Below are 55884 nucleotides of genomic sequence, written 5' to 3'. Positions count from 1 at the left end.
CGCGACTGTCCAACGCCGAATTGGAAGGCCTGTTCGACCTTGGATATCATTTCCGTCACATTGATACGATATTCACCCGCGTGTTTGGCTGAACTTTGATCACCCAGCCCACTGGAGTCTGCATGATGAACCTGCTGCTTGCCCTTATTCTTGCCGCTCTGCCGGCTGCTGCTCTGGCGCAAACCGCGACCGAAACCTCGGCGGCGCCGGCAGCTGCGGCCGTCACGCTCGACACGCCGATTGAAGTGCTGATCGCGGCTGAAAAGACCAAGGCCATCCTCGATGCCCGTGTGCCGGGCCTGACCAGCCATCCGATGCTCGACCAGTTCAAAGCGATGAGCCTGAAGCAGCTGCAGTCGATGGCTGGCGGCCAGCTCACCGATTCCATGCTGGAAGCGGTCGCTGCCGATCTCGCCAGCGGCAAGTAGGGATCCTGGCTGGCGTTCTCGGCCCTGTCCTGCACGCAAGAAAAATGTCACCCTGCCAGGCATGAGGCCTGATCCGGAAACCCCCGCGCCAGCCTTGGCCGGGGTACTTGCATGAGTGACGTAAAGAAAATCTGGCTGACCGCCGATGAGCTGCTGGGCGACAGTTTCCGGCTGGCTCGCGCTGTGCTGGAGAGCGGTTTCCGGCCGACACATCTGGTCGGCATCTGGCGCGGCGGCGCGCCGATCGGCATCGCCGTGCAGGAATTCTTCGATGTGCATGGGGTCGAATGCGATCACATTGCCATCCGCACCGCGAGCTATACCGGGATCGACAAGCAATCGAAGATGGTGAAGGTCTATGCGCTGGGCTATCTGATCGACACGCTGAACGCCGACGACCGGCTGCTGGTGATCGATGACGTGTTCGATTCCGGCCGCAGCATCGAGGCGGTGCTGACCGAACTCAAGGCGCGCTGTCGCGCCAACATGCCAGCCGATATCCGCATCGCCACCGTCTGGTACAAGCCGGCGCGCAACCAGACGGCGCTGAAACCGGATTATTTCATCCACGAAAGCAACGAGTGGCTGGTGTTCCCGCATGAAATCGACGGGCTGACGACTGAGGAAATCCGCGCCCACAAGCCAGCGGCCGACGTGATACTGGCGCCGATCGAAGGACTGAAAAAGTGACCGGATTTGCTTCGCGCGAGGCCCGTGCCGCCTTCATCGCCGGCCTGCCCAAGGCCGAGCTGCACCTGCACATTGAAGGCAGCCTGGAACCGGAGATGATGTTTTCGCTGGCGCAGCGCAATGGCGTCAGTCTCGTGTTTGAGAGCGTGGAAGCGATCCGTGCCGCCTATGATTTCTCCAACCTGCAGGATTTCCTCGACATCTACTATCAGGGCATGGCGGTGCTGCAGGCGGAGCAGGATTTCTTCGATCTGACGACAGCCTATCTCGACCGCGCCGCCACCGATGGCGTGCGCCATGTCGAGATTTTCTTTGATCCCCAGGGCCACACGGCGCGCGGCGTGCCGATGGCCAACGTGGTCGGCGGCATCGCCCGCGCCCTGACCGAGGCGGAGGAGCGCGGGATCACGTCTCAGCTGATCATGTGTTTCCTGCGCCACCTGCCCGAAGCCGACGCCGAGGCCACGCTGGATGCGGCATTGCCCTTTCTGTCGCTGATCCACGGCGTTGGCCTTGATTCGAGCGAAGTTGGCCACCCGCCGGAAAAGTTCGCCCGCGTCTTTGCCCGCGCCCGCAGCCTCGGCCTCAAGATTGTCGCCCATGCCGGCGAGGAAGGGCCGCCCGATTATGTCTGGCAGGCGCTGGACGTGCTGCAGGTGGACCGGATCGACCATGGCAACCGCGCGCTGGAAGATGCCGCGCTGGTGCAGCGCATTGTCAGCGACGGGCTCACGCTCACCGTTTGCCCGCTGTCCAATCTGAAGCTGTGCGTGGTCGACGATCTTGCCCAACACCCGCTGCGTCGCATGCTCGCGGCCGGGTTGCGGGCGACGGTGAACAGCGATGATCCGGCGTATTTTGGCGGTTATGTGAACGCCAACTTCGTCGCCGTGGCCGATGCGCTCAACCTGACGCGGGACGAGATCATCACGCTCGCCCGCAACAGCTTCACCGGCAGTTTCCTGCCGCCGGCAGAGCAGGCCGTGCATCTGGCCGCCATCGACAGCTTTGTAGCCACATATTGACCAGGCGCGGCGCAGCCAGCATCAACAGCCCAACTCTCGGGGGAGCGAACATGACCAAGGCCGATATCGGATTGAACAGCTGGTTCAGCCGGCGGGTGCAGCAAACGCCGGACCGGCCGGCGCTCACCTTCGAAGGCACGACCCGCAGCTATCGCGAGATGGGCGATGCCGTGAACCGGCTGGCCACGGCGCTGAAGACCGGCGGCATCTGCCGGGGTGACCGGGTGGGCTATCTGGGCCTCAACAACCCGCTCTATTTCGATCTGTTGTTTGCCGCCGCGCGGCTTGGCGCCATCTTCGTGCCGCTGAACTTTCGCCTGACGGGCCCGGAGCTTGATTACATCATCAACGATGCCGGCGTGCACACGCTGGTGGTCGATGGCCCGCACCGGCCGGTGATCGACAGCGTACGGGATCGCCTGTGTTGCCGGCGCTTCCTGTCGGCCGACGGGCCGGCCGATGGTTGGCAGCCGATCACGGAGTTTGTGGGCGATGCCGCCCCGCTAGCCGATCGGGTGGAAACCGCCGAGGATGACGTGGCGGTGATCATGTACACATCGGGCACCACCGGCCGGCCCAAGGGCGCCATGCTCACCCACGGCAATTTCTGGTGGGCCAACATCAATGGCGCACTGGGCGCCGATGTGTCCGAAAAGGACGTGAGCCTGGTGATGGCGCCGCTGTTCCATATCGGCGGCCTCAACGTCACACCCTTGAGCTGCTGGCAGAAGGGCGGGCATGTCGTGCTGCACCGTGCCTTCGATCCGGCGCGCTTCATCGCTGATGTGCGCGAGTACCGCGTCACCACCACCTTCGCGGTGCCGGCGATGCTGCTGTTTGTCGCCCAGCAACCGGATTTCGAAGCGGCCGATCTGTCGTCCTTGCGCGTCATCATGTGCGGCGGCGCGCCGGTGCCCGAACCGTTGCTGCGGCTGTACAACGCGCGCGGCATTCCGATGAACCAGGGCTATGGCCTCACCGAAACCGCGCCGTCGGGTACCTATCTTGGGCCTGATTTCGCGTTGGCCAAGCTGGGTTCGGCCGGCAAGCCGATGTTCTTCGTCGATCTGCGTGTCGTGGCCGAGGATGGCCGCACGCCGCTGGGACCGAACGAGCGCGGCGAAGTCATCATGCGCGGCCCCAACATCATGCGCGGTTACTGGAACAAGCCGGAAGCCACCGCAGCGGCCATCGATGCCGAAGGCTGGTTCCATTCCGGCGACATCGGCTATCTGGATGAGGACGGCTTCCTCTATATCTGCGACCGACTGAAAGACATGATCATCAGCGGCGGCGAGAACATCTACCCCGCCGAGGTGGAAGCCGTGCTCTATGATCACCCGGCCGTCGCTGAAGTGGCGATCTTCGGCGAACCCAATGAAAAATGGGGCGAAAGCGTCACCGCGGTGGCCGCGCTGAAGCCTGGCACCAGCCTCGATCTCGAAACCCTGCGCGCCTGGGCGACGGAGCGTCTGGCCCGCTACAAGCTGCCGACCCGCCTGGAAATCGTCACCGCCCTGCCGCGCAACCCGGCTGGCAAGGTGCTGAAGTTCGAACTGCGCGATCGATTCAAGCGTTAACGCGGAGGGGCGATCGCGGCCGGCAGATCGCGGCCATGTTTCAGGAAGGCGGCCTTCACGTCGGGCCGGGCCTTCAGGGCGCGCAAGACAGCCTTGGTCAGCTTGTCGGGTGCGTTCGGGCGGTCGTTGATCAGGAAGGGCTGAAGTTCGAACAGCGCATCGTCGCGGCTGCTTTCGTCGTCCAGCCGTTTGATCAGCACGGCGGCGGCCGCGTCGAGCCGGCCCAGGCAGGCAAAAGCCGCCTGCAGGGCGCGGTTGTTGCCCTCTTTCGTCCAGCCGGCGAGCAGGGCGATCTTCTGCGCTTCGGCCAGCTTTCCGGATCGCGCCAGCGCGCATACCCGGATGCCGGCCAGCGCCTGCTTGCCATAGTCGTTCAGATCGGCGCTGTCGGCCGCGGCCACCCGCGTCAGTGCATCGGCATGTCGGCTGGCTTCTTCCGCCATGTCGGCCGCGATGATGCGGAAGGCCAGGGTGTTGGGCCGGCCTTCGGCGGGGAGGCTGGCGACGGCATCGAGCACGGCCAGTGCTTCATCGGTGCGGCCGGCATCGTTGAGCAGCGCGGCCTTCAGGTTCAATGTCCACAGCTCACGGTTGGTCATCTTGGCCAGCGCCTCGGGGCTGGCGCCGATGTCCTTGATGCGCTCCAGCGCTTCCGGTTCCTTGCTGGCGATGTTCAGCGCTTCGGCCACGCCGGCGCGGGCCACGATGGATTGCGATCTGGCGGCGAGTTTCTGCTCGGCGGCGGCGATGAAGGCAGCATCGGCGGTATCGGCACTGGGGCCGAGCCGGGCTTCCAGTGCTGGCCACAGCGATTGGTATCGGCGATCGATGGCCAGGCGGGCGATGTTGGCAGTGTTGATCAGCGCGGCGATGATCGGCTTGGCATCCTCCAGCCGCTCACGCTTGGCCAGCCCGGCAATCACGGCGAGGCGCAGGCCGTCGCTGTCGCTCACCGTCTCGTCGGGCGGCGTGTAGCCAGCGGCGACCAGCGTATAGGCCAGATCAAAGCTGCGCTGTTCGTCGCTGGCGGTGGTGCGCTGCACATCGGCGATCAGTTCGTGCGGCAGTTCGGCCAGCCATTTCGGATTGGATTCGGCGACCAACTGCAGCGTTTGCGCCGCGCCATTCACATCGCCGGTGATGGCGCGCAGCACGAACAATTGGCGCAGCAGCAGCGGCGTGGGATTGAGCGCTGAGTCCACCGCTAGTTCGATGGCGGCGCGGGCTTCGGCGAACTTGCCGATCCGGGCCAGCGCAAAGCTGCGCAGGCCTTCCACCTGGCCCTTGTCGGCCGGCAGATCGGATTCGGCCAGGAGGGGATCGAGGATGGCAAGGGCGTCGGCCGGCTTGCCATTGTCCACCAGCGCGGCGGCCTGCGCCAGCCGGTCAGCCCGGTCTGGGGTTGCTCCGGGCATGGCTGATGGTGCCGCCGCGATGAGCAGGGCGGCCAAGGGTGCCAGCAAAAAGATCGGTTTGAAACGCTGCATCATGGCCCCACAGTAACCGCAAAGCAGCATTTGGGGAGAGGGTCATGACGGCACAGGTGGAATTCTTCTTCGATTGTTCCAGCCCGTGGACTTATCTGGGGTTCGAGGCGCTGGTGAAGGCGGCCGAGGAGGACGGGTTCGGCATCATTTGGCGGCCGTTCCTGGTGGGCGGGGTGTTCAACACGGTGAACCCCAGCGTTTATGAGATGCGCTCCAAGCCGGTGGTGCCCAAGGCGCGATACTTCACCAAGGATATGCAGGACTGGATCCGGCGTTCCGGCCTGTCGATCAAATGGACGCCCAGCATCTTCCCGGTGAACAGCGCGCGCGCCATGCGGCTGTGTCTGGTGGCCGATGAAACGGGCCAGTGCGAGGCCGTCGCGCGGCGCGTTTTCCAGCTTTATTGGGGCGAAGATCGCGATATTTCTCAAGCAGATGTGCTGGCCGAGGCTGCGGCGGCCGGCGGGCTGGATGCAGCCGCGCTGGAACGGGCGGACGCGCCGGAACTGAAGGCCAAGCTGCGCGCCAACACCGACGAACTGATCGCGCGCGGCGGCTTTGGCAGCCCGACCTTCTATGTGGGCGGCGACGACATGTATTTCGGGCAGGATCGCATCCTGCTCGTGCGCGAGGCGGCGGCAAAAGCCCGGTAGGATGGGGCGCGATAGAATGCCGCTCGCTTGACACTGCAGGGCGGCTAAAGGCAATTGGAACAAAGAAAGAACAAATTGCCATAAGTGAGTCGTTCTGTTGCCGTCTGTTGCCCGCCTGGTGCCGCCCGTGTCCGCTCGTGTTCCGGCTGCTGCCGGGCGGGTGGCGCTTGATGGCGGCCGTGTCGATGCAGCTTTGGGCGGCGGTTTGGCGCTGGCGGGGTGTCACGAAATCTACGGGCCGGCGGCCACTGCTTTGGCGCTGATGCTGGCGCTGGCCAGCGCGCGCAGTGGCCCGATCCTGTGGCTGGCCGATCCGCGGGGCGACGATGGCCGGTTGTATGGCGCGGGCCTTGCCGAACTTGGGGGCGATCCGGGGCGGTTGTGGCTGGTGGCGGCGGGCGCGGCATTGCCGATGCTGAGGGCGGCGGCAGAAGCGCAGCGCTGTGCGGCGCTGGCCTGCCTGGTGATCGAGGCCGGCAGCGCGGCGGCGGTGGACCTGACCGTCACGCGCCGGCTGCAACTGGCGGCGGCGGCGTCCGGCGTGTTCACCCTGCTGCTGCGTGCCGGCCCGCCCAAGCCGTCCGCCGCACTCACCCGTTGGCAGGCGCGCGCGGCGCCAGCGCGGCGGTTGGCGGGCAACGCCCCCGGCCCGCCGCGGCTGGCGCTCACCCTTGAGCGGCAGCGCGGCGGGCCAGCTGACCTTTATCTTGAACTGGAGTGGGATCGTGATCGCCGCCGTTTCCTGCCCGCCAATACGATCGCCCAGCCTGCCATCCCCATCGGCGCTGCCTTTGGCCGGCGTGCGGCGGATGTTGGCCGTGTGCCTGCCGTGGCTGCCCGCCGAACGCCTCGCCCGGCAACAGAAATCCGCGCAGCCTGAACCACTCGTCCTGGTGGCCAATGATCGTGGCCGCCAGATCATCCGCGCCTGCTGCCCGGCGGCGGCGGCAGAAGGCCTGCACCCCGGTCTGGCGCTGGCCGATGCGCGCGCCGTTCTGCCGGGCGTGCGGGTGGCGCCGCATGATCCGGCGGGTGATGCGGCCTGCCTCGATTGGCTGGCGGATGGCGCCACCCGTTGGTCCCCCATGGTCGCTGCCGCCCCGCCGCACGGCTTGCTGATCGACATCAGCGGCTGCGCGCATCTGTTCGGCGGGGAGGCCAGCTTGGTCGCCGATGTGCTGACGCGGCTGCACCGTTTGGGCTTCACCGCCAGCCATGCACTGGCCGCCACTGCGGCTGCCGCCGTGGCACTGGCCCGGTTCGGTCAGGCGCGCGTTGCGGATCTGCCGCTGGCTGCGCTGTCCGATCAGGAGCCGGTGCAGATCGCGCTGCGCCGGGCCGGGCTGAAGCGTGTGGGTGAGGTGGCGAAGCTGCCCCGCGCCGCCGTCGCCGCCCGTTTTGGCGAGGCGCTGCTGGCCGCGCTCGATGCGCTGACCGAGGCCGCGCCGCAACCGCTTGATCCACGTCTGCCGGTGGCCGAGATCGTCGCCCAGCAGCGCTTCGCCCAGCCCATCGCCACCACCGATGCGGTGCGCGCCACGCTGGAGAAGCTGCTGCTGCGCTGCGCCGTTCAGATGGGCGCGCGCGGGGTCGGCGGGCGGCTGTTTGCGCTCGCGCTCTATCGCGCCGATGGCCATGTCGCGCATGTCGCGGTGGAAACCGCGGAACCGCAACGCGATTCTGCCGTGCTGCTGCGCCTGTTCGATGAACGCATCGCCGCGCTCAATGATCCGCTTGATCCAGGCTTCGGCTATGATCTGGTGCGCCTCGCTGTGCCGGTCACCCACGCGCTCGATGAGACGCAATTGGGGCTGGAGGGCGGCCAGCTCGCCGAAACCCAATTGGCCGAACTGGTCGATCGCCTCACCGCCCGATTGGGGCGCGGGCGCATCCGCCGGCTGGTCCGGGCCGACACGCACATCCCCGAACAGGCGAGTTTTGACCTGCCGTTTGCCGCCAGTGCAGCAATGAACTGGCCTCGCCCCGCCCCCGGCGAGCCGCCGGCCCGTCCCATCCGCCTGTTCGATCCGCCACAGCCGATCGAGGTGCTGGCCGAAGTGCCCGATGGCCCGCCGCGCCGCTTCCGCTGGCGCCGTCAGGTCCACGATGTCACCGCGCATGAAGGCCCCGAACGCATCGCTGCGGAATGGTGGCGCCGCAAGGACGGTGCGGGCCTCACGCGCGATTACTGGCGTGTCGAGGCCGCCGATGGCCGGCGGTTCTGGCTGTTCCGCCACGGCCTGTATGATCGCGAACCCGGCCCGCCGCGCTGGTATCTGCATGGCCTGTTCGCATGATGGCGACACCCAGCGGTTTCGCCGAACTCGGCGCGGCTACGCATTTCTCCTTCCTGGAAGGCGCGTCGAGCCCGGCGGCGATGGTGGAGACGGCGCTGGCGCTGGGCCATTGCGGCATCGGCATCGCGGACAAGAACACAGTCGCCGGCGTGGTGCGCGCTCATGTGGCGGTGCGCGAACTGGCCGAAGCCGCCAAGGAGGCCGGCAGCGAACTGCCCCCGTTCAAGCTCGCCGTGGGCGCGCGGCTGGTGTTTGCCGATGGCACGCCTGATGTGATCGCTTATCCGGCGCACCGCCACGGTTGGGGGCGATTGGCGCGCCTGCTCACCACCGGCAACCGGCGGGCGGAAAAGGGGGACTGCATCCTCCACCTCTCCGATCTGATCGAACATGCCGATGGCCTGCTGCTGATTGCGCTGCCGCCAACAGGTGCCCAGCATGGTCGCCTCGCCGAACTGGCGCGTGCTTGCCCGGATCGGCTGTGGCAGGGTGTGATGCTGCATCATGGCGGCAGTGATCGCCGGCGGCTGGCCGCACTCAGTGCGGTGGCCGATGCGGCCGGCGTGCCGCTGCTGGCACTCAACGCCCCACTCTATGCGACGCCGCAGCAACGCCCGCTGCACGACGTGATCCGGTGCATCGGCATGGGCGAAACGCTGGCCGCCGCCGGCACACGGCTGGCCGCTAATGCCGAACGCCACCTGAAAAGCGCTGCGGACATGGCCCGCCTGTTCCGTGATCACCCCCAGGCGTTGCAGGCGCCGGCCCGCCTGCTGGCCCGGGTCGATTTCAGTCTCGATCAGCTGCGGTATGAATATCCCAACGAACCGGTGCCGGCCGGTTACAGCGCCCAAGGCTGGCTGGAAACGCTGACCCTGCAAAAGGCGCGTGAGCGTTGGCCGGATGGGGTGCCGCCCAGGCTGATGGCGCTGCTCGCCGACGAATTCCGCATCATCGCCAAGGCCGGCTATGCGCCCTATTTCCTCACCGTCCACGACATTGTGGCGTTCGCGCAAGGCCGGGGCATCTTGTGCCAGGGCCGCGGCAGCGCCGCCAACAGCGCGGTGTGTTTCGTGTTGGGCATCACCGCAGTTGATCCGTCGAAGCACAATTTGCTGTTTTCCCGCTTCATTTCCGAAGAGCGCAAGGAGCCGCCCGATATCGATGTCGATTTCGAGCACGAGCGCCGCGAGGAGGTGATGCAGTGGATTTACGAACGCTATGGCCGCGAACGCGCCGGCATTGCCGCCACCGTGATCCATTATCGCCCGCGCAGTGCGGTGCGCGAAGTGGGCAAGGTGCTGGGCATGAGCGAGGATCTGACCACGCGGTTGACCAGCACGGTGTGGGGCAGTTTTTCGTCGCAGATGGAGCGCGCGCGTTTTGCTGAAAGCGGCCTTGATCCCGACAGCCCCGAAATCGTGCGGCTGGGCGAACTGGTGAACCAGATCATGGGCATGCCGCGCCATCTTTCGCAGCATGTCGGCGGTTTCGTGCTGACGCAGACGCGGCTGGATGAGCTGGTGCCGATCCACAATGCCGCCATGGCCGATCGCACCTTCATCGAGTGGGACAAGGACGATATCGACGCGCTCGGCCTGATGAAGGTGGATGTGCTGGCGCTGGGGATGCTCAGCTGCATCCGGCGGGCGTTCGAGTCTATCGAGACGCAGTTGGGGCATGCCTGCACGTTGGACAATGTGCCGGGTGAGGCGCCGGATGTGTACCGGATGCTGCAGAAGGGCGACAGTATCGGCGTGTTCCAGGTCGAAAGCCGGGCGCAGATGAACATGCTGCCGCGCCTGAAGCCGGCGGAGTTCTATGATCTGGTCATCCAGGTCGCCATCGTGCGGCCCGGCCCGATCCAGGGCGACATGGTCCATCCCTATCTGCGGCGCCGGCAGGGGCGGGAGGCGGTGAGCTTCCCCAGCCCCAAGCCGCCGCACGACCCCGATGAGCTGAAGAACGTGCTCGGCAAGACGCTGGGGGTGCCGCTGTTCCAGGAACAGGCGATGAAGCTGGCCATTACCGCGGCCAATTTCACGCCGGCCGAAGCCAACCGCCTGCGCCGGTCCATGGCCACGTTCCGCAGCAATGGCGGCATGGAATATTTCGAAAGCAAGCTGGTCGATGGCATGGTGGCGCGGGGGTATGAGGAAGAGTTCGCGCGGCGCTGCTTCAACCAGATCAAGGGGTTCGGCAGTTACGGCTTTCCCGAAAGCCACGCGATTGCCTTTGCCCGGCTGGTGTGGGTGTCGGCGTACCTCAAGTGCCGATACCCGGCGGTGTTTGCTGCTGCACTGCTGAACGCGCAGCCGATGGGCTTTTATGCACCGGCCCAGATCGTGCGGGATGCGGCCGAGCATGGCGTGGTCGTGCGGCCGGTGGATGTGAACCACAGTGCGTGGGATTGCACGTTGGAGCCATGCCGGCCTGCGGGCGATGGCAGGGCTGATGCAGCTTTGGCCCTGCGTCTCGGTCTGCGCCAGATCGCCGGGTTTCGTGAGGAGTGGGCCGAACGCATCGCCGCCGCCCGGCCGATCCATTCGCTCGAAAATCTCGCCCGCGCCGGGCTCCCAGCGCGCGCGCTGAAACTGCTCGCTGATGCCGATGCCTGCGCATCGTTGAACCTCAATCGCCGCGATGCCGGCTGGCAGGCGCTGCGCACGCCGACTGACAGCCTGCCCTTGTTCGCCGCCGCGGCGGCCAGTGAGTTGGGGAATGAGGATGCGCATGATCTGCCGCTGATGGCGCCGGGCGAGGAGGTCGCCGCCGATTACCAGGTGCTGCGCCTCTCACTGCGCGCCCACCCGCTGGCGCTGCTGCGGCGCTGGTTCCCCGGCGTGCTCAGCGCCGCGCAGCTCAATGTGGCCAAGAATGGCCGGCGCGCGACTGTGGCCGGTGTCGTGCTGGTGCGGCAGCGGCCGGGCGGCGGCAACGCCATCTTCATCACGCTGGAGGATGAAACCGGTGTGGTGAACGTGGTGGTGTGGGCGCGATTGTTCGAAACCTATCGCCGGGCGATCATGGCCAGCCGGCTGATGCAGGTGGAAGGCGAGCTGCAAAGGAGCCCGGAAGGCGTGATGCACCTGATGGCGACGCGCATTGTTGATCGCAGCGCTGTGCTGGATCGCCTGTCGGACGCGCATGACGCGACCACGCCGCTGGCTCGCGCCAGTGAGGATCTGGTGCACGGGCCATCGAACCGCAAGCCGCCACCGCCAAGAGGCCGCCATCCCCGCGATGTGCGCATCATTCCGAAAAGCCGTGATTTTCATTGAGCGCTGTGCCACCACTTTGCCCCGGAGGATGAGATGGCAACCACCGCGGGCCAGTTCTGGGATAAGCATGTGCGTGACCTCAACGACCGGGTGAACTGGTGGTCGAGCGACGCCTGCACGGCGACCTATAACGGGCAGGTCTGTGGCCAGGCCGTGCCGGGCAACTCGCGCGGCTGCCGCATCGCGCTGGCGGCTGCGGCGGGTCGGCCGCTGGGCCGCGGCGTGTCGGTGGGCGCCGGCGCGGGTGACAAGGAACGCGCGCTGCTGCTCGATGGCATCGTGGACGAAATGCGGCTGTGGGAACTTTCCGAAGCCCGCGCCGCGGAAGCCCGCCGCCGCGCCGCTGCCGATAGCGTGGGCGACCGGCTTGAAGCGCGCATCGGCAATGCCTTTGTGGAGGAAACCGGCAGCTTCGATCTTGTCACCTGGGATCACAGCCTGCACCACATGCCCGATATCGATCAGGCGCTGGCGTGGAGTGTTGAGCGGCTCAATCCTGGCGGCTGGCTGATGATCAACGATTATTTCGGCCCCAACCGCCTGCAATGGCGGCGCGACGAGGTGGAACTGTGCAACCGGGTGCTCGATGACATTGATCGCGTGCACGGCACAAAGCTGCGCCGGGTGCGCCATTCGAACATTCTCACCCGTCTGCGCATGCGCCACCGCGACCCATCGGAAGCGCCGCACAGCGAGAAGATTGCCGACGCGATTCGCCGCCATCTCGGCGCGGCGGTTACCCCAGTGGGCGGGCTGGTGATGAACATATTGGGCGGCGTCGTCGTACCGGCCTTCCCGGATGATCACTTGGCCATTGCCGCACTGGTCGCCGCCGATCGCGCTGCATTGGCGCAGGGGCAATGGCATTTCGGTTTCACCCTCTGGCAAAAGCCATGAGCCTGGATACGCTGTTCGCCACCGCCGCCCACGTAGGCGCACAACTCAAAGCCCGCGGCGAAACCGTGGCCGTGGCCGAATCCGCCGCCGGCGGCCTGATTTCGGCCGCGTTGCTGGCTGTGCCGGGGGCGTCGGCCTTCTATATCGCCGGCGCGGTCGTCTACACCCCGCGCGCCCGCCACCGCCTGCTCGGCCTGCGGCGGGAGGATGTGCGCGGCTTCATGTCCGCCACCGAACCCTTCGCGCTGCTCATGGCCGAAACCATCCGCAAACAGCACAGCGTCACCTGGGGCATTGGCGAGACCGGCGCGGCCGGGCCGAACGGAAATCCCTATGGCCATGCCGCCGGGCACGACGTGCTAGCGGTGAGCGGGCCCGTGCAAGCGGCCCGCACAATCGCGACGGGCTCAAGTGACCGACAGGCCAATATGGTGGCGTTTGCGATGGCGGCGCTGGAATTGCTGGGGGAGCAGTTGGCCTAGTCGGCCAACGTCACCGCCCCATCTGGGCCGGGCAGCATGTAAGGGTTGTAGACGACTTCCCACGGATGGCCGTCGGGATCGCAGAAATAGCCGGAGTAGCCGCCCCAGAAGGCGTCGTGGGCGGGCTTTTGCAGGGACGCTCCATTGGCGACGGCGCGGGCGAGGAGGGCGTCCACTTCGGCTTTGCTGCTGACATTGTGGGCGAGAGTGAAGCCGCCGAAGCCGGGGCCACGATCGGTCATCCCGCAATCTTCGGCTAGTTTGTCGAACGGGTAGATCGCGAAGGCGAGGCCGCCGCATTGGAACATGGCGATGGCGTCGAATTTGCGGGCCTTGCGTGGCCAGCCCATGGCTTCCCAGAAGGCGACGGCGCGGGGGAGATCGTCGGTTCCGAGGGTGACGATGCTGATGCGTTGGTCCATGATGGGCTCCTGTTGATGGGGATGAGACTGGCATGACGACGGGGCAAATGGAACGCATCGTGTTGGCGCGGCATATTGTGGGCGCACCCAGCTCGGAGGATTTCCGGATCGAAACGCTGCCGATCCCGGAACTGGCGGAAGGCCAGTTGTTGATCGCCAACCGCTTCATCAGCTGCGATCCGGGCACGCGGTCGCGGTTGTCGCCCGGGGCTTCCTATGCGCCGCCGTTGCAGCCGGGGCAGATGGTCGACGGCTTTGCGGTGGGGGAGGTGATCGAGAGCCGCCATCCGAAGTTTGCGGCTGGTGAAAAGGTGATGGGCACCGGTTGGGCGACGCACATGGTGTCGAACGGGCGCGGTTATCTGGCCAAGGTGCCGGATCTGGATGTGCCGCTCAGCCTGTGGAACGGCATCTTGGGTGTGCCGGGGATGACGGCGTGGTTTGGCCTGAAGCGCGTGGCGCAGTTGCAGGCCGGAGAGCGGGTGCTGGTGACGAGCGCCGCCGGACCGGTGGGCGCGACGGCGGGGCAGTTGGCGAAGATCTGGGGTGCATCCAATGTCACGGGCATTGCCGGCGGCGCGGAGAAATGCCGCTGGTTGGTGGAGGAATGCGGGTTCGATGCGGCGCTGGACTACAAGGCGGCCGATTTCGACGCGCAGTTCGCCGCCGCAAGTGCCGATGGCTGGGATGTGCTGTTCGACAATGTCGGCAACGCCAGTGTGGACCGTGCGTTGCCGGTGATGCGCATGAAGGGGCGGATCGTGATTTCGGGCCAGGTGGCGGACTACAACCTGACGCCGCAGGAAGCGCCGGGCATCCACAACACGCGCGAATTCATCGGCAAGCGGCTGCGCATGGAAGGCATGGTGGTGTTTGATGACATGCCGGGCTTCCCCGCCGCGCAGGCCGAATTGGCCGGGATGATCCTCGCTGGCCAGGTGAAGTATCGCGAGGAGATTTTCGACGGGCTGGCCAGCCTGCCGGCGGCGTTCAGCGGGCTGTTCACCGGCCAGAGTTTTGGGCGGCGGCTGATCCGCGTCTGACAGGCGCACGTGCAAACACTGGCAAAGCCGCGCGCCTAGGCGTAAAGGAAACGGGTTCATCCCGCACAACGTTAAGGGTTACACATCATGGGTTCGTTCAGCCTCACGCATTGGCTGGTGGTCATCCTGGTCATCGTGCTGTTGTTCGGCCGTGGCCGCATTTCCGATCTGATGGGTGATTTCGCCAAGGGTATCAACAGCTTCAAGAAGGGGCTGAACGATGAAGCCGCGCCCGGCAGCCCGGCCGCGCCGCCGCCGCAGGTGACGCAGAACAGCCAGGCTCCGGCAAAATCCCCGGTTGAAGACGCCCGCGGCTGACCCGACGATACGGGGCTGAGGCCCGCCCAAAGACCCGCAAAGTCACACGATGTTTGGCATTGATTCTTCCGAGCTGATGCTCATTGCGCTGGTGGCCCTGCTGGTCATCGGCCCGAAAGACCTGCCCAGGGCCATGCGCTGGGTTGGCCAATGGGTGGGCAAGGCCCGCGCCATGAGCCGCCACATGCGCAGCGGTTTCGATGCGATGATGCGCGAAGCCGAACTGGAAGAGATGCAGAAATTGTGGGCGCAGCAGAACGACGCGATCATGAAGGCCACGGCGCTGCCGGAAAACATGCTGCCCGATCTGTCCGGGCCGGTGCCCGCAGAGCCGAGCTATGATCCGTGGCCGGTGGCACCGCCCGAAGCCACGGTTGAAACCCCGCCTGCTGCCGAAGCCGCGCCGCCCGTGAAGAAGCCCCGCAAGCCGCGCGCCAAGAAGCCGGCCGCCACGGGCGAAGCGGCATGACAGACGAGGTTGACCGCAGCGATATCGACGCCAGCAAGGCGCCGCTGCTCGATCATCTCATCGAATTGCGCGGCCGCCTGCTGCGCTGTGTCGTCTATTTCGTCATCGCCTTTGCAGCGTGTTTCAGCCAGGCCGGGCGCATCTTCGATTTCCTGGTGCAGCCGCTGGTCGATGCCTCGGGCAGCGGCGCGCGTTTGATTTACACCAAGCTGTATGAGGCGTTCTTCGTCGAGATCCGTGTGGCGGCCTTTGCCGGCATCTGCATCGCCTTTCCGTTGATTGCCAACGAACTGTGGCGCTTCGTGGCGCCCGGCCTCTACAAGAAGGAACAGCGGGCGCTGCTGCCCTTTCTGGCTGCAACGCCGGTCCTGTTCACCTGCGGCGCGGCGCTGGCCTATTATGGCGTGATGCCGGCGGCTTTCCGCTTCTTCCTGGGCTTCCAGCAGCTGGGGGGGGTGAACGGTATCAACCGCGAAGCGCTGCCGGCGATGGGTGAATATCTCGATCTGGTGATGAGCATGATCCTCGCCTTTGGCGTGGCCTTCCTGTTGCCGGTGCTGCTCATGCTGCTTGAACGGGCGGGCATCATCAACCGCAAGCAGCTGATTGCCGGCCGCCGCTATGCCGTGGTGGCGAGTTTCGTGGTGGCCGCCGTGCTCACCCCGCCCGATCTGTGGAGCCAGGTCGCGCTGGCGATCCCGCTGATGTTGCTCTACGAAATCTCGATCATCGGCATCTGGTTCACCGAAAAGCGCCGGGCCAAGGTGGCCGCGGCTGAACAGTCGAGCGAAAGCGCCGCTTAATCCTTGGCGGCGCCGGCCGACTTGTCGATCACCTGGCCCACGCTCTTGATGTCGCGGCCGGCGCCCTGAATGGTGTTGCAGGCGGTGAGCAGCATCAGTGCTGCCAGCAATCCCAAACGCAAATTCATCATGGCTCTCCTGTTGGCCCCGCATGCCGCGACGCGGCTTGCTGGCGGCTGAACGCACTGGCATCAGGGTGACATGGAGTTTGCCTTGCCTGCAACTGTGTCGCCGCCTGATCTGGCACCGCTGCTGCCGGCTGGTCTGTCGCCCGCGCTCACCAACGCAGCGGTTGCCGCCTGGGCCGATGCGCCGTTTCTGAAGGGGTTGATCCGCGGCCGGCAAGCAACGCTGGCAACGCTCGCTGCTGCCGGGCTGGACGCGGCCCTCGCCGCCGCGCTGGCGCTGGCGGCAGACGATGCGCAGCCGATCATGCCGCGCCTGCGCACCGCCCGGCGCGATGTGGCGCTGGTGGTTGCGCTGGCCGATCTGGCCGGGCTGTGGCCGCTGGAGCAGGTGACGGCGGCGCTTTCGGACTTTAACGATCGCGCCATCGATGCCGCCATCGCCGCCGCACTGGCCGAACGCGGTGCGCCCAATCGCGGGGTGGTGGCGCTGGCGCTGGGCAAGCTGGGCAGCCGTGAACTGAACTACAGCAGCGATGCCGATCTGATCTTCCTGCACGATCCCGAATTGGTGCCGTGCCGGGGCAGCGAAGATCCCGGCGAGGCCGCCGTGCGCATCGTGCGGCGGGCGGTGGCGATCCTGAATGATCTGACGCCTGATGGCTATGTCGCCCGGATTGATCTGCGGCTGCGCCCGGCGAGCGAGATCACGCCGATGTCGATCAGCCTGGCGGCGGCCGAACATTATTACCAATCCGAAGCGCTGACCTGGGAACGGGTCGCCTTCATTCGCGCCCGCGCCGTGGGGGGCGACGTGGCCATGGGCGCGGAATTCCTTGCCCGCATCCGGCCCTTCGTGTGGCGGCGCAGTCTGGATTACACGGCGGTGCGCGACATCCAGTCGGTGAGCTTGCGCATCCGCGATCATTTCGAAGGCGGGCAGGCCATTGGCCCGGGCTTTGATCTGAAGCGTGGGCGCGGGGGCATCCGCGAAGTGGAATTCTTCGCCCAGATCAACCAGCTGATCTGGGGCGGGCGCGACCCTGAATTGCGCTGCCCGGCGACGCTTGATGGTCTCGCCGCGCTGGCCGCTGCCGGCCATGTGCCAGAGGCGGAAGCGGCGCGGCTGGCCACCAGCTACCGGGCGCTGCGCACGCTGGAACATCGGCTGCAGATGCGCCGCGATGAGCAGACCCACGCCATCCCGCGCCTGATCGCCGATCGCCACGCCGTGGCCCGCCTGTGCGGCTGCAAGGATGCCAAGGCGCTGGAAGCCCGATTGAGCGCGATCACCGATCCGGTTGCCACATCCTATGACCGGCTGATCCGCGCCGCCACGCCGGACGCAACGGCGGTACCGGCCGATCCCAAGCCGTGGCTGAAGCAGCATCACCCCGGCCTCGCCAAGTTGCTTGCGCCGCTGATCGCCAATTGGCGGCAGGGCAAATATCGCGCGCTGAAAAGTGAATCGGCCCGTGCCGATTTCGAAGCGGTGCTGCCCTTGTTGCTGGCCCGGCTGGCGGCGGCGGCCGATCCGGCCACGGCGGCGCACCGTCTGGATGGCTTGCTGGCGGGATTGCCGGCCGGCGCCCAATTCTTTGCGCTGCTGCGCGCCAATCCGCGCCTGGTTGGCCTGCTCGGCAATCTGGTGGGCATCACGCCGGTGCTGGCCGAAGCACTGGCCCGTGATCCGGCGCTGTTCGATGTGATGCTGTCCCCCGATGCCTTCGCACCGTTGCCTGATGCGACGCAACTGGCCGCGGAACTCGCCAGCCTGTGCCGCGACGCCGGGCTGGAAGAGCGGCTGGACCGGGTGCGGCGCTGGACGGCGGAAGTGCGGTTCCAGCTGGGCGCACAACTGATCGAAGGCCATGCCGGCGCGCTCGCCGTGGGGCGCAGCCTGGCGGATCTCGCCGATGCCGCCGTGCAGAATCTGGCGCCGGCGGTGGCAGAGGAGTTCGCTCGCAGCCATGGCCGCGTGCCGGGCGGCGAACTGGTGGTGCTGGCGCTGGGCCGGCACGGCGGCCGGGCGATGACGCACGCCAGCGATCTTGATCTGGTGTTCCTGTTCACCGGCCACCACGAAACGCTTTCGGATGGGACCAAGCCGCTGCCGGCTGCCACCTATTTCAACCGGCTGGCGGCGCGGCTGGTGACGGCGCTTTCGGTGCCGACCGCTGCCGGCGCGCTGTATGAGGTGGACACGCGGCTGCGACCATGGGGAGCGAAGGGCAATCTGGCGCTCTCCATCGACAGTTTCGCCCGCTATCAGCGCGAGGAGGCGGAAAGCTGGGAGCATATGGCCCTGACCCGCGCTCGCGTGGTGGCCGGGCCGGTGGCGGCGGCGCAGGCGGTGATTGCCGACGTGCTGGCCGCCCCGCGCGATGTACCAACCTTGCGCAAGGCTGTGCTGGCGATGCGGGCAGACATGGCCGCCGCCAAGCCGCCGCAGGGCCGGTTCGACGTGAAGCTGGCCGCGGGCGGCATGGTTGATCTGGAATTCATCGTGCATTTCCGGCAGCTCGCCAGCGGGCAGGGCTTGTCGCCGGAGCTGCCGGTGGCGCTGGATGAGCTTATCGCCGCTGGATTGCTGCCGGCCGATCTGAAGCCTGCGCATGATTTCCTGGCGCGTACGCTGATCTGGCTGCGGCTGCTGTTTGCCGGCGCCCGGGTGCCCGATACGCTGCCCGAACCGGTGCAGGCGATATTGGCGCGGGCGCTGGCTGCGGCAAATTTCACCGGCTTCACCGAGCAACTGGCCATCGCCAGACAGGCCGTGCGCATGGCATGGGCAGAGGTGTTCAGCCAAGGAGATGAGAAATGACCATGCCCACCCCCGGAACCGCTGCCCCGGCCTTTACGATGGACGGCGACACGGGCCCGATCAGCCTTGGCGAATTCGCCGGCAAGAAGTTGGTGCTCTATTTCTATCCCAAGGACGACACGCCGGGCTGCACCAACGAAGGCAAGGCGTTTTCGGCGCTGAAGGCCGACTTTGACGCTGCCGATACGGTGGTGGTGGGCGTGTCGCGCGACAGCGTTGCCAGCCACGCCAAGTTTCGCGCCAAGCACGGCCTGACCGTGCTGCTGGGCAGCGACCCCGGCGACGTGACGGAGGCTTATGGCACGTGGGTGGAAAAATCCATGTACGGCAAGAAGTATATGGGGATCGAGCGCGCCACCTTCTTGATCGGCCGCGACGGCAAAATCGCCGAAGTGTGGGGCAAGGTGAAGGTGCCCGGCCATGCCGAAGCCGTGCTGGCCGCTGCCCAAGCGCTGGCCTGAACTGAAGACGCCCTGAGGATTTCTACGCTACGCCACTTGTACAAACACTGAGGGAGAAAAACCGGCGGCGACCGCATCATCTCGGGGAGGGGACCCCCCTTTCGATGCTGATTCGCCGCCGGCACCCTCGCGCACCAGCGCTCCAGCCGGGGCCCATCCGACGGATCTAACTGCTGCCATGAGTGTATCTACGGCCGCCGACGGCCAGAGTTTCGCGCTTCTGGCACGAAAAGGTCACAATTCGTCGTCTGCGCCGAACGGTTGACCGCTCCCCGGCAATTGACCGGTTGTTCAGCGTCACCGGGGCTGCTCTGTAACCAATGTCAGCCGGGTTCACCGGCGGCAAAGGGGCAATGGTCTTGCGGGGTAAAGGCGCTGGAAGCTGATTCCGGTGAATGCTCTCCGCTTGTCCGGGTTCCCAGCCTGATGAAGGGTCGCACTAAGTCATGCAATTTCTGAGCGGCAAGATGGTGATGGCGGCGCTGGGCCTGTTCGGCTTGGTGGCAGCCGCTCCGGCCGCCGCCGAAGATGCCACCCAAATCGCCCCCATTTCCGCCGTCGCCGCCGTGTCCGCCATGACGCTGGACGACAGCGCCACCAACAAGTCCAGCAGCATGGCCGAATCCCGCCGCGCCTTCCTTGCCGCGCTGGCCAACGAACGCACCGATGCCGCCACCCTGGCCCGCATGCTGCCGCGCGCCGGTCAGCCGGTTGCCGCGCTGATTGGTGCTGCCCCCGCCGGCACCCCGCGCGCCGAAGCTGTGCTGCGCCGCCTTGGCCTCAACCCCGATCGTTTCCTCGGCAACGCCGGCGGCCCGTTCATTGCCGCCAATGATCCGCAAGTGCGCGATCTGCAGGCCAGCGCCGCGCGCCAGGCCGCCATCGCTGCCACCTTCGCTCGCATCCCGGCCTTCCTGCCGGTGAACCATTACGATCCGTCGTCGGATTTTGGTTACCGTTCCGATCCGTTCCACGGCGGCGGCGCCTTCCACGCCGGCATCGACATGACCGGCAAGACCGGCGACGCCATCCACGCTGCGGCCGATGGTGTCGTTGTCCGCGCCGGTTGGTGGGCGGGCTATGGCAAGGTGGTCGTGGTCGATCACGGCAATGGCCTCGAAACCCGCTATGGCCACATGACCCGCTTCCACGTGAAGGAAGGTGATGTGATCCGCCAGGGCCAGGTCGTCGGCGGCATGGGCTCTACCGGCCGTTCGACCGGCACCCACCTGCACTTCGAAGTCCGCCTCGATGGCCGCGCCCTCGATCCGCAGCCTTTCCTTGATCTCGCCAACTTCGGTGTCGATGCCCCGGCCCGCAGCCGCGTCACCGTGATTGCCCCGGTGGATATCGCCAGCGACGAACCCTTCGCACCGCTGGCCAGCGACGACATGGTGATGGCAGGCGGCCGCGCCTGGAAGGTCCGCACCGGCCGCTGATTGCGGCGCCGGTTGCAGCCGGCCTGCCCTGCGCTTACATTGGCGTCATGGAAACGCTGCCCCGCCTCTCCCCCGCCGCCGCCAAACGCGTTGCTGTTATCGCTGAACGTCAGGGCAAACCCGGCATGATGCTGCGCCTCGCCGTCGATGGCGGTGGCTGCGCGGGCTTCCAATATCGCTTCGGCCTCGAATCCGCCCCGGCCGATGGTGATACGCTGGTCGAAACCGACGGCGTCACCATGCTGGTCGATCCCGATTCGTTGCCGTTCGTCGCCGGCGCCGAAGTCGATTATGTCGAGAAGATCGGCGCGGCGGCGTTCGAAGTGAAGAACCCACAGGCGGCGTCGGGCTGCGGGTGTGGGTCGAGCTTCTCGATTTAAGGTTCAAGGCAGGATTGCCTCCGGCGGGCAGGGTCGCAGACCCTGCACCCGTTTGTTTTCGGACAGCGCACGACAAGCAAGCCGGCCTTCAACGGCAAATGGGCAAATCCAACTGGCGGGTGTAGGGTTTGCGACCCTGCCCGCCGGAGGCCCCCCTTGTTGTTTTCTCGGGTGAAGTCCGTCGTCGCCGCGCGTAAGGATTGCAGGGCAACAAGGAAGCGCAAATGGCGATACAGGCGGTGATTTTCGATTTTGGCGGGGTGATCACCTCGTCACCGTTCGAGGCGTTTGCGCTCTATGAGGCACAACGGGGCCTGCCGACTGGCTTCATCCGCACGGTGAATGCCACCAATCCCGATACCAACGCCTGGGCGCGGCTGGAGCGCAGCGAGATCAGCACCGGCGAATTTGATGCGGCGTTCCGGGCGGAAGCGATCAGTCTGGGCCATGATGTGCCGGGCGGTGATGTGCTGCCGTTGCTGGCGGGCGATGTGCGGCCGGGGATGGTGGCGGCGCTGCGGGCGTGCAAGGCGGCGTTCAAGATCGGCTGCATCACCAACAATGTGGCGAGCGAGGAGGATATCGGCTGGGGGCCGAGCGTGAAGCATATCCTCGGCGAGTTTCACCACGTCATCGAGAGTGCCAAGGTTGGCCTGCGCAAGCCCGATCCGCGCATCTACCTGATGATGTGCGAGGCGCTGGGCGTGGCGCCGGCGGCCTGCGTTTACCTTGATGATCTCGGCATCAACTGCAAGCCGGCCGCCGCGCTGGGCATGACGGCGATCAAGGTGACGGGTGAGGCGCAGGCCTTGGCCGATCTGGCGGCAGCGACCGGCCTGCGCTTCTGATCACCAGCCCACTGGATCGGTGAAGGCGCTGCCCTGCCGTTCCAACTGGGTGGCGATGGCGAATTTGTGCACTTCGGTCGGGCCGTCGTAGAGGCGGAACGGTCGCATGTCGCGGAAGATCATTTCGACGACGGTTTCCGAAGTGACGCCGATGCCGCCCAATATCTGCACGCAGCGATCGGCGACCTTGAACAGGTCTTCGGACACGCTGGCCTTCACGATGCTGCTTTCATGGCGGGCGCGCACGCCGTTATCGAGCAGCCAGGCGACGTGGCGGATGGCGAGGCGGGCCTGGTGCAGGGCGATTTCATTGTCGGCCAGCATGAAATTGACGCCCTGGTGGGCGAGCAGCGGCTTGCCAAAGGCAGTGCGCACCCGGGCATGTTCCAGCGCGATATGCTGGCAGCGCGCCGCCGCACCCAGCCAGCGCATGCAGTGGGTGAGCCGCGCCGGCGCGAGGCGCATCTGGGCATAGCGGAAGGCCGAGCCGATCTCACCCAACAGGTGCGACGGGCCAAGGCGCAGCCCTTCGAAGCGCACGACGCAATGGCCTTCGACATAGTTGCGGTCCATCGAATCCATCACGCGTTCGATCTGGATGCCGGGCGTGTCGCCTTCGCACAGGAACAGGGTGGGGCCGTGCGCCCCGTGGGCGTTGGGCTCGACATTGGCCATGATGATCCAAGTCTTGGCGCCGTTTGCCCCGGTGATCAGCCATTTCAGGCCGGAAATCTCGTAATCATTGCCGTTGAACACCGCCTTGGTCTTGAGCTGACCGGGATCGCTGCCGGCGCCATCGGGCTCGGTCATGGCGAAGACGCTGCGGCGCTCGCCGCTGACCATGGGGGCGAGGAACTGCTTCACCTGATCGGGCCGGGCGATGCGGGAGAGGAGATACATGTTGCCCTCGTCCGGCGCGGCGCAGTTCATCGCAACCGGGCCAAGCGTGGACCAGCCGGCGGCTTCGAACACCGCGGCTTGCGTCGCGTGATCAAAGCCCATGCCGCCCAGTTCGGTCGGCGCTTGAGGGGTGAGCAGGCCCTCGGCCTTGGCCAGCGCCACCAGTTCGGCGCGCAGATCGTCGGTGGGGCCGTGCTGCGTCAGGCGCGGATCGCGTTCGAACGGGATGATCTTGTCGATCACGAACTGGCGGGTGCGGCGGGCCAGCGCCTTGGTGGCTTCGGGCAGGGTGAAATCGGTCACAAGGCGCCTTTCTGGTACTGGTCTGCGGCGTGGGCGATGATCGCCAGCGCCAGTGTCTCGAAGTCTGCATAGCGCGTGCCGTCCATCTCGCCGCGCTGCCATTTTCGGTAAAGCTGCATCCAAGCCACCGCCAGCCGCAATCGGGCGAGGGCCGTTGGCCACACGAGATCGCCCACATCATGGCCGCTGACGCCGGCATAGCGTGATGCCACCGCCGTGCGGCCCGGCCAACCAGGGGTGAGCGAGGGCACCGCCATCAGCGGCTTCACGTCACCCGGATCACCCGGTTCGATCCAGTAGGACAGCAGCACGGCAAGATCGAAAGCCCTGGGCCCGCGGGTGGCCATGTCCCAATCGATCATGGCGCGCGCCTGGCAGGTGGCGGGATCGACGAGCAGATTGTCGGGCTTCAGATCCATGTGCAGCAGGACGGGCGTACCGGCTTCGGGCGGGACGGCGGCGGCCAGTGCGGTGATGAGTGCGGCCACGTGGGCCGGCAAACCATCGGGCCACACCGCCTCGGCACGGCTGGTCCAGCCCTTCAACTGGCGGGCGTAGAATCCTTCCGGCTTGCCGAGATCGCCCAGCCCGATCCCCGCCGGATCGAGCGCGTGCAGCGCTGCCATGGCCAGCAACGTGGTTTCCACCAGCGCCAGGCCGTCGCCGGCTTCCGGCGGCAACGTGCCGGCAATCGCCATGCCATCGCGCCGCTCGATCAGCTGGAATTTCGTGCCCAGCACCGCTTCGTCAGCGCAAAAGGCGATCAGGCGCGGCACCAACGGGAAAACGGGGGCGAGTGCGGCCAGCACCTTGGCTTCGCGGGCCATGTCGCTGGCGCCGGCGGCCAGTTGTCCCGGCGGCGGCCGACGCAACACAGCTCGTCCGGTGGTCAATGTCACGCCTTCGTTGCGGTTGGCGATGCCGCCGCCCAGTCGCTCCAGCCGCGCGCCGGGTGCCAGTGCGAGGCCCTGCGCCGGCAGCCACAGGGCAAGATGTTCCAGATCGGTCATGCGCTGCGCACCATGATGCAGCGCCGCGCTGGATCAAGCCCGCCGGCAGCGGCGTGCGCCGGCAGTCCCGCCAGCCATTCGGGCACGGCCGGATCGTGGGCTGCCACTTCGGCAAAGCCGTGCCGGGCATAAAAGGGCGCGTTCCACGCCAGCCAGCGATCGGTGGTGAGTGACAGCCGCGCGCAGCGGAGTGCGGGCGCGGCCGCAATCGCGGCCTGGAGCAGGGCTGCGCCCAGCCCGCGATCCTGAGCATCGCGCGCCACCGACAATTCCTGGATGTGCAGCCAACCCGCAGTGGCAGCGGCCAGCAGGAAGCCGCAGGGCTGGGGCGCTGTCGCCACCCACAGGCTGCGCTCTTTCAAACCCGCTGCCAGCGCCTTTGCCGGCGTCGTCGGCCCATCCACCACATGCGCCATGGCGGTGCCGGCAAACAGCGTCGCCGCCGAGGCTTCGATGGCAGGCAGCAGCGGCAGATCGGTGGGGCGGGCAAGGCGGATCACGTTGTATTGGCTATCACGCTGGCCCCCGCCTGCAACAGCCTGTCATAAAGCGGTTACTGGAAGTTGGCATGGCCTGTGCCTATGCTAAGCGCCATGACCGAACGTCCCGTCCTCTCGTCTGAACGGCTGCTGCTGCGTCCACACCGGATGGCGGATTTCGATCGTCTGGTCTCACTGTGGTCGCACCCGGTGGTGGTGACGCATTTTGGCGGCAAGCCGTTCAACCGGGAAGACAGCTGGAACCGCCTGCTGCGCTATGCCGGCCACTGGCAGTTGATGGGTTATGGCATGTGGGCCGTCACGCGGCCGGGGGAAGATATTCACCTTGGCGATGTCGGCTTCCTGCACGCTGAGCGCACCGGGGTGGAACCCTTTGGTTGCCCGGAAGCGGCCTGGGCCTTTCATCCCGAAGCGCAGGGACAAGGCTATGCCAGCGAGGCCGTGGCTTGTGCGCTGGAATGGGCCGACACGCGCTTCGATCGCACTGTCGCCATGATCAACCCGGCCAACGCCACCAGCATCTCAGTCGCTCGCCGCTGCGGCTTCAGCATCTTTGGCGAAGCCACCTACAAGGCCGAACCAGTGGGCCTGTGGGAACGCCTCAGAAGTTCGTCCTGATCGTCAGCCGGGCGGTGCGCGGTGTACCGGTGCTGATATTGTTGTCGGTGTGCGCGGTCGGGAAATAGCCTTTGTTGAAGATGTTTTCGACATTGAGCTGCGCGCTGACGCCCTTGGCCAGCGTCACGAACACGGCGCCATCCACCCGCGTATAGGCCGGCAACCGCACCGCGTTGCTGATGCTGGTGAAGCTGGCGCCCTGGTGCAGGATGCCGACGCCCAGTGCCACCGGCTCGGCTATCTGGAAGCGCTGCCACAGGCTGGCCTGGAATTCCGGCACCAGCGGCACATGGCGGCCGGCGGGTGCGGCGGTGGTGGTGCTGGTGATGCGGGCGTTTTGCACAGCAAGGCCGGCCTGCACCTGCCACCATTTGGCAATCTGGCCATCCAGGCCAAGCTCGATGCCGCGGCTGCGCTGGCGGCCGGTAAGCTCGACCGTGCCGGCCACGGCGCCGGGCGCGCGCGTGTTGGTGCGTTCGAGCACATAGGCGGCGATGTTGATGTTGAGCGTTGGCGTGATGTCCCACTTGGCGCCGATTTCGCGGTTGAGGAAGCCTTCAGGCTCCAGCGCGGCCAGGCTGGCATCAAGGCTGGTGAACTGGTCGCCTGATTGCGGCAAGTACGAGCGGCTGAAGCTGGCATAGAGCGAGGCGGTGGCCATCGGCTTTACCACCAGGCCCAAGCGGGGCGACCACAGGTGATCAACGCGGGCAAAGCGCGCGCCGGAGAACAGATTGTCCACGGCAAGTTCGAAACGGTCATAACGCAGGCCGCCGAGCAGCTCGACATGATCACCGATCTTCACCTGATCCTGCACGAACAGCGCGGCCACCTCGGCCTGGGCGCGGATGGAGCGGTTGCCCGGCCCGGCGCGGAAGGTTGCCAGCGGCGGGCGGGCACTGTCGGCCAGGGTGACGAAGGCGCGCGTGGCGCCCGGAATGATGCCATCGAAGAAGCCGTTGATGCGCTGGTTGCGCGTCACCTGGCGGCCGAGCTCGAAGCCGGCAAGGATATTGTGCTGGGTGCCGGCAATCGCGGTCTTCCAGTTCAAATCGGTCTGGCTGAACAGATTGTGGCGGCGCGTGGGGTCGGCATAGGCATCCACCCCGATGCGGCCATCGGCGGCCAGCGGCGTGGCCGCATAGACGTTGCTGTAGACCTTGTCGTAATCGGCCCAGCGCGTGCGGTGGCGCAGGGTGAGGCTGTCGGCCAAGCGGTAATCGGCGGCCAGCGACAGCGCATCGACATCCACACGGCTGCGATTGAGCGCCGGATCGCCCACGAAGAGATTGCGCGAGACCGGCGCCGGCCGGCCAGCCTGCGAGGGGATGCCGCGATCGGCCGTGCGATCATCCGCGGCATGTTCATAGCCCAGCACCAGATTGCCGCGACCGCCCAGATCAAGGCCGAGCGTGGGGTTCACTGCCCAGCGCGTCAGGCCATAGAAATCACGGTGATTGCTGGCTTCTTCATAAAAGCCATTGAGGCGGGCGGCGATGCCGGTGGCCAGCGGCTGGTTGAGATCGGCGGCGACGCGCCAGCTGCCCCACGTATCGACCGCGGCATCGGCGGCAATCAGCTGGGCGGCAAGATCGGGCGTCTTGGTGACGCGGTTGATGACGCCGCCGCCACCACCGCGCCCGAAGATCATGGCGTTGGCACCGCGCAGGATCTCCAGCCGGTCCAGATTGTAGAAATCGCGGAAATACTGGACGTCGTCGCGCACACCATCGACGAAGAAATCGGCGGTGCTGTTGTTGCCGCGCAGCACGATCTGATCGCGATTGCCTTCGCCCTGTGCGCCGACAGCACCCGGCACGAAGCGCAGCGCCTCCTGCACGGACAGAATCGCCTGATCGTCCAGCCGCTGCTTCGTGAGCACGGTGACGGCCTGCGGCACATCGAGCAGCGGCGTGTCGGTGCGGGTGGCGGAACTGATGCTGCCGGCACGATACGGGGCTTCCCGCTGGCCGGTGACCACAATGGTGCCGGCGTCATCATCCAGCGTTTCGGCCTGCGTTGCGACGGGCAGGGCAAGCAATAGGGCCGACGACAGCAGCAACGCGCAACGCATGTGTTATTCCTGCGAATGACTATCAATTGCGCCCCTTATTGCGACGCATTCGCAGGATAGCAAGCGGAAACTTGCGAACCGTTCTCAATATATCCGGTCAGCGGTTGAGGCGGCCTTCGACCAGCGCTTCCACGACCGACGGATCGGCCAGCGTGCTGGTGTCGCCCAGGCTGCCATGCTCGTTTTCGGCGATCTTGCGCAGGATGCGGCGCATGATCTTGCCGCTGCGGGTCTTGGGCAGGGCCGGCGTCAGGTGGATATGGTCGGGGATCGCGATGCCGCCGATCTCGGCGCGCACAGTGGCTTTCAGGGCGGCCACCAGGTCTGGGCTGGCTTCCACGCCGAGGTTGAGCGTCACATAGGCATAAATGCCCTGGCCCTTCACGTCGTGCGGGAAACCGACCACGGCTGCTTCGGCCACGTGTGGGTGTGCAACCAGCGCTGATTCGACTTCGGCCGTGCCCATGCGGTGGCCGGAAACATTGATCACATCGTCCACGCGGCCGGTGATCCACCAATAGCCATCGGCATCGCGCCGCGCGCCGTCGCCGGTGAAATAGCGGCCGCGATAGGTGGTGAAATAGGTTTGGGTGAAGCGTTCATGATCGCCGAACACCGTGCGCGCCTGGCCGGGCCAACTGCGCAGCAACACGAGGTTGCCGCTGATTTCCTGGCCGGGTTGCCACGCGATGATGGTGCCATCGGCCTCCACCAGCGCCGGCTCGATCCCGAAGAAGGGCCACGACGCGCTGCCGGCCTTCAGCGGCGTCGCGCCGGGCAGGGGTGTGATCAGCGCGCCGCCGGTTTCGGTCTGCCACCACGTATCGACGATCGGCAGCTTCCCCTTGCCGACGACGCGGTGATACCAGTTCCACGCCTCCGGATTGATCGGTTCGCCAACCGTGCCGAGCAGCCGCAAGCTGGACAGGTCGTGACGGTTCACCGGTTCATCTCCGTCGCGCATGATGGCGCGCAGGGCGGTTGGGGCGGTATAGAAGATGTTGACCTTATGCTTGTCGATCACCTGCCAGAACCGGTCGTTGGCCGGGAAGCTCGGCACGCCTTCGAACATCAGCACGGTGGCGCCGGCGGACAGCGGGCCATAGACGATGTAACTGTGGCCGGTGACCCAGCCGACATCGGCCGTGCACCAGAAGGTTTCGCCGGCGCGATAATCGAACACGGTTTCAAAAGTGAGATTGGCCCACAGGAGATAGCCGGCGGTGGAATGGAGCACGCCCTTGGGCTTGCCGGTGGAGCCGCTGGTGTAGAGGATGAACAGCGGATCTTCGGCGTTCATCGGCTCCGGTGTGCAGCTATCCGGTACGTCGGTCCGGATGTCGTGCCACCAATGGTCGCGGTCTTCCACCATGGCGATTCGGCCGCCGGTGTGGCGGATGACCAGCATGGCTTCGACGTTGACGCCGGCGACTTCGGCCTTATCGCAGGCTTGGTCGGCGATGGCTTTCAAGGGAATGGGCTTGCCGCCACGCCGGCCTTCGTCGGCGGTGATGATGAAGCGGCTTTGCGCGTCTTCGATGCGCCCGGCCAGGCTTTCGGCAGAGAAGCCGCCGAACACCACCGAATGCACGGCACCGATGCGCGCACAGGCCAGCATCGCCATCGCGGCTTCGGGGATCATCGGCATGTAGATGGTGACGCAGTCGCCCTTGTCGACACCCAGCGCCACCAGTGCATTGGCCATGCGCGCCACCTCTTCGCGCAACTCGCCATAGCTGATGCGGCGGCCTTCAGCCTTGGGATCGTCGGCTTCCCAGATGATGGCAGTGCGCTTGGGGTCAGCTTCGGCCCAGCGATCGAGGCAGTTCCAGCTGGCGTTGATGACGCCATCTTCGAACCACTTGATGTCGACCGGGTCCCACGACCAGTTGCCCATGATGGTGGGCGCCTTGTACCAATCGAGCCGCCCGATCTGGTTGCGCCAGAAGCCATCGGGATCGGCGAGGCTCTGCGCGTAAAGCGCATGATACTGCTCCGCCGTGGTGCGGGTGATTGCGAGGGCCTCTGGGGTGACGCGGTGCATGCTCATGCGCGCTAGACTAGGCCGCAGCGCCGCTTGCCGCTAGAGGCTGTGCATGGCCTTTCCCCCCTCCAAAGCGATGGCATGCGCGCTGGATGAAGCCCGCGCGGCCGCCGCGCGCGGCGAAGTGCCGGTGGGCGCAGTGATCACCGACGCGGCGGGACAGGTGGTGGCTCAGGCCGGCAATCGCACCCGCGAGCTCAACGACCCGACCGCTCATGCTGAGATGCTGGCGATCCGCGCCGCCTGTGCGGCGCTGGGCAGCGAACGGCTGCTGGGCTGCACGCTTACCGTTACGCTGGAGCCGTGCGCCATGTGCGCGGCAGCCATCGCAGCGGCGCGGCTGGAACGGGTGGTCTATGGCGCGTCCGATCCGAAATCCGGCGGGGTGGAGCACGGCGCGCGGGTGTTCAGCCACCCGCAGGCCCATCATCGGCCCGAAGTGGTGGCCGGCGTGGCAGAAGCCGAAAGCGCGGCGTTGCTGAAGGACTTCTTTGCCGGGCGGCGTTGACGGGGCGAACTGCCCCCTTGCCGCAAGCCAACGGCCCGGCCACGCTGCCGGCATGACCTCCACCGCTCCCCGCCGTGTCTTAGGGCCGTTCGCCGCCGCCTCCGTTGTCGTCGGCATGGTGGTCGGGGCGGGCATCTTCCGCTCGGCCAGCCTGGTCGCGGCTAATCTGCAGAATGACATGCTGGTGCTGGCCGCATGGGCGCTGGGCGGGCTGTTCGCGCTGTGCGGCGCGCTGGTCTATGCCGAATTGTCCAACGCCTTCCCGCATCCGGGCGGTGATTATCGCTTCCTGAAACTCGCTTATGGCCCGCTGGTGGGCTTCCTCTTCGCCTGGTCGCGTTTTGCGGTGATCTTCTCCGCCTCTGCGGCGATGCTCGCCTTTGTGGCGGCGGATTATCTGGCGGAACTGGTGCCGCTTTCGGGGCTGGCGCGCGGCGGGGTGGCGGGGCTGGCGATTGTCGTGCTCACCGGGTTCAATCTTGCCGGGGTCAAGCGATCGACCAATGGCCAGATCGTGCTGGTCAGCGCCGATGTGCTGGCGCTGCTGGTGCTGGGCGTGGCCGCGGCCAGCCTGATCGCGTCCGGCACGCCGCCACTCACGCCCACGCCGGTGCCGCAGCCGTTTGGCGCTGCGGCGTTCGGTCAGGCGATGGTGTTCGTCATGTTGGCCTTTGGCGGCTTCAACGATGCCGCCACCTTGTCGGCCGAGGTGCGCCGCCCGCGCGACATGACGCTGGCGATGGTGGGCGGCATGGGCGTGGTCACCGCGCTCTACCTGTTGGCCAATTGGGCCTATCTCACCGGCCTGGGCGGCGCTGGCCTGGCGGCAAGTGCGGCACCAGCGGCGCAACTGATGGCCATCGCCTTCGGGCAGGCCGGGCAGGTGACGATGGTGATCTTCGTCGGCATCGCGGCGCTGGCGATCGTTAACGCGCTGGTGATCGTTGGCGGCCGCACTCTCTATGCCGTGGCCGGCGATGAACCGGCGCTGGGCCGGCTGGCCGCGTGGGACGAGGTGGCCGGCGTGCCGCGCCGGGCGATCTGGGTGCAGTGCGCCGTCTCGCTCTGCCTGGTGGCGTGGGGGTCGCTTTCCACCGGCTTCGCCCAGATGGTGGATTTCCTGTCGCCGGTGTTCTGGCTGTTCCTCTCCCTCACCGGCCCGGCGCTGATCACCCTGCGCCGCCGCGCGCCCGCAGTTGAACGACCCTTCAAGGTGCCACTCTACCCGCTGGTGCCGCTGATCTTTACCGGCGGCTGCCTGTTCGTGCTGCAAAGCTCGCTGCGCTATGTCGGCTGGACGGGCAGCGCGATCAGTTTCGGGATGCTGGGCCTTGGGCTGGGCGTGCGCTTCGCTCTCAAAGCCCCGCTGCAACCGCCAGATGGTAAGTGATGCCGGCCGCAACATAAGCGGCGGCAAACAGGTAAGAGAACATGAAGATCGGCCAGCGCCAGCTGGCGGTTTCACGCCGGGTGATGGCCAGCGTTGAAATGCACTGCGGCGCGAACACGAACCACGCCAGGAACGCCAGCGCGGTGGGCAGTGGCCAGGCGCTGCGCAGCCGCTCGATCAGGCTGCCGGCATTGTCTTCGGACACGTCGTTGAGGGCATAGACGGTGCCGAGCGCGGAGACGGCCACTTCGCGCGCCGCCATGCCGGGCACCAGCGCGATGACGATTTCCTTGTTGAAGCCGATGGGGGCGAAGATCGGTTCCAGCGCCGCCCCGATCTTGCCGGCGAGGCTGTATTCGATCGGCGGCTTGGTGCCCCCAACCGGCGGTTGCGGCCAACTGGCCATGGCCCACAGCACGACGGTGGAAGCCAGGATGATGGTGCCGGCCCGCTGCAGAAAGGCGGTGGCGCGGCCATAAAGGCCCAGGCCAACGTCGCGCAGCGCCGGCCACTGATATTTCGGCATCTCCATCAGGAACGGTGGTGCCGCGCCCTTGGTGACTGTGCGCCTGAGCGCAAAGGCGGCGACCAGCGCCCCCAGGATGCCGGCGAGGTAGAGCGCAAACAGCACCAAGCCTTGCAGGCCGAATGGGCCGACATCGCGCGCGGGAATGAAGGCACCGATCACCACGGCATAGACCGGCAGGCGGGCCGAACAGGTCATCAGCGGGGCGATCAGTATGGTGGTGAGCCGGTCGCGCGGCGAATCGATGGTGCGGGTGGCCATGATGCCCGGCACGGCGCAGGCAAAGCTGGAGAGCAGCGGGATGAAGGCGCGGCCGTTGAGGCCAACCCGCGCCATCAGCCGGTCCATCAGAAAGGCGGCGCGGGTCATGTAACCGGTCTGTTCCAGTGTGATGATGAACAGGAAAAGGATCAGGATCTGCGGCAGGAACACCACCACCGCGCCAACGCCGGCGAGCACGCCGTCGTTGAGCAGGGAGAGCAGCCAGCCTTCGGGCAGGGCGGTAGAAAGTTTGGCCTGCAGTGCGGCCACCCCGGCTTCGATCCAGCCCATCGGCGCTTCGGCCCAGCTGAACACCGCTTGGAACATGAAGAACAGCACGGCAGCCAGCAGCAAAGGGCCGGCCAGCGGATGCAGTACCACGGCATCGATGCGCTGCGACCAGGCCCTGGCGCTGCCGGTGCTGGTTTGGACGGAGGCGGAGAGCGTGCGCGCCTGTTTCTGCAGGGCGCGCACGTCGCTGGGGCGCTCCTGCGGCAGGGCGGGCGGCGTATCGCCGATGCGGGCCGCGAGCGCGGCGCCGAGTGCTTCGAGGCCGAGGCGGCGCACCGCAACGGTTTCCACGACCGGCAGATCGAGCAGCGCGCCCAGCCGGGCCGAATCGATGCCGATGCCGTCGCGCGTGGCGAGATCGATCATGTTCAGCGCCACCACCAGCGGCAGGCCCAGCGCTTTCAGTTCCAGCACGAAACGCAGATGGTTGCGCAGATTGGTGGCGTCCACCACGGCCACGATCGCATCCAGCGGCCGTTCGCCGACGATACGGCCGAAGATGGCATCGCGGGTCACGGCTTCGTCGGGAGAGCGCGGGGACAGGCTGTAGGTGCCGGGCAGATCGATCAACTCGGCGCTGCGGCCATCGGGCAGGGCGAGGCGGCCGGCTTTGCGTTCGACGGTGACGCCGGGATAATTGCCCACTTTCTGCCGGCTGCCGGTGAGCGCGTTGAACAGGCTGGTCTTGCCGGCATTGGGGTTGCCGACCAGCGCCACCACCGGCTGGCGCGTGATGGACACGGGCGCGTTCATGGCTCCACCTCGATCAGGCGGGCCATGTCGCGGCGCAGTGCCACCACCATGTTGCCCACCCGCACCGCAAGCGGATCGCCGCCGAACGGGGCGCGGTGCAATATCTCCACGTCCACGCCTTCATCAAAGCCAAGTTCGCACAGGCGCTGCGCCGTGCCGGGATCCAGGCCGGCGCGATCGATGGCGGCAATCAACGCCACTTCGCCCACGGCCAGCGCGTCGATCGGGCGATGAAGGGCGGAAGTGGTCAAGCGGATGGTCCGGTCGCGAAAGTTGCGAACCGTTATCAATATTGCGCGCGGGGCGCCAGCGTTAAACCGCCGGGTAGCGCAAGCGGCCGAGGAAGCGCGCCGGATCAGGCAGCTTGCCCGCCATGCCGGTGAGCTTGGCCTTGGCCTTTTCAAAGCGCATCACGCCATCGATGCGGCGATCGATGAAGGCCCGGGTGGCGGCGAAATCCTCCGAATCATCCTGCGTCCAGTGCAACAGGGTGGCCGAATAGATGCCGGAAAGGATCAGTCGCTTGGTGTAATGATTATAGTCGGTGGCGGTGTCGCCGGCGGCGCGCCACATGGCATCGGCGGCCTGCCACAAAAGCGTGGCCGAAAGCGCGGCGTGTTGCGGTTGGGCGAGCAGGTTCAGCGCGCGGCGCGTCACTTCGCGATCCCCGGTTTCAAGCCGTGTGACCAGCGCCATGCGAATGCGGTCCCGAATCTTCAGGTTGTGGGCACCGGCCATGGCTTCGGCCATGTTCGCATTCACAGTGGCGGTCCAGGCGGTGAGCATTGCTTCGGCATCGGGCAGGGCCATGGCGGCGATATCGGGATCGATTCCGATATCGCGGGCGGCTGCGGCCAGTGCGGCCGGGCTCCAGCCGTCGAACGGCACGTGCGGCAGCATCGCCTGCACCAGGCGGGGGGCCAGTTCGGCCAGCGGGATGTCCTGCGTCATGGCGATCTTCATAGCGCGCGCGGCCGGCGCTTCACAGTCGATATTGCGTCGCGGGGAGCGCCCTGCTTGCCACCCCGCTTGCAGCCCCGGTGGGCATCTGCTATCGGCCACGCCTCTGTCATCGGGGCGACTCGGTGTGCATCCTTATTTCTTGAATTAACCCGAATATGGGGCCGCTGCCCCCGAACGAAATGGAGTGACGGCAACTCATGCAAATTCTGGTTCGCGATAACAACGTCGATCAGGCCCTTCGCGCCCTGAAGAAGAAGCTGCAGCGCGAAGGCGTTTATCGCGAAATGAAGCTGCGCCGGCATTACGAGAAGCCGTCGGAAAAGCGCGCCCGTGAAAAGGCTGCCGCCGTCCGCCGCGCCCGCAAGATGGACCGCAAGCGCATGGAACGTGACGGCGTCAAGTAAGACGTCCCACGGTGAATCGCGGCTGAGGGCCGGGCAGGGTTGACCCTCTGCCCGGCCCTCGCCATGTAAGCGCTGCGCACATGCAAGCGCTATGCAGGCGCCAGCAATTTTCGGATTTCGAGGCACATATGTCAGGTCAGGCAACCAATAACGCCGGTGGTGTCGGCATCGGCAAGTGGCTGGCGGCGGGCGCCGTCGTGATCGCCGTGGTTGGCGTGCTGGTCTATACCGGCACGCAGAGCCAGGTGGCCGCCGTGCGCACCGCCGATGTGAAGTATATGGCCGCCAACAAGAGCAAGCCCGGCGTGATCACCACCGCATCAGGCCTGCAATATCAGGTGATTCGCGCTGGCCAGGGCCCAAAGCCGGCTGCCAAGGATACGGTGCTGGTGCATTATGAAGGCAAGCTGATTGACGGCACGGTGTTCGATTCGAGCTACCAGCGCGGTCAGCCGGCGGCCTTCCCGCTTGATCAGGTCATCCCCGGCTGGACCGAAGGCGTGCAGCTGATGACAGTTGGTTCCAAATATCACTTCGTGGTGCCGCCGCAGCTTGCCTATGGCAGCCAGGGCGCCGGCGGCGTGATTCCGCCGGGCGCAGTGCTGGAATTCGATATCGAACTGCTGGCGGTAAAGCCGGCGCAGTAAAGTCCGCAGGATCAGTTAGACGTGCCTCCGGCGGCGAGGGCCTGAGGCCCTGGACCCACTTTCGTTTGGCGCGCGTCTGGCGACAAGCACAGAGCATTTGGATCGTAAAACAAACGGGTGCAGGCCTCAGGCCTGCCCGCCGGAGGCCCTCTTTTCTAGCGGTTCAAAGCTCAGTTGTCGCGCAGCGACAGGAACCAGCGGTCACGCAGGGCGGTCACCCAGGTGACCGGGTTCAGGCTGGTCGAACCATCCAAGCTGAAGGTGGTGAATTCGGCGCGGCCAACGATGTTTTCCACCGGCAACAGGCCCAGCCCGCCCACTTCGGCGGGGAAGCGGCTGTCTTCGCTGTTGTCGCGATTGTCGCCCATCAGGAACACATGGCCTTCTGGGACGATCACCGGTTCGGTGTTGTCCTGCGGCAGGTTGGCGAGATCGAGCACGGTGTAAGTGCGGCCGCCCGGCAGGGTCTCGCGATAGGTGGGCAGGTGGCATTCGGCGGTGCCATCGGGCGTGATCACCCGATATTGCGCGTCGATCATGGTGGCGCAATCGCTGTTGGGCGTCACCTTCATCACCGTATCGGCCAGCTTCAGCTTGGGCACGGCCACGCCGTTCAGCCACAACTGGCCATCATTCATCTGCACGGTATCGCCGGGCAGGCCGATCACCCGCTTGATCCAGTCATCCTGGGCAATGGGCGATTTCAGCACCACGATATCGCCGCGTTCGGGCAGGCTGCCGAACAGCCTGCCATCCATCTTGGGAAGCACGTTCAGCGACGGCGACAGATAGGAATAGCCATAGGGATATTTCGATACGATCAGCCGATCGCCAACCAGCAGGCCGGGCAGCATTGATCCGGACGGGATGTAGAAGGGCTTGGCCACTGCGGTGTGGACCGCGAGCACGGCCAGCGCCAGCAGGAGCAGCTGCCAGGCTTCCTCCGCCCAGTTGATCTTCTTCTTGGTCGCCACAGCTTCGCTCATTCCACACCAATCGTGATCAGCACGATGGCCTGCGCCCACGGATGGTCGTCAGTCATCGTCAGATGAATCGCCGCCTTATGCCCGCTGGGCGTGATTTGTGCCAGCCTCGCTGCCGCGCCGCCGGAAAGCTGCAGGGTCGGTTGTCCGCTGGGCAGGTTGACGACGCCCATGTCCCGCCAGAACACGCCCTGGCGAAAGCCGGTGCCCAGCGCCTTGGCACAGGCTTCCTTGGCGGCAAAACGTTTTGCGAAAGTGGCCGCGCGGGTGAGTTCGCGGCGGTTGGCCTTGGCCTGTTCGATATCGGTGAAGATGCGGTTGATGAAGCGGTCGCCAAAGCGATCAATGCTGCTGGCGATGCGCTCGATATTGCACAGATCGGAACCCAGGCCGATCAGCGCCAATCCCGATGGCACCATCAGGCCGCTCAAGCGCGTGCCTCGTCCATCAGGCCACGCATCCGGCGGATGGCGGCATCAAGACCAACGAACACTGCTTCCCCGATCAGGAAATGGCCGATGTTGAGTTCGGCTAGCTGCGGCAGCGCCGCGACGGGCAAGACATTGTCATAGGTGAGGCCATGGCCGGCGTGCATCTCAAGGCCGAGTGCCACACCGGTTTCCGCCGCGCGGGTCAGGCGGGCGAGTTCGCGCTCGATCTCATCTGGCGTTTCCGCATGCGCATAAGGCCCGGTGTGCAGCTCCACCACCGGCACGCCCAGCCGGGCAGCCGCTTCGAGTTGACGCGCATCGGGCGCGATGAACAGCGAGACGCGAATGCCGGCATCCTGCAGCCGCGCCACGATCGGCTGCAGTGTGTTGTGCTGGCCGGCGGCATCCAGCCCGCCTTCGGTCGTGCGTTCGGCGCGGCGTTCCGGCACGATGCAGGCGGCGTGGGGCTTGTGGGCCAGCGCGATGGCCAGCATTTCATCGGTCGCCGCCATTTCGAGGTTGATCGGCAACGAGATGGCGCCGCTCAGCCGGATCAAATCAGCATCGGTGATGTGGCGGCGATCCTCGCGCAGATGGATTGTGATGCCATCGGCACCGGCCGCGGCCGCCACGTCCGCGGCGCGCAGCGGGCAGGGATGCAGGCCGCCACGCGCGTTGCGGATGGTGGCGACATGATCGATGTTGACGCCAAGGCGCAGATGGTTGGGGCGGAGGTGGGTTGTCATGCGTCGACGGCCTTGCAGGCGGCCGCGCTGAGCAGTTCATAGCCCAAGCCGGCGCTCTGCCACAATTCGCCGAAGTCAGTCTTGTCGCGGTTGGTCATGGCAATCAGCACGATGTTGCGTTCGGGCAGGATATAGTTACGCACCTGCACGCCGCCAATGGCACCCCGCCGTTCGATGATGCGCTGCGAAGCGTCGCACCCGCGCAGCTTCACATCATAAGCCCATTGGCCGAGCGCAGCGTAGCCATATTGCGGGCGGCCCTCCCACATCTTGGCGCGGGCAGTGGCCGGCAGCAGCTTGCCATTGATCAGCGCCTGATCGAAGCGCCACAAATCGCGGATGGTGCCGGTGATGGCGCCCGCCGCGCCATAGGCCGCCAGATTCACCGGCGCTTCGCCCATCCCGGCGACATGCGGCCCGGCGATGCGCACGCTGGTCATGCCCAGCGGTTTCGTGATGCGTTCGGTGAGCAACTGCGCATAGGGCTTGCGGTTCACCACTTCGAGCACGCGGCCGGCGATGATGTAATCGCAATTGTCGTAGTTGAAGCTCTTGCCCGGCTGATCGCGCACTGCGCCGGCGCACACGGCATTTGGCAGCACGCGCGCGCCCGGGCGGAAGGCGGCGCCGTCGCCGGCATTGCTGTCAGGCAGGCCCGATGTGTGACCCAGCAGCATACCGACCGTGATGCGTTTGCCGGTCGGTCCCTTGAAGGCCGGCAGATAGCGGGTGATCGGCGCATCCAGATCAAGCCGGCCGGCTGCGACATCCTGCATCGCGATGGTGGCGGTGATCTGCTTGGTCACCGATGCCCAGCGCCAGCTGTCGCCGGGCAGAAAGTCCGATGGCGTGCGGGCGCGAACCATGCGCTGAGGCACTTTGGTGCCAAAGCCTTTTTCCAGCGTGACCTTGCCGCCTTCCGAAAGCAGCACGATGCCGGCGAAACTGGCCATATCCGCCGTTTCGGCGACCCGGCCGGCTGGTTCTGGTCCATAAAAGGCCGCGATCATGGCGATCAGCGGAATCATGCCGCGCGGCTGCCCGGCTTGATGGCGGGAATAGCCTCAAGCTCGGGCGGCAGCGCGTCGGGCTGGTAGCTCGGCACATCCAGCCGGATCAGCGGCGTGAACGGCACGCCCAGATCGGCTTTGCCATTTGAACGATCCACCAGCGAGGCGGCATGGATCACCTCGCCACCAGCGGCCGTGATGGCAGCGATGGCCTCGCGGCTCGACAGCCCGGTGGTGACGACATCTTCCATCAGCAGCACCTGCTGCCCTGGCTCCAGCCGGAACCCGCGACGCAGTTCGAACGTGCCGGTCGGCCGTTCGACGAACATTGAATCCACGCCCAATGCGCGGGCCAGTTCATAGCCGCAGATCAGGCCGCCCATGGCCGGGGCGATCACGGCGGTGATACGGGCCTTCACATCGGCCGGGATCTTCGCGGCTAGTGCCTGCGCCAGCCGCTCGGCCCGCGCCGGGCTCATCAACACGCGCGCGCATTGCAGGTAACGCGAGCTGCGCAGGCCCGATGACAGGATGAAATGCCCTTCCAGCAGCGCTTCGGCCGCACGGAATTCGGCCAATACGTCATCATCAGTCATCGTTTTCACTCCAGTCGCGCTCGCATTGGCAGTGCGCCGATGCGGGCGCAAGCGGCCTTACAACCGCACCCTGTCGGCCGATACCACTGCCTTCACTTGGCGCAGGGCGGCCAGGATGGTGGCGAGATGGCCCACGCTTTCAACTTCGATATCAACGATGTCGGTGTGGAATTCGCGATCCCGGTGTTTCAGTGCCAGCCCGACGATATTGGCATTGTGGGCCGCGATGCTGGCGGCCAGACTGGCCAGCGCGCCCGGCTGGTTGTGCACCACAACCGCAATGCGCGCCGCGGCGCCGGCGGTTTCGGCGCCCCATCTCACATCCAGCCACTCGCCGCTTTCATCGGCCAGATGGTCGCAATCGATCACATGCACCGAAATCGGCCCATCGGGCGCGCGCACGCCAACGATGCGATCGCCCGGCACCGGCCGGCAATGATCGCACAACAGGAAACCGACACCCGGGGTCAACCCTTCGATGGAGATGCTCGCCGCCGCCTTGGCTCTGGCGCCGCGCGGCCGGCCGGGGCGGGCACCAGGCACCAGGGCTTCGGCGACCTGATCGTCGGACAACCGGTTTTCCGCCATCGCCAGCTGCAGGGCGGGCCGATCATGCAGCTTCAGCCGGCCCAAAGCCGGCCCCGTGATCTCGTCGTTCAAGGTCACGTTCAGCCGGCCCGCCACCGCGTCCAGCAGCTTGGACCCCATCGCCAGCAATTCCTCGCGGCGTTTGTGGCGCACATGGCGGCGGATGGCGGCGCGGGCCTTGGCGCTGGCCACAAATGCCTCCCACGCCGGATCAGGCGATTTCACCTTGCCCTTCAGGATCTCCACCTGATCGCCGTTCACCAGCCTCGTGCGCAGCGGCACGGCGCGGCCATTCACCTTGGCCCCCACGCACCGGTCCCCCAAATCGCTGTGCACCGCATAGGCGAAATCCACTGGGGTGGAATCGCCGGGCAGTTGGTACAGCTCACCCTTGGGCGTGAACACGAACACCTGATCCTGGAACATCGCCAGCCGAGCGTTTTCCAGCAGTTCTTCCGGGCTCGCCGCATCCTGCAGCACGTCGAGCAGATCTTCGATCCACGGATAGGCCTCGCGCGCCGGAGCGCCATCGGCGCCCAGCTTGTAAGCCCAGTGCGCGGCAACGCCATATTCGGCTTCCTCGTGCATCAGGCGGGTGCGGATCTGCACCTCGATGCGCGCCGCCTCGCCGCCGAGCAGCACCGAGGTGTGCAAGCTGCGATAGCCGTTCGATTTGGGCGTGGAGATGAAATCCTTGAAGCGACCCGGCACCATCGGCCAGCGGCTGTGAACGATGCCGAGCGCGCGATAGCAGTCGCTTTCATCATCCAGAATCACCCGAAACGCCATCACGTCGGATAGCTGTTCGAAGCTCATCTGCCGCGCCGCCATCTTGCGCCAGATGCTGTATGGGCGCTTTTCACGCCCGCTCACGCTGGCGGCGATACCCTTGGATTTCAGCAACCTTTCCAGCGCCCCGGTGATGCGGTGGACGTTGGCGCCGCTGGTGTCGCGCAGCCGCGCCATGCGCTGGCTGATCATCTGGCTGGCTTCCGGCTCGAGATGGCTGAAGGCCAGTTCCTGCATCTCCTCCATGAAGCCATACATGCCGATCCGCTCGGCCAGCGGGGCATAGATGTCCATCGTTTCGCGGGCGATGCGGCGGCGCTTCTCTTCCTTGGCGATGTGGTGCAGCGTGCGCATGTTGTGCAGCCGGTCTGCCAGTTTCACCAGCAGCACGCGGATATCGGTGGACATCGCCAGCAGGAACTTGCGCAGATTTTCGGCTTGGCGCTCGCTTTCGGTCTGCGTTTCGATCTTCGACAACTTGGTGACGCCATCGACCAGCCGGGCCACATCTGCCCCGAACAGCCGTTCGATCTGTTCCTGCGTTGCCACCGTGTCCTCGATGGTGTCGTGCAGGATCGCGGTGGCGATCGTCTTGTCGTCCAGTTTCAGGTCGGTGAGGATGCCGGCCACCTCGACCGGGTGGCTGAAATAGGGGTCACCACTGGCGCGCAGCTGGCTGCCATGCGCTTTCACCGAAAACACATAGGCGCGGTTGAGGAGGTCCTCATCCGCGTCGGGATCATAGGCCTTGACCCGTTCCACCAATTCATACTGGCGCAGCATAGCCGATGATCTTGGGGGGGATTGGGGGTGAGGGCAAGGGTGCAGGGGCGCTGTGTGCAGGACTTTGCTGCGCAAATGAAAAGGGCGGTCCGATGGGCCGCCCTTTTGCATGCAAGCCGGCTGAGCGATCAGCGGCTGTAGAATTCGACGACCAGGTTCGGTTCCATCTTCACCGGGTACGGCACTTCGTCCAGAGCCGGCACGCGCACATAGCTGGCCTTGTTGCCTTCGACCGACACATATTCCGGCACGTCACGCTCCGAAAGGCTCTGGGCTTCCAGCACCAGCGCCATTTCGCGAGCCTTCGGGCCCAGTTCTAGCACATCGCCCGGCTTCACGCGAGCCGAACCGATGTTGCAGCGCACGCCGTTCAGCCAGATGTGACCATGGTTGACGATCTGGCGGGCGGCGAACACGGTCGGTGCCCACTTGGCGCGATAGATCACCATGTCGAGGCGCTGTTCGAGCAGGCCGATCAGGTTCTGCGAGGTATCGCCCTTCATGCGGACGGCTTCGGCATAGACCTTGCGGAACTGCTTTTCGGTCACGTCGCCGTAATAGCCCTTCAGCTTCTGCTTGGCGCGCAGCTGGATGCCGAAATCGCTGACCTTGCCCTTGCGGCGCTGGCCGTGCTGGCCGGGGCCATATTCACGCTTGTTGACCGGGCTCTTCGGACGGCCCCAGATATTCTCGCCCATGCGGCGATCGAGCTTGTACTTGGCGTTGCTACGCTTTGACATTGTTCACCTCAGCTTTGACGACCTGCCGGGATTGGCGGGTCTACCCGGTCTCGCCACAAAAGCCTGTTGCCAGAGTGGGCCGCCGCTTCACCGGGGTGCGGGGCCAGATGCGAAGCGGGTGCGTTAGGGGGGGGCGCCCCCAGAGTCAAGACACGCCACCATCGTGAAAGGCCAATTTCCTTGACTTTGCGCCCCCGAATCGTCAGGGGGACCCATTCCCGCCAATTCAAAACCGGAGCCACTTCATGGCACGCGTGACTGTTGAAGATTGCGTCGACAAGGTTTCCAACCGGTTCGACCTCGTGCTGCTGGCCGCGCATCGCGCCCGTAACATCTCGTCCGGCGCAGAGCTGACCATTGATCGCGACCGCGACAAAAACCCGGTCGTGGCCCTGCGTGAGATCGCCGAAGAGACGATCCGCCCGGCTGATCTGAAGGAAACCATGGTGCAGGGCATGCAGCGTGTGCAGGCTGAAGATGATGACACGCCCGATGTGATCGGTTCGCTGTCGGCGTCGGCCGAAGCCTTGCGGATCACCGCTGCGCAGCCGCCGCGGAACCAGAACATGGGTGGCGATTACGAGTAAGGCGGCTGGAAATAGCATATTGCGCTATTTCCAGACTCGCCGCACTCTGGCCGGCGACCAAAAAAGGCGACCTTGTAGGTCGCCTTTTTCGTGTGTCGTCCGACGGCGTGGCTCCGCCACGCTCTTTCGTCCTTCCTCCTCCACCTCAGCGGACTCGGCGGCTCCGCCGCCGGCCGCGCCCTCCTTCCCTCAATACCCTGTCGGCGCCACCGTCCGCCCCAGGAACTTCAGCCGCGTGATCCACGTGTGCACTTCGAGGCCCGGCGTGGCGTGGGTGGCACCGGGATAGACCATCAGATCAAACGGCGTCTTCGCCCGTTGCAGTGCCGTCATCAGCGCGGTGGAATTCTCGAACACCACGTTGTCATCCGCCATGCCGTGGATCAGCAGCAGCGGGTCCTTGATCTTGCCGGCATCACCCAGCGCGCCTGATTTTGCATAGACGGCAGGTTCCGTGACCGGATTGCCGAGATAACGCTCGGTATAGGCGGTGTCGTACAGTTCCCAGCGTGTCACCGGCGCGCCGGCGATGCCCGCCGCAAACCCGCCCGGCGCGGCTTCCAGCAGCTTCAGCACCATGTAACCGCCGTAGGACCAGCCATTGACCGCCACCTTGCCGGCCCAGGGTTGCGCTTTGATCCATTGCAACGCCTGCACGTGGTCCTGCACCTCGACGCCGCCCATGGCGCGGAAGATCGGCGCCTCAAACGCCATGCCGCGGTTGTTGCTGCCGCGATTGTCGAGCTGGAACACCGCCCAGCCCTTGGCGACCAGATACTGTTCGATCGGCGCAGTGAAGCGCTTGTGGACATTGTGCGCATGGGGCCCGCCATAGACCTGCATCAGCACCGGGAACGGGCCGGGGCCAGCGGGTTTCAGCAGGCGCCAGTCCATCGCCTGGCCATCGGCGGCAGTGAGCGTGCCGAATTGCGGCACCACATGGCTGGCGAGATAGGGCGCATAGGGGTGATTGGCATTGAGGCGGTTTTCCTCGATCCACGCCAGCCGCTTGCCGGCCCCGTCACCCAACCACACCTGCGCTGGCTGGCTGGGGGTGGAACTGGTGAAGATCAGGCGCTGACCGGCATCATCCATCACGGCTTCGTGCCAGCCGCCCGGCGCCGTCAGTCGCTGCGGTTTGGCGCCGGCCTTGCGGAAATCGAGCGCATAGACCTGTTTTTCCAGCGTGGAATCGGCAAAGCCGGTGAACCACAAGCGCCCGCGCTTTTCATCAACGCCCACCAATTCATCCATCACCCAGCGCCCGCTGGTCACTTGCTGCGCTGTGCCGCCGGCAAGGCGATAGAGGTGGCGATAACCGTCACGCTCGCTGGCCCACAGGATGCTGCCGTCCTTCAGCGGGCGGAAATTGTCGTGGACATTGACCCAGGTCTTTGCGGTCTCGCTGGCCAGCACCCGCGACGCACCGGTGACCGGATCAACGGCAAGGATATCGAGCCGCTGCTGATCGCGGGTGAGGCGCTGGACATACAGCGTCTTGCCATCCACGGCCCAGGCGACACGGGCGACATAGATGTCGGTCGACGGGCCAAGATCGACCTTGGTCTTGCCCGTTCCATCCGGGTTCACCAGCCACAGCGATACGTCGGCATTGGCGGTGCCGGCCGCCGGATAGGCCTGGGTGAACAGGCGGGTGCCATCGGCACCGATGGCAGCGCGTGTCACCTGCTTCACCGGGGATTCGTCGACGCGCGCCACGGCGATGCGGCTGTCGTCAGGTGCCCACCAGTGACCGTCGAACCGGTCCAGCTCTTCCTGCGCGATGAACTCGGCAACGCCCCAGCTCACCTTCGGCGTGTTTTCCCCGGCCACTTCGCGCGCGTCGCCGCCGGCCAAGGCTTGCACGAACAAATGGCCGTCGCGCACGAAGCTGGCAAAGCCGCCCTTGGGGCTCAGCTTGGCATCTGTCTCGGTTTCCGGCGTCTGGGTCAGGCGGGTGATGCTGCCATCGAGGGCGGCCACCCACAGATCGCCGTCCACCGGCACCAGCAGGCGTTTCGCATCGGGTGCCCAGGCATAATCGGTGATGCCCTTGACGTCGGCAATGCGCCGGCGTTCGCGGTTCATGCGTTCGGCTTCGGACAGCGCAGCGCCACTGGACAGCTTTTCCGAATCGACCAGCATCCGGCTTTGACCGGTCGCGGTGTCCACCGCCCACAGGTCGAATCGGTCCTTGTCGCTTGGCCGGCTTTTCAGCAGCGTCGCCAGCCGGCCATCGGGGGCCAGTTTCAGCACACGCGGGCGCGGGCCCCCCAGCGAAGGTGAGGCATAGACGCGCTCAAGCGTCAGTTGCTGTGCCTGCGGTGTCTGCTGGGCCATCACGGGCACACCAACCAGCAGAGCCGAGGCCAACAACGCAAGCTTCATTCCCATTCCCCCAATTTCACGCCCGGCCCGGCATTTCCGCTTGGCCGGGATATATGACAATCGTGCGTCATTGCCGCACCCTTGCTCCTGCGCCAAGTGGCTGCTAGCAAGAAACAGGCGACGGTTTGTCCGTTGCTATTTCCGCGCTCGTTCGCGCTGCCGCCGCATCTGCTGGCCGGTGTTTCGCGATTGGGCCTGGGACTTTGGTGGTTACAGCCTTGCACCGTGCAGGAACAGCTGGCCACACTCGATGACTTGAAGGACGCGGATGAACGGATTGATCGAACTGGCGAAAGGACAGCGCTTCATGCGCCGCCTTGCCAGCGGTCAGGCTGCCGCGCCTGCTGATTTCACCCGCATTTCCCGCATCTGCCGGCGCCATCATTCCGATGTCGTCGGCCTTTTCATATCGCGTCGCCCTGTTGCCGCCCGCTTGTCGGGTGTCGAGGCCTGGGTTGGCGCCACGGAGACCATCAATGTCCAATCGCATGCTTATCGACGCCCGCCACCCGGAAGAAACACGGGTGGCCGTGATCAACGGCCAGCGCATCGAGGAATTTGATTTCGAAGCGGCTGACAAGCGTCAGCTCAAAGGCAATATCTATCTCGCCAAGGTGACCCGGGTTGAACCGTCGCTGCAGGCGGCGTTCGTGGAATATGGCGGCAACCGCCACGGTTTCCTGGCATTTTCCGAAATCCACCCCGATTATTATCAGATCCCCAAGGAAGATCGCGACGCCCTGCTGCGCGAGGAAGCCGAACTGGCCGCCGACGATCATGGCCACGACGGCGAAGAGGGTGATGAATCCGATGATGTGCTGGAAACCGGAGGCCATCATGATGAACCGTCGGATGCGCTGCGCCGCAAGCGCATGGCGCTGCGCCGCCGTTACAAGATTCAGGAAGTCATCCGCCGCCGCCAGGTGATGCTGATCCAGGTGGTGAAGGAAGAGCGTGGCTCCAAGGGCGCAGCGCTCACCACCTATCTCAGCCTCGCCGGTCGCTACTGCGTGCTGATGCCCAACACCGCGCATGGCGGCGGCATTTCCCGCAAGATTTCCAACCCGGCCGATCGCAAGCGCCTGAAGCAGGTGATGGCCGATCTGCACCTGCCGAACGGCATGGGCGCCATCGTGCGCACCGCCGGCCTGAAGCGCAGCGCCGCCGATATCCGCCGCGATTTCGATTATCTTACCCGCCTGTGGGACGAGATCCGCGAGAAGACCCTGGCCAGCCAGGCCCCGGCGCTGATTCATGAAGATTCGGGTCTCATCAAGCGCGCCATCCGCGACGTCTATAACCGCGAGATCGATCAGGTGCTGGTGGAAGGCCGCGCCGGTTTCGAGGCCGCGCACCGCTTCATGTCGATGCTGATGCCCAGCCACGCCGCCAAGGTGGTGGAATATGAAGGCAGCGTGCCATTGTTCCAGCGCTTCGGCGTCGAGGATCAGTTGGAAGCCATGTACCAGCCGGTCGTCCAGCTGAAATCGGGTGGTTACCTGGTCATCAACCCGACCGAGGCTTTGGTGTCGATCGACATCAACTCCGGGCGCTCGACCCGCGAATATGGCATCGAGGAAACCGCCGCCAAGACCAACCTGGAAGCCGCCGACGAGATCGGCCGCCAGTTGCGCTTGCGCGACATGGCCGGCCTGGTGGTGATCGATTTCATCGACATGGAAAATGGTTCCAACGTCCGCAAGGTCGAAAAGGCCATGAAGGAGGCGCTGAAGAATGATCGCGCCCGCGTGCAGATTGGCCGCATTTCCAGCTTTGGCTTGATGGAAATGAGCCGGCAGCGCCTGCGCACCGGTATCCTGGAAGCCTCCACCCATATCTGCCCGATGTGCGAAGGCACCGGCATGGTGCGTTCGGTGTCGTCGGCGGCGCTGGCTGCCCTGCGCGCACTGGAAGCCGAAGCCCTGCGCGGTCGCCACAGCGATCTGGTGCTGCGCGCCAGCGAGGAAGTGGCGGTCTATCTGCTCAACCGCAAGCGCATCGAACTGGCCGAGCTGGAAGAACTCTATGGCGTGACCATCATCACCCGCCCGGATGATTCGCTGATCGGCCCCAATTTCGAGATCGATGCCGGCGGTCCGCCGCCGTCGAAGAAGGTGGAGATGGTGGCGCTGCCGCCGCTGGTGAAGATCGTCGAAGACGGCGATGCCGACGAAGCCGAAGACGATGACGGCGAAGAGGGTGAAGACCGCGGTGAAGAGCGCGGCGAAGATGGCCGCCGTGGGCGGGGCCGTGGTCGCCGTCGCCGTGGCCGTGACGGCCGTGGCCGCGACAAGGGTGAAGAGCGCAGCGACGATCAGGCCGACGCGCATGACGACGATCATGGCGATGAGCATCACAACGATGGTGCGGCCGACGCGGCCGATGAGGCTGAAGGCGACGGCGCCGAGGCCACCGACAATGGTGAAACCGGCGAGAACGGCGGTCGCCGCAAGCGCCGCCGGCGTGGCCGTCGCGGCCGCCGCGGCGGTGCCGAACGCACCAACGGTGCGGAAACGGATGAGGCCGCTGAAGCCGCACCGGCCGCGCCGGAACCGGTGGCTGAAGAAGTTGCCGCCAAGCCCAAGCGCAGCCGCCGCAAGAAGGCCGATGACGCGCCGGTGAGCGAGGAAGTGCCAGAAGCGGTTGTTGAGGTCGCTCCGGCGCCGGTGGCCGAAGAGGCTGCCGCCAAGCCCAAGCGCATTCGCCGCAAGAAAGACGATGCAGCGCCCGAGAGCGTGGCCGCACCGGAGCCGGTTATTGAACCAGCACCGGAACCGGTTGCCGAAGAGCCCGCGGCCAAGCCCAAGCGCAGCCGCAAGAAACCGGCGGCTGAGGCCGTGGCCGAGCCTGTCGCTGCTGCGGCCGAAGAACCGGTTGCCGAAGCTGCTGAGCCCACCGTCCCAGCCGCTCCGGCCCGCAAGGGCTGGTGGCAGCGTACCTTCGGGAATGACTGACAAGTCGGCCTAGGCCGCAGCAAAGAAAGCCTTTCTCCCCCCTTGCCGCGCGATGCGGCAAGGGGGGGCATGGATTTTCCCCCCCAATCTGGTCGCATCCTCCTGGTTGGCGCTGGCCCCGGCGCCGCTGATCTGCTGACCCTGCGCGCCGTCCGCGCGCTGGCGGCGGCCGATGTCGTGGTTCACGACGGCCTGGTCGGCGACGAGGTGATGGCGCTGATCCCGGCCCATGCCCGCCGCATTTCGGTCGCCAAGCGCCGCGCCCGCCACACGCTGGCGCAAGATGCCATCGGCGATCTGCTGGTTGCCGAAGCCCGTGCTGGCCACACGGTGGTGCGATTGAAGGGCGGCGATCCGTTCATCTTTGGCCGTGGCGGTGAGGAAGTGGATGCTGCACTCGCCGCTGGCGTGCCGGTTGTGGTGATCCCCGGCATATCGGCCGCCCATGGCGCGGCGGCGTCCACGTTGATGCCGCTCACCCACCGGGATCACGCGTCGATGGTCAGCTTTGTCGCCGGTGAATGCCGCGGGCTGGCCGAGCAGAACTGGGCCGGGCTGGCCGGCAAGGGCCGCACGCTGGTGATCTACATGGGCCTGGCCGGTGCCGCGCCGATTGCCGAAAAATTGATGGCCGATGGCTTGGCACCCGATACGCCAGTTGCCGTTGTCGAACGCGCCACCCAGGCCAATGAACGCCTCGTCACCTCGCTGCTCGCCGATCTGGCCGGGCTGGTGGCGCGCGAGGCCATCGCTTCCCCTGCTCTCATCATCGTTGGCGATGTGGCGGCCCTGCCCGCTGCTCGTGCCAAAGCCAAGGAAACCGCATGCCTCGTTTGCTGACCGGAAACCGCCTCGAAACCGGCGATGTGTTGTGGTGGGCTGGTTCTGATTGGAGCCTCCACCTCAGAGATGCCGTGGCCGTGGACGACGAAGGCGAGGCGCTGATTGCCCGCCAGTTGCCCCAGGAACGCATCAACGATCTCGTGCTGATCGACGTGGATGCCACGCCTGATGGCTGGCGCCCCCGCTCCACCCGTGAACGTGTGCGCGCTGTTGGCCCCAGCGTGCGCCCCGATTTTGCCCTGCCCTCGCTCCCCGTGGACGCCATCTGATGTACCGTTACGATGAATATGATCAGGCGATCGTCGATGCCCGCGTCGCCGAATTCCGCGACCAGGTCGAACGCCGGCTGAAGAACGAAATCAGCGAGGAGGCCTTCAAGCCGCTGCGGCTGATGAACGGCCTCTATCTGCAGCTGCACGCCTATATGCTGCGCGTTGCCATTCCCTATGGCACGGTGGATTCGCGCCAGATGCGCATGCTGGCCCACATCGCGCGCCGTTATGATCGCGGTTACGGCCATTTCACCACGCGCCAGAACATCCAGTATAACTGGATGAAGCTGGAAGAGATGCCGGACCTGCTCGCCGATCTGGCCAGCGTGGAAATGCATGCCTTCCAGACCAGCGGCAACTGCATCCGTAACATCAGCTCCGATCAGTTCGCGGCGGCCGCCGCCGACGAGATCGCCGATCCGCGCCCCTATGCCGAGCTGCTGCGCCAATGGTCGACGCTGCACCCGGAATTCTCGTTCCTGCCGCGCAAGTTCAAGATTGCGGTGACTGGCAGCACGATCGATCGTGCCGCCATCAAGCTGCACGATATCGGCCTTGAACTGGTGCAGAACGACGCCGGTGAAATCGGCCTGAAAGTGCTGGTCGGTGGCGGCATGGGCCGCACGCCGATGCTGGGCCATGTGATCCGGAAATATCTGCCGGTGGCGGATTATCTCAGCTATATGGAAGCGATCTTGCGGGTCTATAACCGCCACGGCCGCCGCGATAACATCTACAAGGCGCGCATCAAGATCCTGGTCAACGATCTCGGCGCCGCCGAATTCGCGCGCCAGGTCGAGGAAGAATGGGCGCTGGTGAAGCCGCTCGGCCTCGATCCGCCGCCGTCCGAATTGGCCCGTATCGCCGCGCACTTCGCGCCGCCGGTGCTTGATGCCAACGCGCCTGTCGAGATCGACCAGTCCAACCCGGATTTCGCCAACTGGGTGACGGTGAACACGCATCCCCACAAGGCGCCCGGCTATGCCATCGTCACCATCAGCCTGAAGGCACCGGGCGAAATCCCCGGCGACGCGTCGGCCGATCAGATGGATATCATCGCCGATCTGGCCCAGCGTTACGCCGGCGACGAAATCCGCGTGACCCACGCGCAGAACCTTGTGCTGCCGCACGTGCGCCGCGCCGATCTGTTCGATCTGTGGCAGGTGCTGGTTTCGGCCGGGCTGGCCACCGCCAACCTGGATCGCGCGTCGGACATCATTTCCTGCCCCGGCCTTGATTATTGCACCTTGGCCAATGCCCGCTCCATCCCCATCGCCCAGAAACTGGCGGTGAAGCTGGCGCCGCAAGAAGCGGATCTGGGTGAGCTGAAGATCAAGGTTTCCGGCTGCATCAACGGCTGTGGGCACCATCACGCCGGCCACATCGGCATCCTGGGCGTCGATCGCAAGGGCGAGGAAAATTACCAGCTCCTCCTCGGCGGTTCGGGCGCCGAAGATGCGACGCTGGCCAAGATCCTTGGCCCCGGCTTTGATGAAAACGGCATCGTGGCGGCGGTGGAAAAGGTCATCGACCGCTACAAGACGCTGCGCGCCGATCCGGCCGAGCGTTTCCTCGACACCTATCGCCGCGTCGGCGCCGAACCCTTCAAGGAGGCCGTGTATGGCTGAAGTCTATCGTTTGCGCTCAGATCCGGAACACACCGCGCCGGCCTTGCCGCTGGCCGAGTATCAGTCCGGCGGCACCGCCGTGCGGCTGGAGGCGGGTGACGATGCCCGTCTGCTCGTCCCGCATCTGGGTACCCTGCGCCGCATCGACATCGCCTTCCCGAAATTCCGCGAAGGCCGTGGCTACAGCAGCGCGCGTATCCTGCGCGAAGCCGGATTCACGGGCGAAATCCGCGCGGTGGGCGTCCTTTATGTCGATCAGTTGATGTTCCTCACCCGCGCCGGATTCGATGCCGTGCTGCCTGAAACGCCGATTGATCCGGCGGTGGCGGAGCGCACGCTGGCGCGCTTCCCCAATGTCTACATGAAAGCGGCCGACAGCCTGCAACCGATCTGGGCGCTTCGCGAACAGTCCAACGCATGAGCGAGGCGGCGCGCCTGCCAGATGTGATTGACACCGCGCCGGCCTTCACGGCCGAGCAGGTGGCGGCCCTGAACGCGCGCTTTGCCGGCCGGCCAACGGCGGAGATGCTGGCCGAACTTCTCACCGGCGAGCTGAAAGGCCGCATCGCCGTCGTCTCCTCGTTCGGGGCGGAATCGGCGGTGCTGCTCGATCTGGTCGCCGCGGTCGACCGCAGCATGCCGCTGATCTTCATCAACACCCAGAAGATGTTCGGCGAGACGCTCGCCTATCGCGACGGCCTGGCCGAAAGTCTGGGCTTCACTGACCTTCGCGTCTATCGCCCCGACCCGTATGAGATTGCCCGTCGCGACGACAAGTCCCTGCGCTGGGCTTATGATCCCGATGGCTGCTGCGACCTGCGCAAAGTGGAGCCGCTCCGCCGCGCGCTGGCCGGTTTCGACGCGTGGATCTCTGGTCGAAAGGGCTTCCAGTCCGGCCGCGCCGGTCTGCCGCGATTCGAGCTTGATGAAGGCCGCCTGAAAATCAACCCGCTCGCCGATTGGGACAAGGCCGCCATCGACGCGCAGTTTACGCTGCGTGAGCTACCCCGCCACCCACTCGAAGCCGCCGGCTACCCCTCCATCGGCTGCCAACCCTGCACATCCCAAGTCCAACCCGGCGAAGACCCCCGCGCCGGCCGCTGGCGCCACTGGGACAAGACCGAATGCGGGATTCACAACCAGCCGGTGTTCTAGGCGACTACCCGTAACAGTGCCGCTGCTGCGCCCGTTCACGATGTTGGCGCATCAGGTCGCTGGAAAGGCTGATTGTGGCAGGCGGCCGGATCGGTTTTCCGGTGAGCGGACGGAACAGCGTTCTCGTTGGCTCGTCTGCCTCCTCCAGCAACGTGCGACTGACTTGCCAGCGCCAGTTATCGTCCAGCGTGATCAGATGGGCATCGAAGGCACGGTCGTGGGTGGCCGACAGGCACAGTCCGTTGCCGGGGTTCAACCGGTTCTGGCTGTCGTCTGCCCACGGCACGATGTGGCTGGCCACCAACAGGCGGGTTTCCCCTATTCCGGTCGCGCAGCAGTGATTGTTGAAATTGCCGAGCGCGGCGCGACGGAAGAAGTCCTGCCCGATACGGCGCTTCTGCATGGCCTCGACTTCGGTCATGGTAACAATAGGCTGCAAGGCCGGTTCCGTGGCGGTTACAGCGGTCGTCCAGTCGTTGGTAAACGCCGCCCATGCCGCGCGGTCAGCGGCCGAGGCTCCACTCAACCCCTTTCGGCCGGACTCTACGATCTTTGGGTCGATGCTGGCGAAGTTGGAAAGTTTCATTGCCACGGCTGATGGCGTGCGGCCAATCCGGGTGGCCAGTTCGATGATTTCAGGATTGCTGCGGTGCAGCTTGCCGAACGGCGTTTCGAAATAGAGGCGCAGGGCGAGGAAAAGCTGCTCTCGGGTCCAACCATCGGCCATGCCGAGTAGGCTGCCAGGTCATGCGTTGAGCTGCAACGAAAAAGGGCGGCCGTTGCGGGCCGCCCTCATCTCATTGGTCTGGCCGGTTCAGGCGGCTTTCGGTGCCGAATCCCGCACGCTGGCGTCCACATGGGCTTCGAACTGGGCGAAGTTGGCGATGAACATGCCGACCAGCGCCTTGGCCTTGGCGTCATAGGCGGCCTTGTCGGCCCAGGTTTCGCGCGGGTTGAGGATGGTGGGTTCGACGCCCGGCACCGAGACGGGCACGGCGAAGCCGAAATTGTCGTCCGTGCGGAACTCGGCGGTCTTCAGGCTGCCGTCGAGCGCGGCATTCAGGAGCGCGCGCGTTGCCTTGATCGGCATGCGGGTGCCGGTGCCGCCGGTGCCGGCGCCGCCGCCGGTCCAGCCGGTGTTGACCAGCCACACGTCCACGCCGCCCTTGGCGATACGTTCCTTCAGCAGATTGCCATAAACCGATGGGTGGCGCGGCATGAACGGGGCGCCGAAGCAGGTAGAGAAAGTGGCATCCGGCTCGGTCACGCCGATTTCGGTGCCGGCCACGCGCGCAGTGTAGCCGGACAGGAAGTGATACATGGCCTGATCCGGGGTCAGCTTGGCGATTGGCGGCAGGATGCCGAACGCATCGGCCGTCAGCATGATGATGTTGCGCGGCACCGGGCCCATGTTGTCGGCACTGGCGTTCGGGATAAAATCGATCGGGTAGGAACCGCGGCTGTTTTCCGCCAGGCTGTTGTCATCCAGATCGATCACGCGCGTGGTGGGATCAATCACGACATTTTCCAGCACCGTGCCGAACCGGCGGGTGGTGGCGTAAATCTCGGGCTCGGCTTCGGCCGAAAGGCGGATCACCTTGGCATAGCAGCCGCCTTCGAAATTGAAGACGGCGGTATCGGACCAGCCATGTTCATCATCACCGATCAGCGTGCGGCTGGCGTCGGCGGAAAGCGTGGTCTTGCCGGTGCCCGACAGGCCGAAGAAAATGGCGGTGTCGCCATCTGAGCCGATGTTGGCCGAGCAGTGCATCGGCATCACGCCCTTCAGCGGCAGCAGATAGTTGAGGATCGAGAAGACCGACTTCTTCATCTCGCCGGCATAGGCCGTGCCGCCGATCAGGATGGTCTTGCCTTCGAAATCCACCGCCACCACGGTTTCGCTGCGGCAGCCGTGGCGGGCCGGATCGGCCTTGAAGCTGGGCAAATCGATGATGGTGTATTCGGGCACGAACGCCGCCAGATCGGCCAGTTCCGGGCGCACCAGCAGGGTGCGGATGAACAGGCTGTGCCAGGCATATTCGGTGATCACGCGCACCTTCACCCGGTGTTCGGGCTGACTGCCGCCAAAAAGATCCTGCACGAACAGATCGGCCTTGCCCTTCAGCGCGGTTTCGAAATCGGCCTTGATGGCAGCGAATTGCTCGGGCGTGATGCTCTTGTTCTTGTCCCACCAGATGCTGCCATCCGTGGCGGCATCACGCACGATGAACTTGTCGTTGGCGCTGCGGCCGGTGTGCTTGCCGGTTTTCACCACCAGCGCGCCATGTTCCGACAGCAGGCCTTCGCCGCGCTGTACGGCGAGTTCCACCAGCGGGCCGATGAGCAGGTTCCAGTGCAGGGCGGCGGGCGTGGCGAGACCCTGTTGAACAAGGCCATGGGCGGGCACAACGGTGGACGGCACAGCGGATTCTCCCAAGACAACGGTGCGGCTTCTGCCCCCCGGATTTGCAAATCCACATAGCGGACGCATCCCGGTTCGTCAAAGAAGCCGGGCCTGTTACGGGCGCATGCCAGCTATGTCATGTCGCAACCGTCTGGTTGAGTGTGCGGGCCATTGGCGGCGCGCTCTTGCCACCGGCCGGCCAAGGTTCCAAAAGGCCAGTCGATGGATATCGAAAACCCGCCATCCCCCACCATTGCCCTGGTTGATGATGATCGCAACATCCTCACCTCGGTTTCGATTGCGCTGCAGGCCGAAGGCTTTGCGGTGCGGCTCTATTCCGATGGGGACAGCGCGTTGAAGGCGCTGATCGAGAACCCGCCCGATCTGGTGGTGCTGGATATCAAGATGCCGCGGATGGACGGGATGGAAGTGCTGCGCCGCCTGCGCGAAAAAGTGCAGGTGCCGGTGATCTTCCTCACCAGCAAGGACACCGAGATCGACGAGGCTTTGGGCCTGGCCATGGGCGCCGACGATTATATCGGCAAGCCGTTCAGCCAGCGCCTGCTGATCGAGCGGATCCGCGCCGTGCTGCGCCGCACCGCCAACCGCCGCGTGGCTCCCGATGCGGAAAGCGTAGCGCCGGCCGTCGATCCGATCGTGCGTGGTCGGCTGACCATGGATCCAGCCCGCCACCGCGTGTTCTGGGATGCAGGCGAAGGCCGGCGCGGGGATGTCGCGCTCACGGTTACCGAGTTCATGATCCTGGAAACGCTGGCCGCCCGCCCCGGCTTCGTGAAGTCCCGCGATCAGCTGATGGACGCGGCGTACAGCCACGATGTCTATGTGGATGATCGCACCATCGACAGCCACATCAAGCGCCTGCGCAAGAAATTCCGCGCGGTTGATCACCAGTTCAAGGCGATCGAGACGCTGTACGGCGTCGGCTACCGCTTCAACGAGGAGTAGGCCCAGGTGAAGGCCGAAGAGGCCGTGCAGGAATGGCGCCGCGGCCTTGGTTTTGGCTCGCTGCGCGCCCGCATCTTTGCCGTGAACCTGCTCGCCGTGATCGTGCTGGCGATCATGCTGCTCTATCTCGATACGGTGCGATCGCGCCTGCTCGATGAGCGAACCGCCAGCCTGGCCAATGAAGCCATCACCGTCTCGCGGCTGGTAACCGATCTTCCGCCAACGGCGCGGCCCGGCAGCATCCTGCGGCTTGGCATGGAACGCGGCACCCGCGTGCGGCTGTATGCGGGCAGCGGCGAGCGGCTTGCCGACAATTGGCTGAATCCGAAGACCCCGCGTTTCGTGATCGAAGACCCGGCCGCCTATGGCTGGCGGCGTTCATCGGCCAAGGCCATCGATCGGGCGCTGGATGCGGTGCTGGGGTTTCGCACCCTGTCACCATATGTGGAACCGGCGGTAGACACGGCCAGTCTGTGGCCGGAACTGGCGCGCAGCAGCAGCGCCGCCCAGCCGATTACCGATCTGCGCCGCGCCAATGATGGCAGCCTGATCGTCACGGCTGCGGCACCGGTGCCGGGGGTGGGCCATGTGCTGCTCACCGATTCGGCGGACGATCTGGCCAGCATCCTGCGCCGCGAGCGCCTCACCTCGGCCTGGCTGCTGCTCAGCGTCATGGCGCTCACGCTGGGCCTGTCGCTCTATCTGGCGCGCACCATCGTGCGGCCCTTGCGCATGTTGGCGATTGCTGCGCACCGGGTGCGGCTGGGGCGTAGCCGTGAAGTGGTGGTGCCGCGCCTGCCCGACCGCAGTGACGAGATTGGCGCCCTTGCCCGCGCCATTTCCGATATGTCCACCGCATTGCGGCGCCAGATTGACG

55 protein-coding genes (2 of these 55 cut by a window edge) are annotated in these 55884 nt (G+C 65.7%); 34 read left to right on the top strand and 21 right to left on the bottom strand.

Annotated elements, in window-relative coordinates:
- The 5 genes from purB to G566_RS0111380 all read left to right on the top strand — a co-directional run.
- Nucleotides 1-92, top strand: partial view of an adenylosuccinate lyase gene (purB, locus tag G566_RS0111400; RefSeq protein ID WP_022680802.1) — the 3' end only. The gene continues 1219 nt to the left of window position 1, outside the view; only the last 92 of its 1311 coding nucleotides appear in the window; its start codon lies off the left edge, out of view; it ends in the stop codon at nt 90-92.
- A 30-nt stretch (nt 93-122) separates the two neighbouring features.
- Nucleotides 123-428, top strand: coding sequence for a hypothetical protein (locus G566_RS0111395; RefSeq protein ID WP_022680801.1), 306 nt, complete (start codon nt 123-125; stop codon nt 426-428).
- A gap of 111 nt (nt 429-539) precedes the next feature.
- Nucleotides 540-1118, top strand: a complete 579-nt coding sequence (locus tag G566_RS0111390; RefSeq protein ID WP_022680800.1) for a phosphoribosyltransferase — start codon at nt 540-542, stop codon at nt 1116-1118.
- On the top strand, nt 1115-2143 hold the full coding sequence (locus G566_RS0111385) for an adenosine deaminase (protein WP_022680799.1): 1029 nt from the start codon (nt 1115-1117) through the stop codon (nt 2141-2143). Before G566_RS0111390 ends, G566_RS0111385 begins: the two co-directional genes overlap by 4 nt.
- Nucleotides 2144-2193: 50 nt before the next feature.
- Nucleotides 2194-3723: an acyl-CoA synthetase gene (locus G566_RS0111380; protein ID WP_022680798.1), complete on the top strand. Its 1530-nt coding sequence runs from the start codon at nt 2194-2196 to the stop codon at nt 3721-3723.
- Here G566_RS0111380 and G566_RS0111375 read toward each other — a convergent pair.
- Entirely contained in the window at nt 3720-5213 is a 1494-nt protein-coding gene (locus G566_RS0111375; RefSeq protein ID WP_022680797.1) for a hypothetical protein, read from the bottom strand. The genes G566_RS0111380 and G566_RS0111375 overlap by 4 nt on opposite strands.
- A 41-nt stretch (nt 5214-5254) precedes the next feature.
- Here G566_RS0111375 and G566_RS0111370 point away from each other — a divergent pair, with 41 nt between their 5' ends.
- From G566_RS0111370 to G566_RS0111345, 6 genes are all read left to right on the top strand, one after another.
- Nucleotides 5255-5863: a 2-hydroxychromene-2-carboxylate isomerase gene (locus G566_RS0111370; RefSeq protein ID WP_022680796.1), complete on the top strand. Its 609-nt coding sequence runs from the start codon at nt 5255-5257 to the stop codon at nt 5861-5863.
- 127 nt (nt 5864-5990) lie between these two features.
- Nucleotides 5991-6743 carry a hypothetical protein gene (locus G566_RS14280; protein WP_156874506.1) on the top strand — a complete coding sequence of 251 codons (753 nt, stop codon included), beginning with the start codon at nt 5991-5993 and terminating at the stop codon, nt 6741-6743.
- On the top strand, nt 6673-8160 hold the full coding sequence (locus tag G566_RS0111360) for a DUF6504 family protein (RefSeq protein WP_022680794.1): 1488 nt from the start codon (nt 6673-6675) through the stop codon (nt 8158-8160). Before G566_RS14280 ends, G566_RS0111360 begins: the two co-directional genes overlap by 71 nt.
- Nucleotides 8157-11441 (top strand): error-prone DNA polymerase, encoded by a 3285-nt coding sequence (locus G566_RS0111355; protein WP_084706860.1) that lies wholly within the window; start codon nt 8157-8159, stop codon nt 11439-11441. Before G566_RS0111360 ends, G566_RS0111355 begins: the two co-directional genes overlap by 4 nt.
- Before the next feature lie 33 nt (nt 11442-11474).
- The gene (locus tag G566_RS0111350; RefSeq protein ID WP_022680792.1) at nt 11475-12338 is read left to right on the top strand and encodes a class I SAM-dependent methyltransferase; all 864 of its coding nucleotides are present in this window, start codon (nt 11475-11477) and stop codon (nt 12336-12338) included.
- Nucleotides 12335-12820, top strand: a complete 486-nt coding sequence (locus tag G566_RS0111345; protein WP_022680791.1) for a CinA family protein — start codon at nt 12335-12337, stop codon at nt 12818-12820. Before G566_RS0111350 ends, G566_RS0111345 begins: the two co-directional genes overlap by 4 nt.
- Here G566_RS0111345 and G566_RS0111340 read toward each other — a convergent pair.
- Complete coding sequence (locus G566_RS0111340; protein ID WP_022680790.1) at nt 12817-13242, bottom strand: VOC family protein; 426 nt, start codon at nt 13240-13242, stop codon at nt 12817-12819. The two genes, G566_RS0111345 and G566_RS0111340, sit on opposite strands and share 4 nt — an antisense overlap.
- Nucleotides 13243-13289: 47 nt before the next feature.
- Here G566_RS0111340 and G566_RS0111335 point away from each other — a divergent pair, with 47 nt between their 5' ends.
- The 4 genes from G566_RS0111335 (at nt 13290) to tatC (ending at nt 15875) form a co-directional block, all read left to right on the top strand.
- On the top strand, nt 13290-14285 hold the full coding sequence (locus G566_RS0111335; protein WP_022680789.1) for an NADP-dependent oxidoreductase: 996 nt from the start codon (nt 13290-13292) through the stop codon (nt 14283-14285).
- 87 nt (nt 14286-14372) lie between these two features.
- Nucleotides 14373-14603 (top strand): twin-arginine translocase TatA/TatE family subunit, encoded by a 231-nt coding sequence (locus G566_RS15870; RefSeq protein WP_022680788.1) that lies wholly within the window; start codon nt 14373-14375, stop codon nt 14601-14603.
- A 49-nt stretch (nt 14604-14652) separates the two neighbouring features.
- The gene (gene tatB, locus G566_RS0111325) at nt 14653-15072 is read left to right on the top strand and encodes a Sec-independent protein translocase protein TatB (protein ID WP_022680787.1); all 420 of its coding nucleotides are present in this window, start codon (nt 14653-14655) and stop codon (nt 15070-15072) included.
- Nucleotides 15069-15875 carry a twin-arginine translocase subunit TatC gene (tatC, locus tag G566_RS0111320; protein ID WP_022680786.1) on the top strand — a complete coding sequence of 269 codons (807 nt, stop codon included), beginning with the start codon at nt 15069-15071 and terminating at the stop codon, nt 15873-15875. Before tatB ends, tatC begins: the two co-directional genes overlap by 4 nt.
- Here the strand turns inward: tatC and G566_RS0111315 are convergent.
- Nucleotides 15872-16003, bottom strand: a complete 132-nt coding sequence (locus tag G566_RS0111315) for an entericidin A/B family lipoprotein (RefSeq protein WP_336433247.1) — start codon at nt 16001-16003, stop codon at nt 15872-15874. The two genes, tatC and G566_RS0111315, sit on opposite strands and share 4 nt — an antisense overlap.
- 73 nt (nt 16004-16076) lie before the next feature.
- Between G566_RS0111315 and G566_RS0111310 the strand changes: the two genes are divergently transcribed.
- The 5 genes from G566_RS0111310 to G566_RS0111290 all read left to right on the top strand — a co-directional run bounded on the left by G566_RS0111310 (nt 16077) and on the right by G566_RS0111290 (nt 21952).
- Entirely contained in the window at nt 16077-18824 is a 2748-nt protein-coding gene (locus tag G566_RS0111310; RefSeq protein ID WP_022680784.1) for a bifunctional [glutamine synthetase] adenylyltransferase/[glutamine synthetase]-adenylyl-L-tyrosine phosphorylase, read from the top strand.
- A gap of 2 nt (nt 18825-18826) precedes the next feature.
- Entirely contained in the window at nt 18827-19285 is a 459-nt protein-coding gene (locus G566_RS0111305) for a peroxiredoxin (RefSeq protein WP_040605634.1), read from the top strand.
- 446 nt (nt 19286-19731) lie between these two features.
- Nucleotides 19732-20724: a M23 family metallopeptidase gene (locus G566_RS14885; protein ID WP_051136037.1), complete on the top strand. Its 993-nt coding sequence runs from the start codon at nt 19732-19734 to the stop codon at nt 20722-20724.
- 47 nt (nt 20725-20771) lie between these two features.
- The gene (locus tag G566_RS0111295) at nt 20772-21104 is read left to right on the top strand and encodes a HesB/IscA family protein (protein ID WP_022680781.1); all 333 of its coding nucleotides are present in this window, start codon (nt 20772-20774) and stop codon (nt 21102-21104) included.
- Nucleotides 21105-21328: 224 nt separating this feature from the next.
- Nucleotides 21329-21952, top strand: coding sequence for an HAD-IA family hydrolase (locus G566_RS0111290; RefSeq protein WP_029131581.1), 624 nt, complete (start codon nt 21329-21331; stop codon nt 21950-21952).
- Here G566_RS0111290 and G566_RS0111285 read toward each other — a convergent pair whose 3' ends face one another.
- The 3 genes from G566_RS0111285 to G566_RS14265 are packed head-to-tail and all read right to left on the bottom strand — an operon-like array spanning nt 21953 to nt 24665.
- The gene (locus G566_RS0111285) at nt 21953-23155 is read right to left on the bottom strand and encodes an acyl-CoA dehydrogenase family protein (protein WP_022680779.1); all 1203 of its coding nucleotides are present in this window, start codon (nt 23153-23155) and stop codon (nt 21953-21955) included. It lies immediately after the preceding gene.
- Nucleotides 23152-24165 (bottom strand): phosphotransferase family protein, encoded by a 1014-nt coding sequence (locus G566_RS14270; protein ID WP_022680778.1) that lies wholly within the window; start codon nt 24163-24165, stop codon nt 23152-23154. The genes G566_RS0111285 and G566_RS14270 overlap by 4 nt, the downstream gene beginning before the upstream one ends.
- The gene (locus G566_RS14265) at nt 24162-24665 is read right to left on the bottom strand and encodes a GNAT family N-acetyltransferase (protein WP_022680777.1); all 504 of its coding nucleotides are present in this window, start codon (nt 24663-24665) and stop codon (nt 24162-24164) included. Before G566_RS14265 ends, G566_RS14270 begins: the two co-directional genes overlap by 4 nt.
- Nucleotides 24666-24758: 93 nt before the next feature.
- On the opposite strand from G566_RS14265, the gene G566_RS0111270 reads away from it, so the two are divergent.
- Nucleotides 24759-25283, top strand: a complete 525-nt coding sequence (locus tag G566_RS0111270; protein ID WP_022680776.1) for a GNAT family N-acetyltransferase — start codon at nt 24759-24761, stop codon at nt 25281-25283.
- On the opposite strand, the gene G566_RS0111265 is transcribed toward G566_RS0111270, so the two are convergent.
- Entirely contained in the window at nt 25267-27357 is a 2091-nt protein-coding gene (locus G566_RS0111265; protein ID WP_022680775.1) for a TonB-dependent receptor, read from the bottom strand. The two genes, G566_RS0111270 and G566_RS0111265, sit on opposite strands and share 17 nt — an antisense overlap.
- Nucleotides 27358-27454: 97 nt before the next feature.
- Nucleotides 27455-29407, bottom strand: a complete 1953-nt coding sequence (acs, locus tag G566_RS0111260; protein WP_022680774.1) for an acetate--CoA ligase — start codon at nt 29405-29407, stop codon at nt 27455-27457.
- Nucleotides 29408-29453: 46 nt separating this feature from the next.
- On the opposite strand from acs, the gene G566_RS0111255 reads away from it, so the two are divergent.
- A complete protein-coding gene (locus tag G566_RS0111255) occupies nt 29454-29909 on the top strand; it encodes a nucleoside deaminase (RefSeq protein WP_029131580.1) in 456 nt (151 codons plus the stop codon).
- A 52-nt stretch (nt 29910-29961) separates the two neighbouring features.
- Complete coding sequence (locus tag G566_RS14260) at nt 29962-31299, top strand: APC family permease (protein ID WP_022680772.1); 1338 nt, start codon at nt 29962-29964, stop codon at nt 31297-31299.
- Here the strand turns inward: G566_RS14260 and feoB are convergent.
- The 3 genes from feoB to G566_RS0111235 all read right to left on the bottom strand — a co-directional run bounded on the left by feoB (nt 31265) and on the right by G566_RS0111235 (nt 34081).
- A complete protein-coding gene (gene feoB, locus G566_RS0111245; protein ID WP_040605608.1) occupies nt 31265-33130 on the bottom strand; it encodes a ferrous iron transport protein B in 1866 nt (621 codons plus the stop codon). The genes G566_RS14260 and feoB overlap by 35 nt on opposite strands.
- Nucleotides 33127-33381: a FeoA family protein gene (locus G566_RS0111240; protein WP_029131578.1), complete on the bottom strand. Its 255-nt coding sequence runs from the start codon at nt 33379-33381 to the stop codon at nt 33127-33129. The genes feoB and G566_RS0111240 overlap by 4 nt, the downstream gene beginning before the upstream one ends.
- Before the next feature lie 61 nt (nt 33382-33442).
- Complete coding sequence (locus tag G566_RS0111235; RefSeq protein ID WP_029131577.1) at nt 33443-34081, bottom strand: COQ9 family protein; 639 nt, start codon at nt 34079-34081, stop codon at nt 33443-33445.
- A gap of 209 nt (nt 34082-34290) precedes the next feature.
- Here G566_RS0111235 and rpsU point away from each other — a divergent pair, with 209 nt between their 5' ends.
- Entirely contained in the window at nt 34291-34497 is a 207-nt protein-coding gene (rpsU, locus tag G566_RS0111230) for a 30S ribosomal protein S21 (protein WP_022680769.1), read from the top strand.
- Between the two features lie 128 nt (nt 34498-34625).
- Entirely contained in the window at nt 34626-35144 is a 519-nt protein-coding gene (locus G566_RS0111225; protein WP_022680768.1) for an FKBP-type peptidyl-prolyl cis-trans isomerase, read from the top strand.
- 170 nt (nt 35145-35314) lie between these two features.
- Here G566_RS0111225 and lepB read toward each other — a convergent pair whose 3' ends face one another.
- From lepB to rpsD, 7 genes are all read right to left on the bottom strand, one after another.
- Nucleotides 35315-36130 (bottom strand): signal peptidase I, encoded by an 816-nt coding sequence (lepB, locus tag G566_RS0111220; protein ID WP_022680767.1) that lies wholly within the window; start codon nt 36128-36130, stop codon nt 35315-35317.
- Nucleotides 36127-36546, bottom strand: coding sequence for a holo-ACP synthase (gene acpS, locus G566_RS0111215; protein WP_040605630.1), 420 nt, complete (start codon nt 36544-36546; stop codon nt 36127-36129). Before acpS ends, lepB begins: the two co-directional genes overlap by 4 nt.
- Nucleotides 36547-36554: 8 nt before the next feature.
- On the bottom strand, nt 36555-37304 hold the full coding sequence (locus G566_RS0111210; protein ID WP_022680765.1) for a pyridoxine 5'-phosphate synthase: 750 nt from the start codon (nt 37302-37304) through the stop codon (nt 36555-36557).
- Nucleotides 37301-38332 (bottom strand): serine hydrolase domain-containing protein, encoded by a 1032-nt coding sequence (locus G566_RS14255; protein ID WP_022680764.1) that lies wholly within the window; start codon nt 38330-38332, stop codon nt 37301-37303. The genes G566_RS0111210 and G566_RS14255 overlap by 4 nt, the downstream gene beginning before the upstream one ends.
- Nucleotides 38329-38910 carry an orotate phosphoribosyltransferase gene (gene pyrE / locus G566_RS0111200; protein ID WP_022680763.1) on the bottom strand — a complete coding sequence of 194 codons (582 nt, stop codon included), beginning with the start codon at nt 38908-38910 and terminating at the stop codon, nt 38329-38331. The genes G566_RS14255 and pyrE overlap by 4 nt, the downstream gene beginning before the upstream one ends.
- Before the next feature lie 57 nt (nt 38911-38967).
- Entirely contained in the window at nt 38968-41070 is a 2103-nt protein-coding gene (locus G566_RS0111195) for a RelA/SpoT family protein (protein ID WP_022680762.1), read from the bottom strand.
- A 128-nt stretch (nt 41071-41198) separates the two neighbouring features.
- Complete coding sequence (rpsD, locus tag G566_RS0111190) at nt 41199-41810, bottom strand: 30S ribosomal protein S4 (RefSeq protein ID WP_029131576.1); 612 nt, start codon at nt 41808-41810, stop codon at nt 41199-41201.
- A gap of 245 nt (nt 41811-42055) precedes the next feature.
- Here rpsD and rpoZ point away from each other — a divergent pair, with 245 nt between their 5' ends.
- Nucleotides 42056-42397 carry a DNA-directed RNA polymerase subunit omega gene (rpoZ, locus tag G566_RS0111185; protein ID WP_022680760.1) on the top strand — a complete coding sequence of 114 codons (342 nt, stop codon included), beginning with the start codon at nt 42056-42058 and terminating at the stop codon, nt 42395-42397.
- 189 nt (nt 42398-42586) lie between these two features.
- Here the strand turns inward: rpoZ and G566_RS0111180 are convergent, their stop codons facing one another.
- Entirely contained in the window at nt 42587-44785 is a 2199-nt protein-coding gene (locus tag G566_RS0111180) for a S9 family peptidase (protein ID WP_022680759.1), read from the bottom strand.
- 476 nt (nt 44786-45261) lie between these two features.
- On the opposite strand from G566_RS0111180, the gene G566_RS0111175 reads away from it, so the two are divergent.
- The 6 genes from G566_RS0111175 to G566_RS0111150 all read left to right on the top strand — a co-directional run bounded on the left by G566_RS0111175 (nt 45262) and on the right by G566_RS0111150 (nt 51637).
- Complete coding sequence (locus G566_RS0111175; RefSeq protein WP_022680758.1) at nt 45262-47739, top strand: Rne/Rng family ribonuclease; 2478 nt, start codon at nt 45262-45264, stop codon at nt 47737-47739.
- Nucleotides 47740-47808: 69 nt separating this feature from the next.
- The gene (cobA, locus tag G566_RS0111170) at nt 47809-48579 is read left to right on the top strand and encodes a uroporphyrinogen-III C-methyltransferase (protein ID WP_022680757.1); all 771 of its coding nucleotides are present in this window, start codon (nt 47809-47811) and stop codon (nt 48577-48579) included.
- A complete protein-coding gene (locus G566_RS0111165) occupies nt 48564-48851 on the top strand; it encodes a DUF2849 domain-containing protein (protein WP_022680756.1) in 288 nt (95 codons plus the stop codon). Before cobA ends, G566_RS0111165 begins: the two co-directional genes overlap by 16 nt.
- Entirely contained in the window at nt 48851-50482 is a 1632-nt protein-coding gene (locus G566_RS0111160; RefSeq protein ID WP_022680755.1) for a nitrite/sulfite reductase, read from the top strand. Before G566_RS0111165 ends, G566_RS0111160 begins: the two co-directional genes overlap by 1 nt.
- Entirely contained in the window at nt 50475-50903 is a 429-nt protein-coding gene (locus G566_RS0111155; RefSeq protein WP_022680754.1) for a DUF934 domain-containing protein, read from the top strand. The genes G566_RS0111160 and G566_RS0111155 overlap by 8 nt, the downstream gene beginning before the upstream one ends.
- Nucleotides 50900-51637, top strand: coding sequence for a phosphoadenylyl-sulfate reductase (locus G566_RS0111150; RefSeq protein ID WP_022680753.1), 738 nt, complete (start codon nt 50900-50902; stop codon nt 51635-51637). The genes G566_RS0111155 and G566_RS0111150 overlap by 4 nt, the downstream gene beginning before the upstream one ends.
- A gap of 4 nt (nt 51638-51641) precedes the next feature.
- Here G566_RS0111150 and G566_RS14250 read toward each other — a convergent pair whose 3' ends face one another.
- Together G566_RS14250 and G566_RS0111140 are read right to left on the bottom strand one after the other, a co-directional pair.
- Nucleotides 51642-52364, bottom strand: coding sequence for an HNH endonuclease (locus G566_RS14250; RefSeq protein ID WP_022680752.1), 723 nt, complete (start codon nt 52362-52364; stop codon nt 51642-51644).
- An 87-nt stretch (nt 52365-52451) separates the two neighbouring features.
- Entirely contained in the window at nt 52452-54059 is a 1608-nt protein-coding gene (locus G566_RS0111140; RefSeq protein ID WP_029131574.1) for a phosphoenolpyruvate carboxykinase, read from the bottom strand.
- A gap of 204 nt (nt 54060-54263) precedes the next feature.
- On the opposite strand from G566_RS0111140, the gene G566_RS0111135 reads away from it, so the two are divergent.
- A complete protein-coding gene (locus G566_RS0111135) occupies nt 54264-55007 on the top strand; it encodes a response regulator transcription factor (RefSeq protein WP_022680750.1) in 744 nt (247 codons plus the stop codon).
- Between the two features lie 6 nt (nt 55008-55013).
- Nucleotides 55014-55884, top strand: the 5' portion of a protein-coding gene (locus tag G566_RS0111130; protein WP_022680749.1) for an ATP-binding protein. 683 nt of this gene lie beyond the right edge of the window; only the first 871 of its 1554 coding nucleotides appear in the window; the start codon lies at nt 55014-55016; the stop codon falls past the right edge of the window.

It is taken from the genome of Sandarakinorhabdus limnophila DSM 17366 (genome assembly GCF_000420765.1).
In the GTDB taxonomy this organism is placed as follows: Bacteria; Pseudomonadota; Alphaproteobacteria; order Sphingomonadales; family Sphingomonadaceae; genus Sandarakinorhabdus; species Sandarakinorhabdus limnophila.
The sequence above is the reverse complement of the archived record's forward strand: the minus strand, read 5'-3'. Positions and strand labels throughout refer to the sequence as shown.

Coding starts and splice junctions, on each gene's coding strand:
- G566_RS0111395 (WP_022680801.1), top strand. CDS start 123: ATGATGAACCTGCTGCTTGCCCTTATTCTTGCCGCTCTGCCGGCTGCT.
- G566_RS0111390 (WP_022680800.1), top strand. CDS start 540: ATGAGTGACGTAAAGAAAATCTGGCTGACCGCCGATGAGCTGCTGGGC.
- G566_RS0111380 (WP_022680798.1), top strand. CDS start 2,194: ATGACCAAGGCCGATATCGGATTGAACAGCTGGTTCAGCCGGCGGGTG.
- G566_RS0111375 (WP_022680797.1), bottom strand. CDS start 5,213: ATGATGCAGCGTTTCAAACCGATCTTTTTGCTGGCACCCTTGGCCGCC.
- G566_RS0111370 (WP_022680796.1), top strand. CDS start 5,255: ATGACGGCACAGGTGGAATTCTTCTTCGATTGTTCCAGCCCGTGGACT.
- G566_RS0111360 (WP_022680794.1), top strand. CDS start 6,673: ATGTTGGCCGTGTGCCTGCCGTGGCTGCCCGCCGAACGCCTCGCCCGG.
- G566_RS0111355 (WP_084706860.1), top strand. CDS start 8,157: ATGATGGCGACACCCAGCGGTTTCGCCGAACTCGGCGCGGCTACGCAT.
- G566_RS0111350 (WP_022680792.1), top strand. CDS start 11,475: ATGGCAACCACCGCGGGCCAGTTCTGGGATAAGCATGTGCGTGACCTC.
- G566_RS0111345 (WP_022680791.1), top strand. CDS start 12,335: ATGAGCCTGGATACGCTGTTCGCCACCGCCGCCCACGTAGGCGCACAA.
- G566_RS0111340 (WP_022680790.1), bottom strand. CDS start 13,242: ATGGACCAACGCATCAGCATCGTCACCCTCGGAACCGACGATCTCCCC.
- G566_RS0111335 (WP_022680789.1), top strand. CDS start 13,290: ATGGAACGCATCGTGTTGGCGCGGCATATTGTGGGCGCACCCAGCTCG.
- G566_RS15870 (WP_022680788.1), top strand. CDS start 14,373: ATGGGTTCGTTCAGCCTCACGCATTGGCTGGTGGTCATCCTGGTCATC.
- tatB (WP_022680787.1), top strand. CDS start 14,653: ATGTTTGGCATTGATTCTTCCGAGCTGATGCTCATTGCGCTGGTGGCC.
- tatC (WP_022680786.1), top strand. CDS start 15,069: ATGACAGACGAGGTTGACCGCAGCGATATCGACGCCAGCAAGGCGCCG.
- G566_RS0111315 (WP_336433247.1), bottom strand. CDS start 16,003: ATGAATTTGCGTTTGGGATTGCTGGCAGCACTGATGCTGCTCACCGCC.
- G566_RS0111310 (WP_022680784.1), top strand. CDS start 16,077: ATGGAGTTTGCCTTGCCTGCAACTGTGTCGCCGCCTGATCTGGCACCG.
- G566_RS0111305 (WP_040605634.1), top strand. CDS start 18,827: ATGCCCACCCCCGGAACCGCTGCCCCGGCCTTTACGATGGACGGCGAC.
- G566_RS14885 (WP_051136037.1), top strand. CDS start 19,732: ATGCAATTTCTGAGCGGCAAGATGGTGATGGCGGCGCTGGGCCTGTTC.
- G566_RS0111295 (WP_022680781.1), top strand. CDS start 20,772: ATGGAAACGCTGCCCCGCCTCTCCCCCGCCGCCGCCAAACGCGTTGCT.
- G566_RS0111290 (WP_029131581.1), top strand. CDS start 21,329: ATGGCGATACAGGCGGTGATTTTCGATTTTGGCGGGGTGATCACCTCG.
- G566_RS14270 (WP_022680778.1), bottom strand. CDS start 24,165: ATGACCGATCTGGAACATCTTGCCCTGTGGCTGCCGGCGCAGGGCCTC.
- G566_RS0111270 (WP_022680776.1), top strand. CDS start 24,759: ATGACCGAACGTCCCGTCCTCTCGTCTGAACGGCTGCTGCTGCGTCCA.
- G566_RS0111265 (WP_022680775.1), bottom strand. CDS start 27,357: ATGCGTTGCGCGTTGCTGCTGTCGTCGGCCCTATTGCTTGCCCTGCCC.
- acs (WP_022680774.1), bottom strand. CDS start 29,407: ATGAGCATGCACCGCGTCACCCCAGAGGCCCTCGCAATCACCCGCACC.
- G566_RS0111255 (WP_029131580.1), top strand. CDS start 29,454: ATGGCCTTTCCCCCCTCCAAAGCGATGGCATGCGCGCTGGATGAAGCC.
- G566_RS14260 (WP_022680772.1), top strand. CDS start 29,962: ATGACCTCCACCGCTCCCCGCCGTGTCTTAGGGCCGTTCGCCGCCGCC.
- feoB (WP_040605608.1), bottom strand. CDS start 33,130: ATGAACGCGCCCGTGTCCATCACGCGCCAGCCGGTGGTGGCGCTGGTC.
- G566_RS0111235 (WP_029131577.1), bottom strand. CDS start 34,081: ATGACGCAGGACATCCCGCTGGCCGAACTGGCCCCCCGCCTGGTGCAG.
- rpsU (WP_022680769.1), top strand. CDS start 34,291: ATGCAAATTCTGGTTCGCGATAACAACGTCGATCAGGCCCTTCGCGCC.
- G566_RS0111225 (WP_022680768.1), top strand. CDS start 34,626: ATGTCAGGTCAGGCAACCAATAACGCCGGTGGTGTCGGCATCGGCAAG.
- lepB (WP_022680767.1), bottom strand. CDS start 36,130: ATGAGCGAAGCTGTGGCGACCAAGAAGAAGATCAACTGGGCGGAGGAA.
- acpS (WP_040605630.1), bottom strand. CDS start 36,546: ATGGTGCCATCGGGATTGGCGCTGATCGGCCTGGGTTCCGATCTGTGC.
- G566_RS0111210 (WP_022680765.1), bottom strand. CDS start 37,304: ATGACAACCCACCTCCGCCCCAACCATCTGCGCCTTGGCGTCAACATC.
- G566_RS14255 (WP_022680764.1), bottom strand. CDS start 38,332: ATGATTCCGCTGATCGCCATGATCGCGGCCTTTTATGGACCAGAACCA.
- pyrE (WP_022680763.1), bottom strand. CDS start 38,910: ATGACTGATGATGACGTATTGGCCGAATTCCGTGCGGCCGAAGCGCTG.
- G566_RS0111195 (WP_022680762.1), bottom strand. CDS start 41,070: ATGCTGCGCCAGTATGAATTGGTGGAACGGGTCAAGGCCTATGATCCC.
- rpsD (WP_029131576.1), bottom strand. CDS start 41,810: ATGTCAAAGCGTAGCAACGCCAAGTACAAGCTCGATCGCCGCATGGGC.
- rpoZ (WP_022680760.1), top strand. CDS start 42,056: ATGGCACGCGTGACTGTTGAAGATTGCGTCGACAAGGTTTCCAACCGG.
- G566_RS0111180 (WP_022680759.1), bottom strand. CDS start 44,785: ATGAAGCTTGCGTTGTTGGCCTCGGCTCTGCTGGTTGGTGTGCCCGTG.
- G566_RS0111175 (WP_022680758.1), top strand. CDS start 45,262: ATGTCCAATCGCATGCTTATCGACGCCCGCCACCCGGAAGAAACACGG.
- cobA (WP_022680757.1), top strand. CDS start 47,809: ATGGATTTTCCCCCCCAATCTGGTCGCATCCTCCTGGTTGGCGCTGGC.
- G566_RS0111165 (WP_022680756.1), top strand. CDS start 48,564: ATGCCTCGTTTGCTGACCGGAAACCGCCTCGAAACCGGCGATGTGTTG.
- G566_RS0111160 (WP_022680755.1), top strand. CDS start 48,851: ATGTACCGTTACGATGAATATGATCAGGCGATCGTCGATGCCCGCGTC.
- G566_RS0111155 (WP_022680754.1), top strand. CDS start 50,475: ATGGCTGAAGTCTATCGTTTGCGCTCAGATCCGGAACACACCGCGCCG.
- G566_RS0111150 (WP_022680753.1), top strand. CDS start 50,900: ATGAGCGAGGCGGCGCGCCTGCCAGATGTGATTGACACCGCGCCGGCC.
- G566_RS14250 (WP_022680752.1), bottom strand. CDS start 52,364: ATGGCCGATGGTTGGACCCGAGAGCAGCTTTTCCTCGCCCTGCGCCTC.
- G566_RS0111135 (WP_022680750.1), top strand. CDS start 54,264: ATGGATATCGAAAACCCGCCATCCCCCACCATTGCCCTGGTTGATGAT.